The following is a 57671-nucleotide window of genomic DNA, read 5'->3' on the forward strand; positions in this document are numbered from 1 at the left end:
TTGGGGGTTTTTGCTTTTGGGGTGTGTGGGAAAAAATAAAGTAAAGCGGAATATTTTAGAGTGGAACCTAAGTTAGCATAAAGGTTAGAGATAAAAGATAAGAAAAACCGCACTTAGATTTTTTATCTAAAGTGCGGTTTTTTTCTTTCCTATTTTACTGCTTTACCATTTTCTTTAACTGATACAAATAGGCTAACGCCTGTTTTGGACTTAATTCATCCGGATCTAATTCTTGTAACATATTCAATAACATCTCCTTATTTTCATCTTCTGCCTGATCAAATGCTAATTCACCTTGGCGTTGATTTAATAAACGAAGATCCAGAATCTGTTGGTTGGCGTTTTGCTGTGACAGTTTTTCTAATTGTGCCAATCTTTGTTTAGCGATCTTGATGACTTGTTGTGGCACACCCGCCAAAGCAGCAACCGCAAGACCGTAGCTTTTACTGGCAGCACCCTTTTGTACGGCATGCATGAAAGCGATAGTGTCATTATGCTCAATGGCATCTAAGTGAATATTGCCGATGCCTTGTACCTGTTCCGGTAGCACAGTGAGCTCAAAATAGTGGGTGGCGAATAAGGTTAAAGAACGGATTTTCTTCGCTAACCATTCGGCACAAGCCCAAGCAAGGGACAAACCGTCGTAAGTGGAGGTTCCACGGCCGATTTCATCAATTAACACCAAACTTTTGTCTGTTGCTTGATGCAGAATATTCGCCATTTCCGTCATTTCCACCATAAAGGTTGAGCGCCCTGAAGCGAGATCATCAGAAGCACCGATACGGGTAAAAATACGATCAACAGGGCCAATTATCGCACTGTCTGCCGGCACAAAACTGCCCATGTACGCCATTAAGGTAATCAATGCCGTTTGGCGCATATAGGTACTTTTACCACCCATATTCGGGCCGGTGATAATGAGGAAATGTTGCTGTTCGGTAAGCTCTGTTGGGTTAGCAATAAACGGTTCCTTCAATACTTGTTCCACCACAGGGTGACGGCCGTTTTGAATATGAATACCTGTTTTTTCCAAGAAGGTCGGCGCCACATAATTCAGGCTTTCCGCCCTCTCCGCTAAATTGGTGAGCACATCCAATTCGGCTAATGCCAAACCGGCAAGCTGTAAGTCACCCAAGTGCGGTAATAATTGGTCGAAAATTTCATCGTATAGCTGCTTTTCCAGCGCCAAAGAAGCGCCTTTTGCTTTCAACACCTTATCTTCATAGGTTTTCAATTCAGGAATGATATAACGTTCGGCATTTTTTAAGGTTTGACGACGCACATAATGAATCGGTGCTTTATGGGCTTGCCCCTGGCTAATTTGAATATAATAACCGTGCACCGCATTAAAACCGATTTTTAAGGTATCAATGCCGGTGTTTTCCCGTTCCCGCTGTTCCAGATCTTCCAAATAACGGGTGGCACCGTCGGCTAATTCACGCCACTCATCCAATTCGGCATTGTAGCCTGTCGCAATGACACCACCATCACGAATTAACACCGGTGGGCTGTCAATAATCGCCCGTTGTAACAGGTCAAATTGTGCCGAAAAATCACCTAGTTGCTGGTAAAGTGCGGTCATTTTGGCGGACGTTTTTTCAGCCAACTGATTTTTTATATAAGGAATCTGCTCCAATGCGGTACGCAAACGGGTTAAATCACGCGGACGGGCGGTGCGTAATGCCACGCGTGCCAAAATGCGTTCCATGTCACCCACTTGTTGCAAATAAGGTTGTAAATCCGCCACTAAATCCTGTTCTAAAATTGCACCAATGGCTTGTTGACGTTGAGTGAGTTTTTCTACATCGCAAATCGGTTGGTGAATCCAGCGTTTGAGCAAGCGACTGCCCATCGGGGTGACGCATTTATCCAATACCGCCGCCAACGTGTTTTCCGTCCCCCCCGCCAGATTTTGAGTGAGCTCCAGATTGCGACGGGTTGCGGCGTCCAACTGAATATTTTCGCTGTGTTGAATGAGATGAATGCTTTGAATATGGGGCAAGGCGGTGCGTTGCGTTTCGCGCGCGTATTGCAATAAACAACCGGCGGCACATAAACCCAGAATCGCTTTTTCCACACCGAATCCGCACAAGTCTTTGGTGTTAAATTGATGGCAAAGCTGTTGAATGGCGGTTTTTAGCTCGAATTCCCAAATAGGGCGACGACGCAAACCTTTAGCGTGTTCGATTAGCTGAAAATCAGCAAAATCCTCACAATAAAGCAATTCTACCGGCGAGATGCGTTGTAATTCCGTTTGCAAATCCGCTTTGGATTGCGGTTCGCATAGCTGAAAACGACCGGATGTCATGTCTAAGGTCGCCAAACCAAAATGATCTTTTTCCTGATACACCGCGGCAATGAGGTTGTCTTGCCGTTCCGGTAACAGCGCTTCATCGCTCACCGTGCCCGGCGTGACAATGCGCACAATTTGGCGTTCAACGGGGCCTTTCGCCGTATTCGGATCACCGATTTGTTCACAAATGGCGACAGACTCCCCTAACTGCACCAACTTCGCTAAATAGCCTTCCACTGCATGATAAGGCACGCCTGCCATGGGAATTGGTTGCCCTGCAGATTGTCCGCGTTTGGTCAGCGAAATATCCAACAGTGCGGAGGCGCGTTTTGCATCGTCGTAAAACAGCTCGTAAAAATCGCCCATGCGATAAAATAACAAAATATCCGGATTCTCCGCTTTGAGTTGCAGATATTGTTTCATCATCGGCGTATGCTGTTCGAAATTCTCTTTTGACATCATGGCGTTATCTTATTCCGGCGATTATTGGGCGATTTCTGTTGTTGAAGCACTTGGTTTACGGCGTTTGCCAATATTTTTACGATCTTGATGACGTTCTTTAGCTTTTTTAGTTGCTTTCTTTTGCGCTTCGCGTTTTTCTAATTTTTTCGCTTTTTGTTTTTTGCTGACGGTTTTGACTTCGCCGTCTTTCGGCGCTTTGGTGCGCGGTTCCAAACCTTCAATCACACGGGCTTTCAGCATTTCTTGGGTATAACGCTTAATTTTGCCCAGCAGACGATAATCGTGCGCTTCCACGAAAGACACTGCAGTGCCTTTTTTGCCGGCACGCGCGGTACGCCCAATGCGGTGCAAATAAGTATCGGCGCTGTACGGCAAATCAAAATTCATAATGTGGCTAACGTCATCAATATCGATACCACGCGCGGAGACATCCGTGGAGACCAACACTGTTACTATGCCATTTTTCAGTTTATCAATCGCATTATTGCGTTGGGTTTGCGCCATTTCGCCTTCCAAATACGTGCTGCGAATACCGCGTTTGCGTAGATTTTCCGCCAGTTCGCGCACATCTTCCCGACGGCGTACGAATACAATGCCCTTACTGACTTGCTCTTGCTCAATGAAACGCGCCAATAATTTGAATTTATGCGCATTGCTGTCAGCGTGATAATACCATTGCTGAATTTTCTTCCGTTCACGACGGCTCGGTTCCGCATCAATTTTTACCGGCTCGTTTAATGTGCGGTTGGCAAAATCTTCCAATAAATCGCCTTCAAGGGTCGCAGAGAACAACAACGTTTGCTTACGCCAACGGGTTTCTGCCGAGATTTTTTCCGCATCTTGTCCAAAACCCATTTGCAACATTCTGTCCGCTTCGTCAAAAATCAGAATTTCTACTGCGCGACAATCAAAATTTTCTTCTTTAATGTATTGCAACAAACGCCCCGGGGTCGCCACCACGATGTCTTGATTTTTATTGAAAATCTCGCCGTGATTTTGATACGCCACCCCACCGGTGATGGTTGCAATGCTGAGCTTGGTGAAGCAGGAAAGTTCTTCCGCCTGTTCCGCCACCTGCATGGCAAGTTCACGGGTTGGTGTAAGAATCAACACACGCGGTGCGCCCGGTTTACGGCGTCGATAATCCAATAGGTGTTGAATCGCCGGTAGCAAAAACGCGGCTGTTTTTCCGGTGCCGGTTGGTGCCGACCCGAGGACATCAAAGCCCTCCATCGCGACAGGAATGGTTTCCTGTTGGATGGTAGTAGGACGTTGGTAGCCTTTTTTCTGGAGGGCGTTGAGTAATTCAGGCTCGAGATCAAAATCTGCAAATTGAGTGAGGTTTGTCATTGGTATTTGTTGTTCATTAGCATTAAAATTGCGCCGAATTATACCGCACTTTACCGTTAAAGTGCGGTCCTTTTTGACGGTGTTTTCGATGAGTAATACGGCTTTTTGTTTTAAACAATTTCAGGTGAATCACGATCGCTGTGCCATGAAAGTGGGGACGGACGGTATTTTATTGGGCGCGTGGGCGGATGTGGTGCAGGCAAAACAGATATTGGATTTAGGTAGCGGCAGCGGCTTAATCGCCTTAATGTTGGCCCAACGCAGTTGTGCCGAAAGCCGAATTTGTGCCGTGGAAATTGATCACGCGGCGGCACAACAAGCCTGTGAAAATGTATTAATTTCACCGTGGAAGAATAAAATTCAGGTATATCAGCAGGATATAGATAGTTTTTGTACTCAAACAGCAAAGCGCTTCGACTTGATTGTCGCCAACCCGCCCTATTTTCAAACAGGGGTAGATTGTCGTAACGAGGAGCGGAATACAGCCCGTTATTTTGCCTCACAGAGTCATTTACATTGGTTAGAGACCGCTGCTGCTTGCTTGGCTCCAAAGGGAAAAATCAGTTTTGTGTTACCTTTTGACGCAGGAAAAACTTTGCTAAAAAGCACCGCACTTTATTGTGTTGCGCGTTGTGATGTCATTACTAAGCAAGGTAAAGTGCCACAACGTATGTTGCTGACCTTTGCTACACAACCGCAAACATTGCGACATGACAAATTGATTATCTACGACACCCAGAATCAATATCACGCCGATTTTGTTACATTGACGCAGGATTTTTATTTGAACTTCTAAAAACATCATAAAAAAACACCGCACTTTTAAAGAAAGTGCGGTGTTTTTCTTTGTTTCTTAGGCCTGTTTCATTAATTTCGTCCAGTTGTAATAACCGTATAACGAGTTCAATAAATAGGCACTATACATTAAATACATGGCTGGGGTTTCCGCCCATAAGGCAATGGAAAGGATATTTAACAAAATCCATAAAAGCCATTGTTCACGGTAGCGTAAAATCATCAATAATTGGGCTGAAACTGTAATCACGGTGGTTAAACCGTCTAATCCGGTGGAGCTGCCGCCTGCCGCATTAAGGGCTTGCACGAACAATAACGTACCGACAATCACTGTGGTGGCAAGGATGAGCCAGCCTTGCAGCGTCAGTGATTTCGCAATAACGCTTTCTGCACCGCTCTTTTCTTGTTGCATGTGGGTTTTCCACATGAAGTAACCAATAAATTGCGCCGGCAAATACACATAAAGTACTGTATTCATTTCCCCAATAAAATTAGCGCCCCATGCTACATAAAAATAGGTGTAGGCGAAAATCAAACCAAAAAAGTAGTTACTGATTTTTCCTTTACTGACAAACACCACGCAAATTACGCCGGCAATACCGGAAATCATAGCTAGGGGCGATTGTGGATCTAATATGAAAGCAACAATTTGTGCGGCAATAAAGAGAAATAGCCAAAACACTTCAAAAGGTTTCCAATCGGAAAAAAGTTCTTGTTTTACTTGATGTAAATACGGTTGTAGATTCATAGTTACCTCACAAATGGGATAAAGTGCGGTCATATTAGAAAGTATTTTTTAGAATGTAAAGGATTTGCTACTTTTTTGTGTTGTTTATCACAAAAAAGATGTTGTTACGTTAAACATGAATGGGCCGTATCATTTCTTTTTCATCGTAACAGGGCTAAAATAACGCCTTTTTATCAGTAGAGAGAACATCATGACTTTTGTGGTTGGGCAGCGTTGGATCAGTGAAACGGAAAATAATTTAGGCTTGGGAGTCATTCGTGCCGTGGATTTTCGGCAAGTGACAATTGATTTCCCAGCAGCACAAGAACAACGTATTTATTCGGTACAAAATGCGCCGTTAAATCGTGTGCAATTTCGTATCGGTGATTTGATTCAGCATGTGGAAGGCTGGCATGGTGAAGTGCTCAATGTGGCAGAAAATAATGGCTTGCTGTTTTATTTGGTGCAACAAGAGGACAAGGAAGACCGTGTTGTCAGTGAAATGGAATTGGCTCATCGCATTTCTTTTTGTCGACCGCAAGAGCGCTTGTTTTCCGCACAGATTGATCGTAATGACCATTTCGTGTTGCGTTACCAAGCGTTGCAATACCAAAAAGCACAATTTCAGTCGCCCTTACGCGGCTTACGCGGTATCCGCGCCGGGTTAATTCCTCATCAATTACACATTGCGAAAGAAATCGGGCAGCGCATTGCGCCACGTGTGTTGTTGGCCGATGAGGTGGGTTTAGGTAAAACCATTGAAGCCGGCATGATTTTGCAGCAGCAATTATTTGCCGAGAAAGTGCGCCGAGTGTTGATTATCGTGCCGGAAACACTACAACATCAATGGTTGGTGGAAATGCTGCGTCGTTTTAATTTGCACTTTTCGTTGTTTGATGAAGAACGTTGCGCTGATTTTGCCGCAGCAGAAGAGCGGGAAGAAGTGAATCCCTTTACGACCGAATCACTGATTATTTGTGCCTTGGATTGGTTGGTACAGCATCCACAACGTGTACAACAACTCTTGGCGGCTGAATTTGATATGTTAATTGCCGATGAAGTGCATCATTTGGTGTATGACGAAGTGAATCCAAGTTTGGAATATCAACTGGTGCAACAACTCACGCAACAAATTCCTGCCGTGTTATTGCTCACTGCGACGCCGGAACAACTTGGGCAACAAAGCCATTTTGCCCGTTTAAATTTATTGGACCCACATCGTTTCCACGACTATCAGGCCTTTTTAAGGGAACAGCAAAATTATCAGCCTATTGCTGAAGCCACAAAGACATTACTGGAGAATCGCCCATTAAATGTGGATGAAAAGCGCACGATTTCCTTGTTGTTGGAGAAGTCGATTAATTTTGAAACCGGCAAGGCGAAGTTAATTCAACAGCTTATTGACCGTCACGGCACAGGGCGTGTATTTTTCCGAAATACCCGTCAAAGCGTGCAGGGCTTCCCGAAAAGGGTGTATCACCCTATTACCTTATCTCAACCGAAGCAATATGAAAATGCAGTGAAAGCGCTCCTCGCCTTTGGCGAAAATCCGTTGCAATGTGCGCTTTATCCTGAACATTTTCTGCGAGAACTTAACGCTAATATGGCATGGTGGGAATTTGATCCGCGCGTGCAATGGCTCATCGATTTTTTAAAACAACATCGACAGGAAAAAGTGTTGGTGATTTGTCGTTATGCCGAAACGGCAATTCAGCTGGAACAAATTTTGCGTGAAAAAGAAGGCATTCGTAGTGCGGTATTCCACGAAAAAATGTCTATTGTGGAACGCGATCGTGCGGCGGCATATTTTACCCAACAAGAAAATGGTGCACAGGTGCTACTCAGTTCCGGAATCGGCTCTGAGGGGCGAAACTTCCAATTTGCTTGTCATTTGGTGCTGTTTAATTTGCCGGAAAATCCTGATTTGTTAGAGCAGTGCATCGGGCGTTTGGATCGCATTGGACAAACGCGAGAAATTCAAATTTATCAGCTGTATTTTGCCGACAGTGCGCAAGCCGTGTTGGCAGACTGGTATCATTTAGGCTTGAATGCCTTCAATGAAACGTGCCCGATGGGCGCTTTATTATTCGAACAGTTTGCCGAAGTATTGCAAAAAACATTGAAAAATCCGATCGCACTTGACGCTCGTCAGGACTTAATTGAGCGTACTCAAGAGGAACGGCTACGTCTGAAACAGCTGTTGGAGCAAGGGCGTGATTTGTTGTTGGAGCTCAACTCTAACGGTGGCGAGGCGGCGAAGCAGCTGGCAAAAGACATTGCCGAGCAAGACGGCAGTCAAGAGTTGGTCAATTTCGCCTTGAATCTGTTTGATGTTATCGGTGTGGAACAGGAAGATTTAGGTGAGCAATCCATTGTCATTACGCCCACAGGTACGATGCTTATGCCGGATTTCCCGGGCTTGAAAGAGGAAGGGGGCACGGTCACTTTCGACCGTCAACTGGCGTTGGCGCGTGAGGAGTTGGAGTTCCTCACTTGGGATCATCCGATGATTTACCACGGCATTGATTTAATTACATCCGGTGATATTGGAAAAAGCGCCGTGGCGTTGTTGATGAATAAAAATCTGCCATCAGGCACGCTGTTACTGGAGTTGGTTTATGTGGTAGAAAGCCAAGCGCCACAAGGGTTACAATTAACCCGATTCTTACCGCCGACACCAATTCGCCTGTTGCTGGATAATCGCGGTAATGATTTGGCACCGCAGGTGGCATTTGACACATTACAACGCAAATTGAAGCCGATGGAACGCAATGTGGCGAATAAAATTGTGAAAATGCTGCGTCCGAGCATTGAAGGGCTGATTGCCCAAGGGGAGCGTTTGGTGGTGGCGCAAAGTGAGCAGATTATTAATGCCGCACAGCAAGAAGCCGAGCAGCAATTGGATGCAGAACTCAACCGATTAATCGCGTTACAAAAAGTGAATAAAAACATTCGCACCGATGAAATTCACACGTTAGAACGTCAACGCACCCAAATTTTACAGCTGTTACAACAGGCAACCTGGCGTTTAGATTGCTTGCGTGTGATTGTGAGCAATAAGGAATAAACATGGCCCTGATTGAATATAATCCGCCGCAAGAACCTTGGCTGGATTTAGTGTATCGCGATGATTACATCGCCGTAGTGAATAAGCCGAGCGGCTTGCTTTCAGTGCCGGGCAATCAGCCGCAATATTACGACAGCGCAATGTCGCGAGTGAAAGAAAAGTACGGTTTTTGTGAACCGGCACATCGACTCGACATGGCCACCAGCGGCATTTTGTTGTTTGCTTTGAGTAAAGCGGCAGATCGCGAGTTAAAACGCCAATTTCGTGAACGTGAACCGAAAAAATATTATCAAGCGCTGGTTTGGGGGCATGTGGAACAAGATCATGGGGTTGTGGAGTTGCCGCTGATTTGCGACTGGGAAAATCGCCCTCGCCAAAAAATTTGCTTTGAACGAGGCAAAAGAGCGGTCACTTTTTACGATGTTTTACAACGTTACCCCAATAATACGACACGCGTAAAGCTTACGCCGATTACAGGGCGTTCCCATCAATTACGCCTACACATGCTGGCACTTGGGCATCCGATTTTAGGTGATAAATTCTACGCACATCCGCAAGCCAAGGCCTTGTCTCCTCGCCTCTGCTTGCACGCGGAAAGCCTGCAGATTCAACATCCGATTACCGGAGAAACGATGGAATTCACCGCACCGGTCGGTTTTTAATAAAAAAAGTGCGGTGAAAAAATAAAGTATTTTTTCACCGCACTTTAATTGGATTCAACGATAAGCTGAGCTTATAAAATCACGTCTAATTTGTCATAAGCACGACGGGCTTTTTCTAAGGCTTTTTCAACACTGATGTCGCGCGCCAAAATTACCCCTAAACGACGATGACCATTCACTTCACCTTTACCAAAAATGCGCAAGTTGGTTTGCGGTTCGGCAAGTACTTGTTCTAAGTTAGCAAATTGTACTTGGTTGGATTTACCTTCTACCACAATGGCTTTGGAGGAGGACGGGCTGATGAAATCGATGCTTGGAATCGGCAAGCCTAAAATGGCGCGCGCGTGCAAGGCGAACTGAGATAATTCTTGTGAGATCATGGTCACCATACCGGTATCATGTGGGCGAGGGGAGACTTCGTTAAAAATCACGTCATCGCCACGCACGAACATTTCTACCCCGAAAATCCCACGACCACCCAATGCACCGGTGATTTTCTCCGCGATGTCCTGCGCTTTTTTCAATGCGGTTTCCGACATGGCTTGAGGTTGCCAAGATTCACGGTAATCGCCATCGATTTGAATATGCCCGATAGGGGCAAGGAATGAGGTGCCATTCACATGGCGCACCGTGAGCTGGGTAATTTCGTAATCAAATTGAATGAACCCTTCCACAATGACGCGCCCTGCACCGGCACGTCCGCCTTCTTGAGCGTAATCCCATGCCGATTGGATTTGAGCGAGGGTGCGAATGACGCTTTGCCCATGACCGGAGGAGGACATAATCGGTTTAACCACGCAAGGAACACCGATTTTTTCGACCGCACTTTTGAAGTCGTCAAAGTTATCTACGAATTCATAAGGTGAGGTTGGCAAGCCTAATTCTTCCGAGGCTAAACGACGAATGCCTTCACGGTTCATGGTCAGTTTCGTGGCTTTGGCGGTCGGGATAACGGTGAACCCTTCTTGTTCCAGTTCAAGTAAAGTATCGGTGGCGATAGCTTCCACTTCCGGTACGATAAAATCAGGACGTTCCTTTTCCACAACGGCGCGTAATGCCGCGCCATCCAACATGGAAAGGGTGTAAGCACGGTGTGCCACTTGCTGTGCAGGCGCGTTTTCATAGCGATCGACTGCAATCACTTCAACACCTAAACGTTGTAATTCAATGACAACTTCTTTGCCCAATTCCCCTGCACCAAGCATCATTACTTTCAGTGCTTTTGGGGTTAATGGCGTGCCGATGGTGGTCATAAGGGCTCCTTATTGTTTTAGTAAGCTTTCATCCAAGGTTAAATCTTCGTTTTTATTCACACCGATACCGCGCGCTAATACGTTTTGCGCGATTTGATGTGCTTCGTCCAAAGAATGTTCGGTGTATGTACCACATTGGTATTCATTGAGCTCAGGGATTTCTCGTTGATTTTTTACATTGAGAATATCTTGCATGGAGGCCGCCCACGCTTGTGCCACTTGGGTTTCATTCGGATTACCGATTAAGGACATATAAAAACCGGTGCGGCAGCCCATCGGCGAAATATCAATAATTTCGACATCTTGACTATTAAGATGATCACGCATGAAGCCGGCAAATAAATGTTCTAGTGTGTGAATGCCTTTCGGTGGCAAATTTTCCTTATTGGGAATGGTAAAACGCAAATCAAAAACCGTGATGTTATCTCCTTTTGGAGTTTGCATTATTTTGGCGATTCGCACTGCGGGCGCATTCATACGAGTGTGATCTACTTTAAAACTATCAAGTAATGGCATTTTATTTTCCTCAAATGGAGTGATTTTTGTTTATAAAATAGTCAATTGAGACTTTTTTTGAGATTTTTGCAAATTATTCCCGAACTTTTTCCGTTATACTGCTGTCAGAGTTAACAAGCAACTTGCAGTTGTTTTAATAAAATTGGTTCCTTAGGTTATTCGCCTCTCCTTGTGAGAGGCATTTTTTTTTGCCATTCTACAGGAAAATCCCAGCGTTACAGAATAGCGACGCCAAAAAATAGCAAAAAAACGTACCGCACTATTTTGCCCACTGTCATAAAGATTAAACAGCGTAGCCAATTTAATCGCAACCACCCTGCCACGGCGCAAAATAAATCACCGATGATCGGTAACCAGCTAAAAAATAACACCACACTGCCGTAACGTTGTGTTTTTGCTAATACCCAAGTGAGTTTTGCATTTTGTAGCGGTGTATTAAAAGTAGGAAGCCAGCGCCCAAGCGCATAGGTAGTCAGACTGCCCAGCGTGTTTCCGATAACAGCAATCCATAATAGGCTTTGAATATCCAAAGAAAAATAATGGGAACCCGTCCATAAGCGTGGTGTGACGAGGGTGAGAAAAATAATTTCAGAATTGCCTGGAAGCACAGTAGCGCTGAGAAAAGCGCTGGCGAACATCATCCATAGTCGATGCTCGTCTAGCAGTGCAAGCCATCCCTCCCAACTAAAAAGATCAAACATGACGAAATGCGTGAAAAATAAGTGCATAGGTCATTTTCATGATCTTTCTTGATTGCCTGTCTTTAATCACTAATTACCTCGTATTAATTTGTTGACCCTCACATCAAACACGTCCATTCCTGCGCTTAATCCGGCTTGGATGCCAAAATCGCCGTCTTCAAATACTAAGCAACGTTGCGGTTTAGCTTGAATCAGTTCTGCACAACGTAAAAACGTATCCGGTGCCGGTTTATGATGTTGAATGTCTTCGGCGGTTACAATAGCGGAGAAATATTTCTCAAAATCGAATTTGTCTAGCAAAATCTTTGCAATAGGGCGGTGAGAGCCCGTGCCTAATGCCAACGGTTTTTTATTATAAAAGGCGCGAACAATATTGGCGGCGGGCAACAATGTGGCATGTTGCATAATCAGCTTTTTGCCATATTCTCTTTTTAATTCAATGACATCGTCTAATTTATCTAGCGGCATGGCATAGCGTTTCATCATTTCTACAGCAATCTCTTTCACCGGCGCACCACTCATTTCATATAATAAGTTGCCATCAAAAGGATAACCGAAATGTTGTCCGACCATTTCCCATGCTTTGGCGTGGCTGGGCATGGTGTCGATGACCGTGCCATCCATATCAAAAATTAAACCGTCATACTGATTTATTACTTCATTATCTAACATGTTGCTTTCCGAATTACTTTAATAAAATGAGAGGGGGAGTTATTTTGCTACAATTTTGTGATCAATGCACCGTTTAATTCATGGCGATTCAGTTATACTTGGGCAACTTTTTTGAGAGTGAGCGAATGGATCTTCAACAACGACTTTGGGCATTTCAGGTCCGAGAATTAATTGACGAACATATTGTGCAAACGGTATTGAATGTACGTTGGCATTTGCAACAACGCTGGCAGGTGGATGTTGAAACCGAGCAGGTAAAAATGATGTTGGTGCATATTGCCAGTGCCTTGGGGCGGATTCAACGTGGCCATCGAGCTTCGCCGTTGTATGACGATTTTTTGGCAGAAATTCAAAGTGCGGTGGTTTTTCCGCAAGTTTTACAGATTCACCAAAAGATATTGAAATTAATTCCGTTGGCGATTCCTGAAGAAGAACAAACGTATTTTCTGGCAAATGTATATGGATTAGTATTGGATCAGCCACACGTGTTAGAACGGTTTCGTTAAAAATACACGAAAAAATGACTGCACTTTTGGTTGTTCTAGAAAATGAGTTGGAAATTATAAATAAGTGAAATGGCGCACCCGAAAGGATTCGAACCTTTGACCGCTCGGTTCGTAGCCGAGTACTCTATCCAGCTGAGCTACGGGTGCGTAGTTGACGTTTAATTTGCTCAGACCATTTTAAACAATAGAGTCGATTTAAAATGGCGCACCCGAGAGGATTCGAACCTCTGACCGCTCGGTTCGTAGCCGAGTACTCTATCCAGCTGAGCTACGGGTGCGAGACAAATTAAACAAATGGCGGTGAGAGAGGGATTCGAACCCTCGATGGAGTTTTTGACCCCATACTCCCTTAGCAGGGGAGCGCCTTCAGCCTACTCGGCCATCTCACCACAATCGGTTTGTGGGCGGTATAATACGGGTTTATGACAATAAGTCAAATTATTTTTTCCGAAAAGTGCTTGAAATCAAGTTAGTTGTGCGATTTCTCGACAACTCCAAGTTTCGTATTCACAGATTATTTCCCGCGTAAAATTGCCCGTAAATTGGCGATATGGTTTTGCGTTTTTGCCTGTTGCTGTTCGGCACTTAATGGCGGTTTATCCCGTTCCCATTGCAAATCATCTTCCGGTAATTCTAGCAAGAATCGACTTGGTTCCGGGCGAATCAATTCGCCGAACTGGCGTCGCTCTTTGCACAGAGAAAACCACAGATTCTGCTGCGCACGAGTAATACCCACATACGCCAAACGGCGTTCTTCTTCCACATTGTCTTCATCAATGCTGGTTTGATGCGGCAAAATACCTTCTTCCATGCCGATTAAAAACACATACGGAAATTCCAGCCCCTTAGAGGCATGGAGCGTCATTAATTGTACCTGATCGCTATCATCTTCCTCTTCGCCCCGTTCTAACATATCGCGCAACGTTAAGCGGGTGACGATTTGGTTCAGATTCATTGGCTCGTTAAATTCATCGCCTTTGAGCATATCAGCAACCCAATCAAACAGCGTTGCCACGTTTTTGCTCTGCATTTCTGCCGCTTTTGGGCTGGTGGCGTATTCATACAAATATTCTTCATAATGTAACGAAGCCAGCATGGCGCGCACGGCGCGTTCAGGTTCGGAACGTTGTATTTCGTCATTCAATTCCACAATCCAACGGGCGAATTTTTGCAAGGCATCATAGGCTTTTGGGGTAACCCGTTGAATCAGCTCAAAATCAAAAATCGCTTCAAATAAGCTGACATGTTTTTCTTGTGCCAGTGAACCCAATTTTTCCAGTGTTGCCGTACCGATTTCCCGTTTTGGCGTATTCACAATGCGCAAAAATGCCGCATCATCATCTTGATTCACCACCAAACGCAAATACGCCATCATGTCCTTAATTTCCGCGCGGGAGAAAAAGGATGTGCCACCGGAGATTTTGTATGGAATACGGTTTTGCATCAGAATTTTTTCCAGCAAGCGCGATTGGTGATTACCACGATACAAAATGGCATAATCACGATAATGGGTTTTAGCGATAAACCGGTGAGCAATCAACTCACCTACCACTCGTTCCGCCTCATGTTCTTCGTTTTTCGCTTCAATAATTTGTAACTTTTCCCCTTCGCCTAAATTGGAAAAGAGTTTTTTGTCGAAAACATGATCATTGTTATCGATGAGGATATTGGCGCAATGTAAAATGCGTTGGCTAGAACGGTAATTTTGTTCCAGTTTAATCACCCGTAACGCCGGAAAATCATCGCGTAATCGCACCATATTCTGTGGTCGTGCGCCACGCCAAGAATAAATGGATTGATCGTCGTCACCTACCACGGTGAAACGTGCACGATCGCCCACTAACAACTTAATCAACTCATATTGACTGGTATTGGTGTCTTGGTATTCATCGACCAACAGATAGCGAATTTTCTCCTGCCATTTTGACCGCACTTCTTCGTTCTGTTTGAACAGTAGGGTCGGCAACATAATCAAATCATCAAAATCCAAAGCATTGTAAGCACGTAGTTGCTTGTTATAGCGGTCATAACAATGCGCGAAGGTTTTTTCTTGATTATCACATGCCAATGTCAACGCTTGTTGTGGACTACATAAGTCATTCTTCCAATTAGAAATACGATTAATTAGCGCGCGTAGTAACTCTTTGTCTTCTTGCAATAGATCAGCGGTGAGCTCTTTTAACAATGCCATTTGATCATGTTCATCAAACAGCGTCATGTTCGCTTTTAAACCTAAGTGCTTGTATTCACGTTTAATAATGTCAAACCCGAGAGTGTGAAAGGTGGATACAATTAGCCCTTTGGAGGATTCCTTACCAATAGAATGCGCCACACGTTCTTTCATTTCGCGTGCGGCTTTATTGGTGAAAGTGACAGCGGCGATTTGCTTTGGAAGATAACCGCACTTACCAATGAGGTGAGCGATTTTGTTGATGATGACGCGCGTTTTTCCAGAGCCTGCACCCGCCAAAACGAGGCAGGGGCCGGACACATATTCCACGGCTTGTTGTTGTTGCGGATTGAGTTTCATAGTCATTGATTATTCACTTTGCGACCACGCATAAGGCAGTAGTGCTGTATCCAATAGAAAAGACAACGGCACATCCAAAATTGGCAAGCCCCAGCGCGTTGCCATCTCGACATCATATTTCGTGCCGGCATAGGCACTATAAGGTTCCGTTGGATCCACCAGCTTTACCACGGTACCACAGGCGCTTGTGGTGAAAAGTGCGGTCGAAAAAAGCAGTGTTTTTAAGAGTTGAAATTTCATAAGCGGGCGGATTTTACACCAAATAAGAAAAGATGTGGAAAGGTTTGCACAAGATTATTCGGGCAAAAAAATTGCGCCGTTGGTTTTCCTTCGGCGCAATAAAATTTAAGTTACATTACATTAGAAACGGTAAGATGCATTGGTGCTGAAGGTATTACCTTTAACATTTTCACCATCAAATTTGTGACTAGTACGTAAATATTCCAAACCTAATTCAAAATTTGGTGCTAAGTTCGCTTTTACACCTGCACCTAAACCATAACCGGCTTTTGTTTCGGTAGTTTTGATTACTAGTCCATCGTAGTGATCTGTTGCATCAAATTTTACGATTTCAGCACTTACTTTTGCATAAGGCAACACTGATGGGGTCGCACGGTAGCCAAGCAAATAGCCCACACCTAAACGGCCTTTTTGTTGTACTTTAGTGTCAGCGTTGTCGACTAATGTTGAATTGTGTGGTTTGAACTTACCTTCAATGATACCCACAACGTTTTGGCCATGGTTGAAACCATAGTCCGCAATTAAATCTACGTTTGAGATGCGTTTTGCATCTTCGTATTTGGTTGTACCTACGCCAACACCTACACCGAAACCGGTGAAATCAGATGCGACTGCTGAAGTTGAAGCAAGAACAACCGCGCTAAGTGCTAAAAGTGTTAATTTTTTCATGAGACCCTCTGTCTGATTGAGTTAAAAAACGGCTTGAGTATAGGCATTTTTTCTATAAGGATCAAGATCCTTTGGCAATTTCTCGGATCCTTCAAGACAAAGTGCGGTACGTTTTTTCGGTATTTTTTAATCCCTTTTTTCAGAGGGATTCCCCATGCGCCCTTGCGCGATTTTCGCTATAATGCGACAACATTTTATCAACATCATGAGATGATTATGGCTCAAATTGCTGCAAATCCCCTTGTCCTCGTGGACGGTTCTTCTTATTTATACCGTGCCTTTCACGCTTTCCCTCCGCTTACCAACTCCAACGGTGAACCGACAGGCGCCATGTATGGTGTGCTGAATATGTTGAAAAGCTTGATTTCACAGGTTCAGCCAAGCCACATTGCGGTAGTGTTTGATGCCAAAGGGAAAACCTTCCGCGATGAAATGTTTGAGCAATATAAATCTCATCGTCCGCCGATGCCGGACGATCTACGTAAACAAATCCAGCCCTTGCATGACATGATCCGCGCGTTGGGGATTCCGCTGTTGGTGGTGGAAGGTGTGGAAGCGGACGATGTGATCGGCACATTGGCATGCCAGGCGTCGCAAAATGGGCAGAAGGTGCTGATCAGTACCGGCGACAAAGACATGGCGCAGCTGGTGGACGACAATATTATGTTGATTAACACCATGAACAACAGCCTGCTGGATCGTGATGGCGTGATTGAAAAGTACGGCATTCCGCCGGAGTTAATTATTGATTATTTGGCGTTGATGGGCGATAGCGCTGACAACATTCCGGGCGTATCGGGCGTAGGTGAAAAAACAGCATTAGGGCTTTTACAGGGCATCGGCAGTATGGCACAAATTTATGCCAATCTGGATAAAGTCGCCGAACTGCCGATTCGTGGGGCGAAGAAACTCGGTGAAAAATTGCTTGCTGAAAAAGACATGGCGGATTTGTCCTACGCGTTGGCAACCATCAAAACCGACGTGGCATTGGCATTTTCCCCACAAGAACTCGCCCTCGGTGACAGCAATAATGATGCATTAATCGAATATTTCGGGCGGTATGAATTTAAACGCTGGCTAGGCGAGGTGATGAACGGCACCAGTTCCGTAACGCAACCGACGCAATCGGTGAAAATGAATCCTTATCAAGCGACGCCGGCGGTCAAAACCGATGAAAGCGCGGTTGAAAATTCCGTTAAATTTAAGATTGACCGTAGCCGCTATGAAAATATTCTGACTGAAGCGGATTTAGCCCGCTGGGTGGAAAAATTACGTGCCGAGAAACTGATTGCGGTGGATACGGAAACCGACGGGCTGGATTATATGTCCGCTAATTTGGTTGGCGTGTCTTTTGCGTTAGAAAATGGTGAAGCGGCGTATTTACCGTTGCATTTGGATTATCTCGGCGCGCCAAAAACGCTCGAAAAAAGCACCGCACTTGCCGCTCTCAAACCCATTTTAGAGAACCCGAATATCGGTAAAATTGGGCAGAATCTCAAGTTTGATATGACCATTTTTGCCCGTAACGGCATTGCATTGCAGGGCATTGAATTCGACACCATGTTGCTTTCTTACACCTTGGACAGCACCGGTCGGCACAACATGGACGACTTAGCGAAACGATATCTCGGGCACCAAACCATCGGCTTTGAGGACATTGCCGGGAAAGGGAAAAATCAGCTGACGTTCAATCAAATCCCGCTAGAGCAAGCAGGCGAATACGCGGCGGAAGATGCCGACGTGACCATGAAATTGCAACAAGTGTTGTGGGAAAAACTTCAGTCGCAACCCAGTTTGGTAGAACTTTATCAATCCATCGAGTTGCCGTTGCTCGGCGTATTGTCGCGCATGGAGCGTTGTGGCGTGCTGATTGATTCTGATGCGCTGTTCTTGCAGTCCAACGAAATTACCGAAAGATTGACCGCACTTGAAATGCAGGCGCATGAATTGGCAGGACAACCGTTCAATTTGGCGTCCACGAAACAGTTGCAAGAAATTCTGTTCGATAAACTCGGCTTGCCGGTGCTGCAAAAAACCCCGAAAGGCGCGCCGTCCACCAATGAAGAAGTGTTGGAGGAATTGGCGTACAGCCACGAATTGCCGAAAGTGTTGGTGGAACATCGCGGTTTGAGCAAACTGAAATCCACTTACACCGACAAATTGCCGCAAATGGTGAACCCGCAAACCGGGCGCGTGCACACCTCTTATCATCAAGCTGTGACGGCAACCGGGCGGCTTTCTTCCAGTGATCCGAATTTGCAGAATATTCCGATTCGTAACGAGGAAGGGCGCCGCATTCGTCAAGCCTTTATTGCGCGCGACGGTTATAAAATTATCGCTGCCGACTATTCCCAAATTGAGCTTCGTATTATGGCGTATTTGTCCAACGACGCAGGTTTGATTAACGCGTTTGCACAAGGCAAAGACATTCACCGCTCCACCGCGGCGGAGATTTTCGGTTTGCCGTTGGAACAGGTGACGAGCGAACAACGCCGCAACGCGAAAGCCATTAACTTCGGTCTGATTTACGGTATGTCCTCTTTCGGGCTTTCCCGTCAGCTTGGGATTTCCCGCGCGGATGCGCAACGTTACATGGATTTGTATTTCCAACGTTACCCGGGCGTGCAAACCTTTATGCACGACATCCGTGAAAAGGCGAAAGCGCAAGGCTATGTGGAAACCTTGTTCGGCCGCCGTTTGTATTTGCCGGAAATCAATTCTTCCAACGCCATGCGTCGTAAAGGCGCGGAACGGGTGGCGATTAACGCGCCGATGCAAGGCACCGCCGCCGACATCATCAAACGCGCTATGATTAAGCTAGATGAAATTACGCGCGACGATCCGGATATTCACATGATCATGCAGGTGCATGACGAATTGGTGTTTGAAGTGCGGTCAGAAAAAATCGCGTTTTTTAGCGATCTCATCAAACAACACATGGAAGCGGCTGCTGAGCTTGTGGTACCACTGATTGTGGATGTTGGCGTGGGCGAAAATTGGGACGAAGCCCACTAACGTTAAGGAGAGAGCATGGCACACAAAATTATCCGTAGTGCAGATTTCACCGCTACCTGTGCGTGGGGCGGTTTGGATATTACCGAAATGAATGGCATCAGCGTGCGTTTGCATTGGACAAATGAGCCTTACAAATGGCATATCAATGATGGCGAGGAAGTCTTTGCGGTGATGGACGGCGTGGTGGAAATGCACTACAAAGAGCGCGGCGAAGCCAAAAGCGTATTGCTAGAAACCGGCGATATTTTCTACGCTGGCATCGGCACCGAACACGTCGCCCACCCACAAGGCGAAGCACGGATTTTGGTGATTGAAAAGGCGGGGAGTATTTGAAAATAAAAAGTGCGGTTGGTGTAAAACATTTTTAAAATCAACCGCACTTTCTTGATTATCTTGCCAATAGTTTTTGATAAATCGCCATAATCTATGAAGCAAATTAAATGAACAATTAAAGCGCCTGTTTCACCGCCACATCCAATCCTGCTGTTGGACGGCCAAGCAATTTCTCAAGGGTTTTGTCTTCGTAGAATAATGCACCGTTTGACGCATCTACATCCCATTGTGCAATTAAGCCTGCAAAGCCCGCGTCTAAGCCTGCTTGAACAAGCGCAGCAGCGTAATCTTCTGCCGGAATATCCACGTAAGGGATATCTTTACCTGTTTGTTTGCTGATTTCTGCTGCAAGGTCGGCTAACGTCCAGCTGGTTGATCCGGCGAGTTCGTAAATTTGGTTTTCATGGCCTTCACCCAGTGCGACATTGACTGCAGCTTCAGCAAGTTCTGCACGAAGTGCGGATGAAATTCTGCCTGTTTTTGCCGAACCGTAGAATGCATTGTTTTCTAATGCTGCCGGAATTGAAGCCGTGTAGTTTTCGGTGTACCAACCATTGCGTAAAATCGTATAAGTGATACCGGAGGCTTTTAATGCGGCTTCGGTTTCAACGTGTTCACCGGCAAGGGATTTCACGGTATTGTCGTTGGTGGCGCCGAGTAAGCTGGTGTAAATAATGTGTTTCACGCCTGCTTTTTTCGCGGCTTCAATCACGTTGTTATGTTGTACAAAACGCTGACCGATTTCATTACTTGACACCAAAATTAACGTATCCACGCCTTGTAATGCCTCTACTTGCCCTTCTGTTTTTGAATAATCAAATTTGCGGGCTTCTACGCCGGAAATTTTTTCCGGGGAACGTACAAGCGCGATGAGGTTTGCGTGTTTTGCTTTTAATAAATTTAAAGCGATTGCGCCGAATTGACCTGTTGCACCGGTAATTGCGATAGTTTTGTTTGTCATGATGTTTTCCTTCTCGTTAAGTTGAAATGATGTTTGAACATTTGATTGTTCGCTTGATGTGACGTATTATATTTCAATACTTACTTTTGAGAAGTACTTACATAAACGTAAGCTTTGAAATTTTTTGAAAATAATTTTTAATCTATTGATTTTTAAGGAAATAAAAATGGAAAAAAGTATTGAACGTGGTAATGTATTGGCTTCTGCCTGTCCTTCCCGGCAAATTTTGCAGCATTTAACCAGTCGTTGGGGCGCATTAGTATTAGTGAGTTTGCATTCCGGCACCAAGCGTTTTAGTGAACTTCGCCGAGCCATTGATGGTGTGAGTGAACGTATGTTGACAAAAACCTTGCAGGAACTGGAAGCGGACGGCATGTTAATTCGTAAATCCTACAACACCGTGCCGCCACAAGTGGATTACACCTTGACGGAATTCGGCTCGCAGGCGTCCAATAAAATGTTTGAGTTGGTGGATTGGTTGGAAACAAATCTTGACGGAATTTTGGCAAAAAAGCAGGCGGCTAATCCGTAGGATTTACTACACGATGATTCCCAAAGCGCGGTGAAAAATCGACATGTTTTTTCCACCGCACTTTTTTCCGCCTTTCCTTTATCCTGCCTCGTGTTTTCAGTATAATGGCACACATTTTCTCCACCTAAATAGACAGAACATATGATGACAAAATTTAATGTAAAAACTTTCCAAGGCATGATTCTTGCCTTACAAGAATACTGGGCGAACCAAGGCTGCACTATTGTGCAACCCTTTGATATGGAAGTGGGCGCGGGGACTTCTCACCCGATGACCGCATTACGCGCGTTAGGCCCTGAGCCGATGGCATTTGCTTATGTACAACCTTCCCGCCGTCCGACCGATGGTCGCTATGGCGAAAACCCGAACCGTTTACAGCATTACTACCAATTCCAAGTGGTGATTAAACCTTCTCCGGACAATATTCAAGAGTTGTATTTAGGTTCCCTTGAAATGCTTGGCTTTGACCCGACCAAAAACGACATTCGTTTTGTGGAAGATAACTGGGAAAACCCAACCTTAGGTGCTTGGGGCTTGGGCTGGGAAGTGTGGTTAAACGGCATGGAAGTGACCCAATTTACCTATTTCCAACAAGTGGGCGGCTTAGAATGTAAACCGGTTACCGGTGAAGTGACCTACGGTTTAGAGCGTTTGGCGATGTACATTCAAGGCGTGAACAGCGTGTATGACTTAGTTTGGTCTGATGGTCCGCTTGGCAAAACCACCTACGGCGATGTATTCCATCAAAACGAAGTGGAACAATCCACCTATAACTTTGAATATGCGGATACCGATTTCTTATTCCAGTGCTTCGATCAATATGAAAAAGAAGCCAAAAGTTTATTGGCATTAGAACGTCCGTTGCCGTTGCCGGCTTACGAGCGCATTTTAAAAGCGGCACACAGCTTTAACTTGTTAGACGCACGCAAAGCCATTTCCGTTACTGAACGCCAACGCTACATTTTACGCATTCGTGCGTTAACCAAAGGCGTGGCGGAAGCTTATTATGCCAGCCGTGAAGCCTTAGGTTTCCCGGGCTGTAAAAAATAAAGCGAAAAGTCACCGCACTTTATGTTTCAACACAACGATATAAGGAGAGCATCATGACCGATTTTCAATATCCGGACGATATTTACACCGAAGCGGAACCGGATGTAAACACGCTGGTAAATTTAGGGCCTTTAGCGCCGATGGCTGGCATTTGGGAGGGCAAGCGCGGTTTGGATATCAATCCAAAGGCGGAAGGGCCGGAGAAAGATCCTTATATCGAACATTATGAGTTGCAACCGATTGATGCACAAACTAATGGCCCACAACTGTATTACGGCTTGCGTTATCACACGCGGATTGTGCAGCCTGATGAGGTGGAAACCTTTCACGATCAAGTGGGCTATTGGTTATGGGAACCGGCAACCGGCACGATTTCTTTGTCGTTAAGTATTCCACGTGGACAAAGCCTCATTGCCACCGGCCATGCCGCACCGGATGCGAAAGAATTTACGCTAAAAGCCGTGCGTGGCTCGCTGACAAACGGCATTATCTCAAATCCGTTTATTGAACAATCTTTCACCACAGAAAGCTATGAGATTACGGTGAAAATTCATGAGGATGGCACGTGGTCTTACGATCAAATTACCACAATGATTATCCCAAATTACGACGAACCTTTTGAGCATCGCGATCGTAACCGCCTAACCAAAATCGGCGAACCGACACCAAATCCGACCGCACTTGCTGTGGAAAATAAAGGATAAGGAGCTGTGATGAAACCTATTCTTTATTATGCTGAGCAATGCCCTGATACTGCACCGTTTGTGGCAGAGTTAAAACGTTTGGATGTGGAATATGAGGAAGTAGAAGTATTGTCTTCTATCCCTAATTTGAAACAATGGTTGCGTTTACGTGATCGTCATCCTGCATTTGATGAGGCGAAAGCACAAGGTTATGCCGGCTTCCCTGCGTTATTGTTGGACGATGATCGTGTTATCTTGGATCAAACCCAATTAAAAACCGTTTTTGCTTGATATGAGCACCATGCTTAAACTCGCTTTATTTTGATAAACCTCGTTCAATTTTATTAAATCCATTTTATGAAAAAGAGATATTCTCAACCTACATTCATTGCGCTGTTTGTGGCGTTAAACGTAACCCCGGCGGCTTTTGCCGGACATGTCTATTCCGGTGTGGATTATCAGTATTTTCGTGATTTTGCTGAGAATAAAGGTAAGTTTACGCCTGGCGCGCAAAATATTGCGGTGGTGAATAAAAAAGGCGAATCTATCGGCACCATGGTGCAAAATGCACCGATGATAGATTTCTCGGTGGTTAGCCGTAATGGTGTGGCGGCGCTAGTGGGCGATCAATATATCGTCAGCGTGGCACATAACGTGGGCTATCGAAATGTTGATTTCGGCATGGAAGGCAATAACCCCGATCAGCATCGATTCAGTTATAACATCGTAAAACGAAATAATTATAAAAACGATCCCACTCACCCTTACATGACGGACTACCATACCCCTCGATTAACCAAATTTGTCACAGAAGCAGCCCCTATAGAAATGGTGTCAAATATGCAGGGCAGCACCTATAGCGATTTAGACAAGTATCCAATGCGGGTGCGAATTGGTAGCGGTTGGCAATTTTTGCGTGATGATAATGACAATGGCAATCATATTGCCATGGCGTATAACTATCTCACCGCAGGCAATACCTTTATGCAAGGTTGGGCGAACAATGGTGAGGTTAGTTTAAGTGGTGATGTACGTCATCCGAATCAATATGGTCCGTTACCGATTTCCGGTTCTAGCGGTGACAGTGGTTCCCCGATGTTTATTTACGATAAAACTGCGAGGAAATGGCTGTTAAATGGCGTATTGCGTAGCGGGCATCCTTATCAAGGCAAAGAGAATACCTACCAAATTGCACGTAAGAATTATTTGGATGAAATCATTGCAAGAGATTTGGTCACAGTATTTGAACCTACAGCAGCGTCTTATGACTGGGTTGCAGGCGGCAATGGCAGTGGCACTCTAACCAAAGGAAATCGTGTTGTTGCGACTACGCCACTTGCTAACTACAACCTGCCGTCTTCCGATAGAGATGAATTTTTTGGATATGGTGGTCCAAACCCTTATATGCCTGCACAGCATCACGGTAAGAACATTTACTTTGGAAATATGCAAAGTGGCACGATAACCCTGAAAAATAATATTGATCAGGGGGCTGGCGGGCTGACCTTTGAAGGGGATTTTGTAGTGCAGCCTACCACCGATGAAACCTGGAAAGGTGCTGGTGTTTCAGTAAGTGAAGGTAGTACGGTGACGTGGAAAGTCAAAAATCCGGCAGGCGATCGTTTGTCTAAAATTGGGCAAGGCACGTTATTGGTCAACGGTAAAGGCGAAAACCTTGGTGATATCAGTGTAGGGGATGGTGTTGTCGTATTAAATCAACAAGCGGATGAACAAGGTAAAAAACAAGCCTTCAAGCAATTAGGTATTGTGAGCGGTCGCCCAACGGTGAAATTAGAAAGTGCCGATCAAGTCAATCCAAATAATATTTATTTCGGCTTCCGCGGTGGTCGTTTAGATCTCAACGGTTATTCGCTTACCTTTAATCGCATTCAAAATACCGATGAAGGCGCACAAATTGTCAACCACAACAAAGATAAAGACGCCACAGTCACGATTTTGGGTAATACGCAAATTGATAATGAAAAAGACATTAATCAATCCAAAGCGACAGCATTTAACGGTTGGTTTGGTGAAACCAATACCGGACTTCATAACGGTCGATTAAATATCGATTATCAACCTACGCACGCAGACAGTGTCTTTTTATTGTCGGGTGGCTCTAATTTAAACGGCAATATTACGCAAGAAAACGGTACTTTGGTCTTTAGTGGTCGCCCAACACCTCACGCCTATAACCATCAAAACCGACCGGCATTAATTGGTCGCCCGCAAGGGGAAGTGGTGATTGACGATGACTGGCTAAGCCGTACCTTTAAAGCGGAAAAATACATTATTAACGGTGGAAGTGCGGTCGTTTCTCGAAATGTTTCTGCGATAAACGGCGATTGGCAATTAAGCAACAACGCCAATGCCACATTAGGTGTGACCGACAAACAAGCGAATTTCATTTGTGCGCGTTCTGACTGGACGGGGCTGACGAAATGCGCCAACCAAACCTTATCCGATAAAGTCTTTGCCGGCATTGAACGCAGCAAAATCAATGGTAATTTTGTCCTTAACGACAGTGCGAAATTATCGGTTGTAGGACTTGCAGATGTTATGGGTAATGTGGTGTTAAACGGACAAAGTCAATATCACTTGGCACATAAAGCTACCCAAACCGGTGCCCTTTCACTTAATAACCAAGCCTCAGCAACGGTTGAAAATGCGACTTTGACGGGCAACGCAACGCTTTCTGACCTAGCAAAATTAAACTTCGTTAATGCTCGTTTCGATCATCAAATTCAGGGAAGCAAAGAGACGTTGGTTTCTTTGTCAGACAATGCAAACTGGATTTTACCGAACAGTACAACAATAGGGAATTTAAGCCTCAATAACGGGCAAGTGACCCTTGGTACGGATATGGCATCTCAAGCGAATGATCAAATATTTAAGACACTTACGGTGCTAGGTGATTTAAGCGGAAAGGGAACGTTTAGTTACCCTACTCATTTGCAAGAAAATAAAGGCGCACATGTGACAGTGAATGGCTTGGCAACGGGTGATTTTGTGTTAAACGTACGCAATACCGGCGTAGAGCCTCAAACCTTGCAGCAGCTCAGTTTATTGACGCTGACAAATGCTGCTCAAACCGATAACGTTAAGGTTTCTTTGGCAAATGGCAAAGTCGATGTAGGGACATACCGCTATGAGCTAAAAAATGATAATCACGATTACCGTTTATACAATCCGAAAAAAGAACTGGAATTGGCAGAACAGGCTCGTTTAGAGGAAGAGAAGCGCAAAGCGGAAGAAGCACGAATCGCCGAAGAGAAACGTAAAGCAGAAGAAAAACGACTTGCTGAGGAGAGACGCAAGGCAGAAGAAGCGGCAAAAACTGCTGAAGAGAAACGTAAGCTAGAGGAAGCACTTCGAATCGCGGAAGAAAAGCGTAAAGCAGAAGAAGCTCGAATTGCTGAAAATAAACGTAAGGCAGAGGAAGCTGCACGAATTGAGGCAGACAAACGTAAAGCCGAACAAAAACGCAAAGCAGATGCGCAAAAGCAAAAAGAGATGATCAGCCGTTATTCAAATAGCGCCTTATCCGAGTTATCTGCAAGTGTGAATGGCGCTTTGCTCATTATTGATGAATTAAGTAAACATCTTGTTGGAGAGAGCCAATCTCATGTATGGGCAAATATGGTTCGTGCTTCTCGTCGTTATGAGGCAGATGAATTCCGTGGTTACAAGCAAGAAAGCTATTTAACCCAGTTAGGGACACAACATATTGGTGACAACTACCGCGTCGGTTTATTGTTTTCTCATGCCCGAGCGAAGAATACTTTTGATGACAATATCCGAAACAAAAATCGCCTGATGATGCTATCGGCTTTCGGCAAATATGATTTTGCTAACGGCTTGAACATCACAGCAGACATGAGTTATGGCTCAAGTGCGGGTGAAATTCGAGGTGAATTGCAAGATGCGCATATTCAACGCCATATTGTCGCTTTAGGCGCAGGGGTGGGGTATCAAATCAATTTAGGCAAGCTTGCCGTTAAACCAAATATGAGTCTTCATCGCTACCACATTTCCGGTGAAAATTACCAATACGAGCGATCAGAAATTCATGTGCCGGCGGCGAATTTTAATGTTTACCAAGCGGGCGTGACGGTGGATTATTCATTTATGCCATGGCAAGGCGTAACCCTTCGTCCATCACTTAGCGTAAATTATGTGGATGCTTCCGATTCCAAACTCACTGTGCAGTTAAATCAGGCACCATTGATGCAACGTTTTGACCGTTATTGGCAGCAAGAAATTGGCTTAAGTGCTGATTTAGACGGTTGGCAGGTTAGCACCTATGCTGCCCAATCTCTCGGCAAACAGTTGGATAAACAACATCAGTTTGGTTTGAAAGTCGGGTATCGTTGGTAAAGCCGTTGAACCCGACAAATACAAACATGAAAGAGGATAGCATTGTGCGGTTATCGAATTATTCTTATTTAGAAAGGTAAAAAAGATGAAAAAAACACCTCAAATTCTGACTGCACTTTTGCTGGGGTCTGCCTTTGCGAGCGGTGTATTTGCCGAGGAACATCGCCCAAATACATCGAGTGCAGAGTATGAGCTTGAGAAAGTCTTGATTTTTAGTCGTCATGGGTTGCGCTCGCCGGTGGAAAAAGATCCACAGGAAATGGCGAAATATTCCCCCTATGCGTGGGCGAAATGGGATGTACCATCAGGTTATCTCACGGCAAAAGGCACGGTGCTAGAAACCTATTTCGGGCAATATTTAGGGCAATGGCTTGCGGATAAAGGATTATTAACGACAGAACGTTGTGCATCGGGCGAAGGTATTTTCGCTTATGCCAATGGGGTACAACGCACCATTGCAACGGGGCAAGCCATTGTGTCTGGTGCATTTGCGGGCTGTAATGTTCAACTGCAACATCATGGTAAAATTGGTTCAGAAAAAGATCCGATTTTTAACACGCAGGCGCACAATCCAAGTCAAGCCTTGATTAAATCGGCAAAAAATAACGTTGATTTAACCGCTTTACAGCAAAAATTGGCGCCAAATTATGCACTATTAAGTGAGATCATCGATTATAAAAATTCACCAAACTGCCTGCAAAAAGGCGAATGTGATTTAGGTGGAAAAGTCGGTGAATACAGTATTAAAGACGGCAAATCGGTTAAAATTACCGGTGCTATCAGCACAGGGAAGAAAATTGTCAGTGCATTATTGCTCGCCCATTATGTGGGTAAACCTGATGCAGAAATCGCAAACGGCAGCGTGGATAGTCAAGAAAAATGGCGTGCAATTAACGAAATTAAAAACGAATATTACCGCACGTTATTTAAAAACAACGAAGCGTTGGCACAAAATGCCTCATATCCGTTGTTAGCATTTATTCAGCAACAGCTAAATAGTGAAAACAAAATTAGCTTGTTGGTTGGACACGATTCTAATATTGTCGCTCTGCTTGCGGCACTAGGCGTTGAGCCTTATGAATTGGATGATTCATTGGAAAATATCCCAATTGGCGGAAAACTGATTTTTGAAGTGTGGAAACACAAACCAAGTGGCAAGCTCAAATTTAAGTTGGATTATGTGTATCAAACCACCGAACAGCTGATTAACATCACGCCATTAAGTTTAGCGACACCACCAAACCAAACAGCATTAACCCTCAAAGGCTGTGAGAAAGATGAACATGGTTTTTGTGATTATGAGCGGTTTCAACAGGTGTTGAGTGAAGGGATTGAGAACGGCAAGAAGTAGCTTTCATGCAACCCTATGAAAAATACTTAAAAGAGAATTCGCAGAAATTGCGAGTGGATCAAACGGATGCGGAAAGAAAGCTATGGCAACGCATCAATCGAGATCAATTATTAGGATTTCGATTTAATCGACAAAAGCCACTTTTAAGTTATATCGTTGATTTTTATTGTGCGAAAGCAAAGCTGATTATCGAATTGGACGGTAGTCAGCACTATGAACCTGATTATCAGGAAAAAGATGCATTGCGAGATGCAGAATTAAATTCACTTGGTTTTACGGTGATGAGATTTAGCAATGATGAAGTCATACGTGAAATTGAAGCGGTAGTCGAGCAGATTTATTTGTTTTTGGAGAATGTAAGGGCTGATTGAGTATGAGGTCGGATTAATTTCTGCCAAATCTCCCCTACCCCTCTTTGCTAAAGAGGGGGATTTTTTGAGTAAATTGATTGTAACTGGCTCATTTACATTTTAATTTCAATAGAGATTAAATTATCTGCTTTCAAAAAACGTTAAAGTAAAACATAGATATTTAACTCCGCAAAGATCCAATCCCCTCTTTAGCAAAGAGGGGTAGGGGAGATTTGGCAGAAGTGAAAACGAAGAAAATAATCAAATAGGACATGAATTTCTTAATTTACATACGCTATAAGAGATAACGGAAAATATAATGAAGCAACATATTTATCAAACTACCGTAGAGTGGGTTGGAAATTTAGGGCGGGGCACTTCTTCTTATACTGCGTATGAGCGGGATTTTATTGCTTCGGCATTGAATAAACCTAATATTTTAGGTTCTTCTGATCCAGCTTTTCGTGGTGATAAAACACGTTGGAATCCAGAAGATATGTTATTAGCCTCTATTTCTGCTTGCCATAAATTATGGTATTTACATTTTTGTGCTGTTAATAACATTATTGTGCAAGAATACCGTGATGAAGCAATAGCGATTATGGATGAAGGCAGTTCTGAGCATGCAGGACGCTTCATTTCGGCAACATTAAATCCTCATGTGAGAATTTCAAGTGAGTCGGATGCCGTTAAGGCATTGGCATTACATGAAAATGCGCATCAGGCATGTTTTATCGCAAATTCACTTAATTTTCCGGTGAAATGTGAAGCCCTGATTGAAAAAGATTAAATTAAAATAAAATGGTGCGCAAGTTGCACCTTACCAGAGAAAACAAAATGACAACCCAAAACTTCCTAGTAGAAATCGGCACAGAAGAGCTGCCACCAAAAGCTCTCAAAACATTAGCAACCTCTTTTGCGGATAACGTTGAAGCGGAATTGAACCAAGCGGGCTTAACCTTCGACAAGATCGAATGGTTTGCGGCGCCGCGTCGTTTGGCGGTGAAAGTGTTGAACTTAGCCACACAGCAACCAAGCAAAGAAATCGAAAAACGCGGACCGGCAGTGTCTGCTGCCTTTGATGCGGAAGGTAAACCAACTAAAGCGGCTGAAGGCTGGGCGCGTGGTTGTGGGATTACTGTTGAGCAAGCAGAGCGCATTGTGACTGATAAAGGCGAATGGTTAGTTCACCGTGCGAAAATTGAAGGTCAACCGACTAAAAACTTGCTGAACGACATTGTGGCTAATGCGTTGGCGAAATTGCCAATTCCAAAACCAATGCGTTGGGCAGATAAAACCGTGCAATTTATTCGTCCGGTTCACACCGTGACTATGTTGTTAGGTGATGAGTTAATCGAAGGCGAAATTTTAGGTGTGGCAAGCGCGCGCACCATTCGCGGTCACCGTTTCTTAGGTGAAAAAGAATTTGAGATTCAACATGCAGACCAATATCCACAATTATTGCGTGAAAAAGGGTCTGTGGTAGCAGATTTCAACGAGCGTAAAGCAGAAATTTTGGCAAAATCTCAAGCAAAAGCGACCGCACTTGGCGGCGTGGCTGACATTGAGGAAAGTTTGCTTGAAGAAGTGACTTCATTGGTGGAATATCCAAACGTGTTAGCGGCGAAATTCGAAGAACGCTTCTTAGCGGTGCCTGCGGAAGCTTTGGTTTACACCATGAAAGGCGACCAAAAATATTTCCCGATTTATGACAAAGACGGCAAATTATTACCGCACTTTATTTTTGTATCGAACATCAACCCAGAAGATCCAACCGCGATTATCGAAGGGAACGAAAAAGTGGTTCGCCCACGTTTAACCGATGCGGAATTCTTCTTCAAAACCGACTTAAAACAAAAACTGGTCGATCGTTTACCGCGTTTAGAAACCGTGTTGTTCCAACAACAACTCGGTACATTGAAAGACAAAACTGACCGTATTGAGCAACTGGCAGGCGAAATTGCAAAACAAATCGGTGCAGACGAAGCGAAAGCAAAACGTGCCGGCTTATTGTCAAAATGTGACTTGATGACCAACATGGTATTTGAATTCACTGACACCCAAGGCGTAATGGGGATGCACTATGCGCGTCATGACGGTGAAGATGAAGAAGTCGCAGTAGCATTAAATGAGCAATATATGCCACGCTTTGCGGGTGATGAATTACCTAAATCACTCGTTGCAAGTGCGGTTGCTTTAGCCGATAAATTTGACACATTAACGGGTATCTTTGGCATTGGACAAGCACCAAAAGGCAGTGCAGACCCATTTGCATTGCGTCGTGCAGCATTAGGTGCATTGCGTATTATCGTTGAGAAAAACTTACCTCTAGATTTAGAAGATTTAGTGAAAAAATCAGCCGCACTTTTCGGTGATAAACTCACTAATTCAAACGTGGTTTCTGATGTGGTGGACTTCATGCTTGGTCGTTTCCGTGCGTGGTATCAAGATGAAGGCATTGCGGTGGATGTGATTCAAGCGGTATTGGCGCGTCGTCCAACCCGTCCGGCGGATTTTGATGCACGCGTGCGTGCGGTTTCACATTTCCGTACACTGGATTCTGCGGAAGCCTTGGCTGCCGCCAATAAACGCGTGGCGAATATTTTGGCAAAAGCGGAAGGCGACATTGGCGCAATTGATGTGGCGTTATGTGTTGAGCCGGCAGAACAAGTACTCGCTCAAAGCGTGTTAAGTTTGGCAAAAGAGGTTCAGCCGTTAATCGCACAAGGCGAATACACGGCAGTGTTGGATAAACTCGCCGGCTTGCGTCAACCGGTGGATAACTTCTTTGATAATGTGATGGTGAATGCGGAAGATGCAAAATTGCGTCAAAACCGCCTAGCCATTTTGAACACGTTGCAAGGGTTATTCTTACAGGTGGCGGATATTTCGTTGTTGCAATAAAAGATAAAAGTGCGGTTACAAAATCATGTGTTTTTTCCACCGCACTTTCCGTATAAAAAAAGCCGAATAGGATTATTCGGCTTTTTCTTTAGATCTTCTATCAAGAAATTATTTATTCTTTCCTTCCAAATACAACCACTCTGCCACTTGTTTGGCGAAGTAAGTCAAAATGCCGTCAGCACCGGCACGTTTGAAGCAAAGTAAAGATTCCATGATACATTCTTTTTCTTTTAACCAGCCGTTTTGAATGGCCGCCATGTGCATGGCGTATTCACCGGAAACTTGGTAGGCAAAGGTTGGTACGCCGAATTGTTGTTTTACGCGATAGACTAAGTCTAAATATGGCATACCCGGTTTCACCATCACCATATCGGCGCCTTCTTCCAAGTCTAATGCCACTTCTTGTAAGCCTTCGTCGCTGTTGGCCGGATCTAATTGATAGGTCTTTTTATCACCGCCTTTTAAGTTGCCGGAAGAGCCCACAGCGTCACGGAACGGACCGTAATAGTTTGAGGCATATTTAGCTGAGTAAGCCATGATGAGGGTGTTAATAAAGCCTTTTTCTTCCAAGGCACTACGGATTCTGCCGATGCGACCGTCCATCATATCGCTTGGCGCGACCACATCTGCGCCGGCTTCTGCGTGGGACAGGGCTTGTTTGATTAATACGTCGGTGGTGATGTCGTTCAGCACATAGCCTTCTTCATCGATAATGCCATCTTGTCCGTGTAGGGTGTAAGGGTCAAGTGCCACATCGGTTAACACGCCAAGGTCAGGATAGGCGGATTTCAGTGCTTTCACTGCGCGTTGCACCAAGCCATTCGGGTTATAGGCTTCTTCCGCCATTAAGGATTTTTTCGCCTGTTCCACCACAGGAAATAACGCAATCACCGGTACGCCGTATTTCACCAATAAACCGGCTTCAATTAACAGTTGGTCGATGGTTAAACGTTCTACGTTTGGCATGGAAGGCACCGCTTCACGATGATTTTCGCCTTCAATGATAAATACGGGATAAATCAGATCATCAACAGTCAGTTTATGTTCCGCCATTAAGCGGCGACTAAAATCCTGTTTACGCATACGGCGTAAACGGCGGGTTGGAAAACCGGTAAAAATTTGTTGTGTCATATTATCTCCCGAATTGAATTAGTGATTAGCTGTATTGTTTTCATCTTGATTGGCCTTGTCTTCTTCACGCGGATGATAAAATCGTGCAAAGAATACGCCCACTTCAAATAACAAACACATTGGAATAGCAAGCAAGGTTTGTGAGAACACATCCGGCGGAGTTAAAAGCATGCCGATAAAGAACGCACCGACAATAATATAAGGACGTTTAGCTTTTAAATCTTCCGGCGTAGTGACACCTGTCCAGCACAGCAATATGATGGCCACCGGCACTTCAAAGCAAACACCGAAAGCTAAGAATAAGGTCAGCACAAAATCTAAGTAGCTACTGATGTCGGTTGCAATTGCCACCCCTTCCGGTGCCGTTTTAGTTAAAAAGCTGAACACTAACGGGAATACTACATAGTAAGCAAAAGCCACACCCAAATAGAACAACAGTGTACTGGAAAATAGCAGTGGATAAATCAGGCGTTTTTCATGTTGATATAATGCCGGTGCCACAAACGCCCAAATTTGGTAAAGCAAAAACGGCACAGAAATAAAAATGGCGACAACGCCGGTCAGTTTAATTGGGGTGAAAAATGGCGTGGCGATGTTGGTGGCAATCATGCTAGAACCGTTTGGCAAGTTTGCGGTTAACGGTGCGGCCACAAAGTTATAAATTTCGTTAGAAAAATAAACTAACGCCACAAATACCACAGCAACGAAAATAATGCTGCGTAATAAACGGTTGCGCAGTTCTACTAGGTGAGTGATAAGGGGCTGAGTATCGTCAACGCTGGTCATAAGTTATCCTGATGTGAGACGGTCCCGCAAAGCACGGTTAACTTTTGTCTGAGGCTTTGTCTGACGTGTCCGATTCCGTGTGAGCTGGTAGCGGGTTGTCCGGATCATATTGATTGATGTAGTAGGCGAGTTTCTCGTCTAATTCAATTTCTTCTTGCTCCGCCTGTTCTGCCGGAGAAAGTGCGGTTATATTTTCCGTTGTTTCTTCTTTTGGTGTTTCTAAAGCGACAGTTTCCAATGCGGGCGTTTCTGTTTGTAGCGATTCGGTGAGATTTTCTACCGCACTTTTATCCGCCTGCACCTGCTTCAATTCATTGATTTGATCTTGAAGTGTTGTGTTGGTCTCATTGGCTTTTTGTTCTAGCTCAGAGCGTAGCTTGTCAGCGGAAGCTTTAAGTTCTTCCACGGTTTTGCCTAATTCCGGCGACAACGCCTTGAGGTTTAAACTTTCCGCTTTTTTGATGCTGTCTTGTAACTCCTGCAATTTCAGCTCTTGTTTTAGTTCGTTTTGGACGTTCGTTGCTAGGCCGCGAATTGTGCGCACCCAACCCATTACGGTACGAATCGCCACCGGTAAACGTTGTGGGCCTAGTACTACTAAGCCCACAATGCAAACTAATACAATCTCGGAAAAACCAATATCAAACACGGATTATGCCTGTTCTTTTTCTTTGTTTTTTTCTTGTTCCGGTTGTGCGCTTTGTTTTTGTTCCACTTTGTCGAAACTTGCATCAGCCGGTTTGGCTTCTTCGTTCATAGCTTTTTTGAAGCCTTTTACTGATTCACCTAAATCAGTACCTAAAGTACGTAATTTTTTTGTACCGAACAGTAACACGATAATTAAGACTAAAATCGCTAATTGCCAAATGCTAATACCGCCCATAAAAACCTCGTCATTCTATAAAAGTAATAAATAAAAAACGTGCGAAACTATACCCGTTTTACGCAGTTTGAACAATAGCTAGGCAGGATTATTTTTGTATTTCTTGATTTAGTTCATATTGGGTTAATGCCTTGGTGGATAAGGCTTTACGCAATAGTCATCAGCATGAATTTATTGTAAAAACAAATGAAAAAAGCACCGCACTTAACTGAGCAGACTTTTTGCCTGTGATAATTGGGGTAAAAGAAAAAGGCGTGCACTAAAAATGCACGCCTTAGATGAGATAGGTTTGCGGTTAAGCTTGCGAACCTGCTTTTAATTTCTCAATCGTTTCTTTATTGAAGAAATAATGCGTGCCACAGCATTCGCATTGCATATCGATAGTGCCTTGGTGTTCGGCGAGGATATGGTCAATTTCTTCTTCCGAAATTAACAACAAGGCAGCGCCTGAACGTTCTTGCGAACAGCCACAGTGGAAGGTCACCGATTGCGGTGCGAAGAGTTCAACGGTTTCTTCGTGGTATAAGCGGTACAACAATTCTTCTGCGCTTAAACCAAAAATCTCGTCGTCTTTAATGGTGGCGGTTAACGTGGCCAGATGCTCGAAATCCTCCGGTGAACCTGAACCATCCGGGACGATTTGCAATAACACACCGGCGGCGACCGGTTTGCCGTCATATTCACCGCTACGGATAATCAGTTGCGTTTGGAGTTGTTCGGAACGGACGAAATAGTCTTCCAAACATTCGCTGATGGTGGGTTTGTCCAGTGGCACGATACCTTGATAACGTTCGCCTTCTTTTGGCGCAATGGTGATCACCAACACGCCTTTACCGATCATTTGGTGCAGGGTCATGTTGTTATCAATATCGCCTTGCAAACGGGCAAGCGCACGGATTTGTTGCTGATCGTTGCCGTTGACTAACGCCAGTTTTAATGGGCCATCGCCTTGAATTTGCACGGTGATATCACCGTTAAATTTTAAGGTGGCGGTCAGCAAACTGGTGGCGACCATCATTTCGCCTAATAAATTGCGCACGGCTTGCGGGTAATGATGGGTGTTTAAGGTGTCGTTGAACGTTTGATTTAAGCGTACCCATTCGCCACGCACTGCGCGGTCTTTGAACAGGTAACGATAAAGTTGGTCGTTGTCTTTAGTATAAGTGGTCATCTTTTATTCCTAATTGAATGTTGTTCGCCAAATATAAGGGCGTTTCCCTTGATTACAAGGTGGCGCTTATGCTTGGTTTTGATGTTTGAATTTAAGTAAATCGCGACGTTCTTTTTTGTCCGGGCGGCGATCAGGGTGAGGCATGGACAGTGCGTTCATTTTGCGTGCCATGGCAAGTTTTTCTCGATTGGCAATGCTTTGTTCCGTTTCTCGGTAAAGCAGTTGCGCTTCCGGCGCGCCTCGTCGTTGAGTGGAAAGTGCCAACACAACGATTTCCTTTTCGTCACTGCCTTGGCGTACTTTTAGGGTGGCGCCCACTTCCACGATTTTATTCGGTTTGCTGCGTTGCCCGTTGTAATGGACTTTGCCTCCGTCAATCATTTCTTTGGCGAGTGTGCGGGTTTTGTAAAAACGCGCTGCCCACAGCCATTTGTCCAAACGCACTGCTTCTTTTTCTTCTTCTACTTGAGAATGTTTTGCCATGTTGCAGCGTCCTTACAGTAAAGTGCGGTAGTTTTTGACGGAGAAATGACGCTCGAAGGATTTGTCCGCCAATGTACTGTCCGGATTTTCCACACCGATGGTGTAGGCGATGCCAAATTTTTTAGCGCTATCTAACACCGGTTCTGTGTCGTCAATAAAAAGGGTTCGGCTCGGATCGAATGGCGTGAATTGTTGCAAACGTTGCCACAGGGATTGCTCTACTTTTGGCGCATTAAACTGGTGGCTGGAAAGCAACAGGTCAAAGTGCGGTGCTAAATCGCAGTGTTTTAGTTTTTCGGCCAAACTGAACGGATGGCTGTCGGTGAGCAAAATTAATTTTTTGCGGCGCTCGCGGGCGGCTTGTAAAAACGGATAAACATCTGACCGCACTTTGATGTAATCGCGCTGTTGTTGTAACAATTCGCGCAACGGTAAATCTAAATTCTTCGCCCAAAAATCAATGCAATACCATTGCATACTGAATTCCACCTGTTGATAACGGCGATGGATCAGTTCGCGGCTTTGTTCCACAGAAAGCTTGAATTTGTCGGCATATGCCTGCGGCACCACCTTTTTCCAGAAACGATGATCGAAATACAGATCGATTAGCGTGCCGTCTAAATCCAGAATCACGGTGTCGATTGCTTGCCAGTCAAATTTTTGTTGCGCCATCCCTGTTGTGGTCCCTTTTCTTTGTAAAAATAGTGGGGTATGGTATCGCTATTTCAGTGGTTTGTAAAACAAGGGAAGAAGAGAGCAATGTTACAAAAACCAACCATCCTCAATATAAAAACAGTAGCAAAATCAACGATATTTGAAATTCAATCGGTGGATTTGAAATTCGCCAACGGAACGTACCGCACTTATGAACGTTTTCGCCCCAGCAAATATGCCTCGGTGATGGTGGTGGCGATTGATGGCGAGGATATGTTGTTAGTGCGTGAATATGCCATGGGAACAGAGCGCTATGAGTTAGGATTTGTTAAGGGCAGAATGGATGCAGGTGAAACGCCGGAACAAAGTGCCAATCGGGAGTTGCAAGAAGAAATCGGTTTAGGCGCAACATCTTGGGTACATTTGCGCACGATTAATTCATCCGTTGGTTTCATGAATAATCCTATGCACATTTTATTGGCGCAGAATGTTTATCCGAGCAAACTGGAAGGTGATGAACCGGAGCCGTTGCAAGTGGTACGCGTGCCGTTAGCAAACATCAATGAATTGTTGTATGACCCTGAATTCAATGAAACGAAAAATCTGACCGCACTTTATTTACTTCGGGATTATTTAAATAATCATAAATAATTGGTATTGTGATTTGAATAAATTCTAATGAAAATGAAAAGATATTAAATGAAACTTGATTATTAGCCGTTTTTTTGTCAAGGTGTCAATGTTTTTATTAAAAAAATAGGTAATATTATGCAATCTACAAACTTAAAAGAATTGACCTTCCGAGGCATGTTACTCGGTGCGTTGATTACGGTGTTATTCACCGCGTCCAACGTGTATTTAGGTCTGAAAGTGGGGATGACATTTGCATCGTCGATTCCGGCGGCAGTCATTTCCATGGCGGTACTGAAATTCTTTAAAGATTCCAGTATTTTGGAAAACAACATGGTACAAACTCAAGCATCTTCTGCGGGGACGCTTTCTTCGGTGATTTTCGTGTTGCCGGGCTTGTTGATGATGGGCTACTGGCAAGACTTTCCGTTCTGGCAAACCATGTTGATTTGTGCGGCGGGTGGTACATTGGGCGTGTTGTTCACGATTCCATTACGTCGCGCGATGGTGGTAAACAGCGATTTGCCTTATCCGGAAGGCGTTGCCGCGGCAGAAATTTTAAAAGCCGGTAACAATTCTGATGCAGACAGCGGCGTGAAAGATATTGCTTATGGCGGTATTTTTGCCAGCGTCGTGGCATTCTTAACTAACGGTTTACGCTTGATGGCAGATGGTGCCAGCGCGTGGTTTACCGGCCCGGGCGGCAAAGCAATTTTCCAAATTCCGATGGGCTTTTCTTTAGCCTTATTAGGTGCCGGTTATTTAATCGGTATCGTCGGCGGTATTGCGATATTGTTGGGTACCTTCTTTGCTTGGGGCTTAGCGGTACCGTTCTTTACCATGTCTGGTGATATGCCAACTGATGGAACTATCGTAAGTTACGCCATGAGCATGTGGAAAACGAAAGTACGTTTTATCGGTGTGGGAACCATCGGGATTGCGGCGATTTGGACGTTATTGATTCTGGTGAAACCAATGGTGCAAGGCATGGTGCATTCTTTCCGTATGTTGAAAGGCACACAAGGTGCGTCTGAACATCGTATTGATATCGACCTTTCACCAAAAACCATGATTTACATTTTAATTGCCACTGTGGCGTTAATCGTGATTTCCTTACATCACTTTATCGCTGCCGCACCGGTTTCTCCGGAATTAGCGTTATTGTTGGTGGTTGTTTGTACTTTCTTGGCGGTATTTATCGGTTTCTTCGTGGCGGCAGCCTCTGGTTACATGGCGGGGCTTGTGGGTTCTTCCTCCAGTCCAATTTCCGGTATCGGGATTATCTCCGTGATCGTGATTTCTTTGGTATTGGTTTCTATCGGTAATGCGTCCGGTTTATTTGAAACCGCCGATGGACAGAAATTCTTGACCGCACTTACCTTGTTTACTGCCTCTATCGTGTTAACCACGGCGACCATTTCTAACGATAACCTGCAAGATTTAAAAACCGGTTTATTGGTCGAAGCGACGCCTTGGCGTCAACAGGTGGCGTTAATTATCGGCTGTTTCGTGGGTGCCTTAGTGATTGCTCCGGTATTGGAAATCCTTTATCACGCTTACGGCTTCACTGGCGCATTACCGCGTCCAGATATGGATCCATCGCAAGCGTTATCTGCACCGCAAGCAACGATAATGACCACCATTTCACAAGGGATTTTCTCTAATAAATTAGAGTGGACTTATATTCTCACCGGTGTAGGTTTAGGTGCGGTATTAATCATTATTGATAGCTTCTTGAAAAAAGTGAGCAATAAAGCCTTTGCGTTACCGGTATTGGCGGTGGGGATTGGTATCTATTTACCGCCTTCTATCAATATGCCGGTTGTCACCGGTGCATTTTTGGCGTGGTTAATTAATCGCCACATTACTAAATATGCAGCACGTAGTGGTGATAAAGACGTAAATAAACGAGCAGAGCGCTTCGGCACTTTGTTCGCAGCAGGCTTGATTGTGGGCGAAAGCTTAATGGGTGTTGTGCTGGCATTTATCATTGCGGCTTCCGTGACTTCCGGTGGGTCTGAAGCGCCATTGGCCTTGAATTTGGAAAATTGGGATCTGATTGGTGAGGCGCTTGGTTTAGCCGTATTTATCGCCGGTGTGACCATTTTCACCTTGCGTGTGTTACGTGCAAAAAAATCTGCGTAATCGCTAAAATTCCTCTACAATAGGCTATCTTCTGATAGCCTATTTTTTTTACTTAGGAATTCTTATGCCGTCTAAATTTCCTTACTTAAAAGCATTCATTGTATTTCCATCTATTCTGCAAATTTTAGGATCGATCATCGGGTTTTGTCTTAGCGATAATATCAATGAAACATTTACCGTTGCTGATTTAATCGTATTCTATTTCTCCAGCACATTTTTTATTGCCACCATTCCGGCGTTTCTGATTGCCTTATGGGCGAAGGCCTACCGTTATACCCGTTATAATGTGTTTGCGATTGTGTTGATTTCAGCGATTATTGCATTTTGTTATAGCAATGTTGCCGGGTATATTTACATGACCTTATTCGAAACATCGATGACCTTTGGGACTTGGTTATATAGTGGTGCGTTGGATGTTGCCTTATTATTTAGTTGCGGTATGGCGCTTTATTCCGTGTTGACACTCCCGTTGCTGTTGCCAAAAGAGAGATAAGCCGGCAAAGATAAGAGAGGACGCAATGCCAATTCTCACCACACATTTATTACAGGATGTGATTCATATCGCCCGGCAAGCGGGCGAGCATTTACGTCGTTTTTATCAACATTCGGTGTCTGTTCAAATCAAAGCGGACAACACACCGGTGACGGAAGCGGATTTGTTTGTCAGTCAATTTTTAACGGAAAAACTGACCGCACTTACACCGCAAATTCCCATTTTGTCAGAAGAAAATTGCAATATTCCCCTTGCGGAGCGACAGACATGGGAGTCCTATTGGTTAATTGACCCTCTTGATGGCACACAACAATTTATTAATCGAACTGATCAATTTTCCGTGCTCATTAGCTTAGTGAAAAATCATCAACCGGTGTTGGGTGTGATTCATGCGCCGATATTAGGCCACACCTATTACGCCATGAAAGGATTTGGTGCCTATAAGCTGCAAGAGGGAAAACCCTGTAAATTGCCATTCCGCGACATTGCGTTAGACCGACCTTTGCGCATTGCCGTCGGTTCTGCAGCAACGGCGGAAAAAGTGCGGTCGATTTTAATCCCGAATTTTGATTATGTATTTCACATCTGCGGTTCCAGCAGCTTAAAAAGTACCTTGGTTGCTGAGGGGATCTGTGATTGCTATATTCGCTTAGGCCGCACCGGTGAGTGGGATACGGCTGCCGCAGAGATTTTGCTGGCGGAAATGGGCGGAGTGGTTTTTGACTTAAATTATCAACCGCTGACTTACAATCAACGGGAATCTTTCGTGAATCCGAACTTTTTGATGGGCGTGACGCGAGATTTTCCATGGGATAATATCTTTCGCTCCGATTTATCAGAGTGATTAGAAATGCCGGATGATTTTCCTTATCATACGATGCATTTATTAAATCGTAACATTAATGTGGTAACCAAATGAAAACAGAAAACTGTTGTATCGTTATCTTCGGCGCGTCCGGAGATTTAACCTATCGTAAACTTATTCCGGCGTTGTATGACCTTTATAAAATTGATCGGTTAGGCGATGATTTCTCCGTTTTGGGTGTGGCGCGCACCGAATTAAACGACGATTCTTTCCGTGAAAAAATGCGTCAAACGCTAATTGAACACGAAGGCGCGGAAGGCGAATGTTTAGAACAATTTTGTCGCCACTTATATTACCAAGCCGTCAACACCTCAGACAAAGCGGATTATGCCAAACTGATTCCGCGCCTTGATGCCTTGCATGAAAACTATAAAACTAACGGCAACACCTTATATTATTTATCCACCCCACCAAGTTTATACGGCGTGATTCCGGAATGTTTAGCCGAGCATGGGTTAAACAAAGAAACACAAGGTTGGAAGCGTCTGATTGTGGAAAAACCGTTTGGTTATGATCGTAAAACGGCAGAAGCGTTGGACGTTCAAATTCACCGCTTCTTTGAGGAACACCAAATCTATCGTATCGACCATTACCTAGGTAAAGAAACCGTACAAAACCTACTTGTTCTACGTTTTTCTAATGGTTGGTTTGAGCCGCTTTGGAACCGCAATTTTATTGAGTATGTGGAAATCACCGGTGCCGAATCCATTGGCGTAGAAGACCGCGGTGGCTATTACGACGGTTCCGGCGCAATGCGCGATATGTTCCAAAACCATTTACTGCAAGTGTTGGCGATGGTGGCAATGGAGCCACCGGCGATTATCAATGCGGATTCCATGCGTGATGAAGTGGCGAAAGTATTGCACTGCTTACGCCCATTAACCCATGAAGACATGGAACATCATTTGGTGCTCGGACAATACACTGCCGCAGAAATTAACGGCAAAATGGCGAAAGGCTATTTGGAAGAAAAAGGTGTGCCGGCAGATTCCCGCACGGAAACCTACATGGCATTGCGTTGTGAAATTGAAAACTGGCGTTGGGCGGGCGTACCGTTTTATGTGCGTACCGGCAAGCGTTTACCGGCGCGTGTTACCGAAATTGTAATTCACTTTAAAACCACACCGCACCCGGTGTTCAGCCAAAATGCGCCGGAAAATAAATTGATCATCCGTATTCAGCCGGATGAAGCGATTTCCATGCGTTTCGGTTTGAAAAAACCGGGCGCCGGCTTTGAAGCAAAAGAAGTGTCCATGGATTTCCGTTATGCGGATTTAGAGGGCGCGACTGTAATGACCGCATACGAGCGTTTATTGCTTGATGCCATGAAAGGCGATGCGACCTTATTTGCCCGTACCGATGCCGTACACGCCGCTTGGAAATTTGTGCAACCGATTTTGGATTACAAAGCTCAAGGCGGCCGAGTGTATGACTATGAAGCCGGCAGTTGGGGCCCGGTAGCCGCAGACAAACTGATTGCCAAAGAAGGAAAAGTATGGCGCAAACCAAGCGGTTTGATGAAGAAAAAAGTTTAATTGAGTTAATCTCATGTAGGGTGGGCTTCAGCCCACCGTTCCTTTAACAGAATAAAAGGGTGGGCGAAAGCCCGCCCTACGGAAAAATAATGAACTATATTACCTTTCCAACTGCTCAACATGCGGTTGATAAAATCGCTCAAGAATTCGTGATTTATAGTCAAGCAAATCACCCTGTGCACATTTCCTTGTCCGGCGGTTCTACACCGAAATTACTGTTTAAAACCTTGGCTCAAGCCCCTTACGCGGATGCCATTAACTGGAAAAACCTTCATTTTTGGTGGGGCGATGATCGCATGGTGCCGCCATCTGATCCTGAAAGCAACTATGGCGAAGTGCAAAAACTCTTGTTTGATCACATCAACATTCCTGCTGAAAACATTCACCGAATTCGTGGCGAAAATGAACCGCACTTAGAGCTTAAACGCTTTCAAGAAGAATTAAGTGCGGTCATTTCTGACGGCGTTTTTGATTGGATTATCCTCGGCATGGGCGCAGACGGGCACACGGCTTCTTTGTTCCCGAATCAAACCGATTTTGCGGATGAAAACCTTGCGGTGATCGCTAAACATCCGGAAAGCGGACAGCTCCGCATTTCAAAAACCGCCAAATTAATCGAACAAGCCAAACGCATTACCTATTTGGTGACCGGCGAAGGCAAAGCGGAAATCCTCAAAGAAATTCAAACCACACCGGCGGAAAATCTGCCTTACCCGGCAGCTAAAATTCAGGCAAAAAACGGCGTGACGGAGTGGTATTTGGATAAAGCAGCGGCGAAGTTGCTATAACGGATTGCGATTAGGCATAGTGGGTTTCACAATATGATCGAATACAAAACCAATTTTCCTATTTCAGTAGAACAATTTATTGAATTGCTCAATAAAACTACTTTAGGCGCACGTCGTCCATTAGACGATGAAAAACGTGTGGCGGCGATGTTACATCATGCCGATTTATTGGTGACAGCTTGGGATGGTGAGTTATTGGTGGGTGTCGCCCGTTCGGTGACGGATTTTGCCTACTGCTGTTATTTGTCTGATTTGGCGGTGGACGAACAATATCAAAAACAAGGTATCGGTTTTCAGTTAATTGAACACACCAAACAGGCGTTACATCCACAAGCCAAAATCGTGCTTTTATCTGCTCCGCAAGCGGTGGATTATTATCCGCATATTGGATTTACACAGCACATGAGTGCATGGACGAAGAGTTAAAAAACGTTTTGAAAAGTGACCGCACTTTTGTGTAGCAAGAAGATGGATTACTGATAGCGCACGCTTCATAGTGTGTGCTTGTAGATAAAGGTCCATGTTGGGAAACGTACCCTGTCGTGGGGGGCGAAAAGTAAAAAGGGTGTAAGATCTGGCTATAGCAGATGTTAGCGTTAGTTTTTAATTTAATAACATTTATTTCTTAGGGTGAAAATATGAAAAAAATATTAGTGACATTATTTGCATCTCTCATATTGACCGCATGTGTGGCAGATAATAACAAGACTACTTCTTCACAGCCTGAAATTAATCAGATTAGTGATATTCCTGAAAGCATGAGAACCATCCCTAAAAAACAACTTCCTGATAATATAAAAGATGGTGAATTTACAGGAACTGCAAGTAATGGTCGAACTTTTAAAACAGTTGTAAAAAATGGATATGTAGATAAATATTTTGATGTTTATCACCCTAATGGGAAATTGCACTCTCATACACCATTGGTAAAAGGACTAGCTCAAGGATGGTCTGAAGGTTATACGCAAGAAGGTAAGTTAAGAACAAAAATTCTTTATAAAAATGGACATATAATTCGATTTCAAGTCTATGATGAAAAAGGTTCTTTGATTAAAGATATTAAAGAATAGAATTTATTTTGTAGAGTGCAAGTTGTTGCACCAAAGTATTCAAATCGGTACAACAACTTGTACCCTACCAACAGGAGAAAACAATGTCAGTAAAAGGCGACATCGGTGTTATCGGCTTAGCCGTAATGGGGCAAAACCTCATTTTAAATATGAATGATCATGGCTTTAAAGTCGTGGCATATAACCGTACCACTTCAAAAGTGGATGAATTTTTACAAGGTGCGGCAAAAGGCACCAATATTATCGGTGCTTATTCTTTGGAAGATTTGGCCGCTAAATTAGAAAAACCGCGCAAAGTGATGTTAATGGTGCGCGCGGGTGAGGTGGTTGATCAATTCATTGATGCATTACTACCGCACTTAGAAGAAGGCGACATCATTATTGATGGCGGTAACTCAAACTATCCGGACACTAACCGTCGTGTGGCGGCATTACGCGAAAAAGGCATTCGCTTTATCGGCACCGGCGTTTCCGGTGGTGAAGAGGGCGCGCGCCACGGGCCATCTATTATGCCGGGCGGTAACGAAGAAGCATGGCCATTTGTGAAACCGGTATTGCAAGCGATTTCCGCCAAAACTGACAAAGGCGAAGCGTGCTGTGACTGGGTGGGCAAAGATGGCGCAGGTCATTTCGTAAAAATGGTGCATAACGGCATCGAATACGGCGACATGCAATTAATTTGCGAAGCCTACCAATTCTTAAAAGAGGGCGTGGGCTTGTCTGATGATGAGTTGGAAGCCACCTTTAAAGCATGGCGCAACACCGAATTAGACAGCTACTTAATCGACATCACCGCCGATATTCTTGGCTATAAAGATGAAGACGGTAACCGCTTAGTAGATAAAATTTTAGACACCGCTGGGCAAAAAGGCACCGGTAAATGGACAGGGATCAATGCTCTTGATTTCGGTATTCCGTTGACCTTAATCACCGAGTCCGTATTCGCACGTTGCGTATCTGCTTTTAAAGATCAACGCGTTGCCGCAAGCCAATTATTCGGCAAAACCGTAGGCAAAGTGGAAGGCGATAAAAAAGAATGGATTGAAGCGGTGCGTAAAGCGCTATTGGCATCAAAAATCATTTCTTACGCACAAGGCTTTATGTTGATTCGTGAAGCCTCTGAAAACTTCAACTGGAACATCAACTACGGCAACACTGCCTTGTTATGGCGCGAAGGCTGTATTATTCGCAGCCGTTTCTTAGGTAACATTCGCGATGCGTACGAAGCGAACCCGGATTTAATCTTCTTAGGTTCCGACAGCTACTTCAAAGGCATTTTGGAAAACGCCATGGGCGAATGGCGCAAAGTGGTAGCGAGATCCATTCAAGTGGGTATTCCGATGCCATGTATGGCGTCTGCGATTACCTTCTTAGACGGCTACACCTCAGCCCGCTTGCCGGCAAATCTGTTGCAAGCGCAGCGTGACTACTTCGGCGCGCACACGTACGAACGCACCGACAAACCACGCGGCGAATTCTTCCACACGAACTGGACGGGACGCGGCGGAAATACCGCATCCACCACGTATGATGTGTAATTTGTAAAACACGCTGTAAATGGACCGCACTTTAAATGAAAGTGCGGTCATTTTTTTGAATGTTTTGGGGGTCGTATGTTATCGAAAGCCCGTTTAGAGCAAATCACGAAAATGGAAGACATTTTGAATGAAACCAATGATTTTTTAGCGGAAGCCGAAGCATTTTTGGAAAAATGGCAGGCGTTTCTGCCGAAAATGGAAACGTTGGAACGCTATTATTTTGACGGTGACTGGCGTGAGGATTATGCTGCTTATGAACAAGGCGAAATTCCACCTGACTTGCCTTGCGGTGTATTGGGCGAAGATCCGGTGTTTAACGCGAGCGTTATGCAGCGCGAATTGGCGGTACAATGGCTGAAATTAATTAGTCGAATTTTAGACAATAATAAATAAGTCGTACCAGATCATAAAAATGCAAATTATTCTCAAGTAGATCTATTTTTCTCCTCATTTCTTCTTTATAATCCCCCGCAATTTTTTACTCACTGGGAAAGTTAAGTATGAAAAAAAATAAAATGCGGGTCACAGTCTACGGTTTATTACCGGTCACGCTAGGTTTGTCAGCAGCAAATGTGGCGCTGGCGGATGAAAAATTAAATGAAATTCAAGTGCAAGGCGAGGTTGATTCGACTCGCCAAACGCAATCAGCGGTTGTTCATAAAAATGCCGAAACCATTCAAAAAGAACTCATTCGAGATACTCGCGATTTAGTTCGCTATACCACTGATGTTGGGATTAGTGATAACGGACGATTCCTAAAAGGGTTTTCTATTCGTGGCGTGGAAGGAAACCGAGTTGGTATTAGTGTAGATGGGGTGAATTTGCCTGATAGTGAGGAAAATACATTGTATTCACGTTATGGCAATTTTAACCCTTCTCGATTGAGTATTGATTCTGAGTTAGTCAGAGATATTGATATTGTTCGAGGATCAGATGCCTTTAATTCTGGTAGCGGTGCTTTAGGTGGTGGAGTTAATTACCATACTTTAGATGCACAAGATATTGTTAAACCCAATAATAAATTTGGTGCCTTATTACGTGGTGGATATGCCAGCAAAAATAGTGAGTGGGTCAGAACACTAGGTGCCGGGTATGTTGGTGATAAAGTGGATGCTATTTTTATGTATTCGCAACGTACAGGCCATCAAATGAAAAGTAAGGGAGAGGGGCCTGAATTTAATTATTCGAAAAGCCAACATCCTGATCCGGCGACTCACCGTTTTCATAGTTATTTAGCTAAGGTTGGCTATCAAATCACTCCTCATCATAAGGTAGGTGTTGGCGTTAATGGGCAGAAAGGAAACCGATATGTGGATGAGCGTAGCTACACTTCTTTCGGAAGTGCCTGGCGTGAAGCGGATGATCAAAATAAACGTATCAATATCAATGCGTATTACCTTTATACACCGGAATCTAATTACTTAGCGTTTGGTAAATTGGATTTTGATTATCAAAAAACAGATTTGGCAGCGGTCAACTATAAAGGACTACGCCATTGGCAAACAAACGAGAAGAAATTGGATGAAGTTTTTGATCGTCGGATGAAAACCGAATTTAAACGAATTTCTGCCGAATTAGAAAGTATGCCGTTTAATTGGGGTGGGGAACATGTCTTCTCTTTTAAAACGTATGCAAGTGAACGGGAATTTAAAAATATTAACCATGATACCAACGAATATGGATTAGACGAATGGTACACTATTCAAAGACCGGTAAAAACGAGGATGTACGGTGCTTCACTAAAAGATCAAATTACATGGAATCCTCATTTTGAAAGCGGCTGGCAACCAACATTTTCTGCAAATATTGGTACGCGTTATGATTACGCTAAACTTTCTCCTCAAGGTTTAAATGCTGCTTGTAGTAAGGCTTGCTTGGCAGAAGGGGAACCGGCACAAAGTAGTTTCTCAAATTGGAGCGGTTTTCTCGGTTTAGATGTTCAAACAACAGATACTTGGAAATTTGGCTATCAGTTAAGCACAGGTTATCGTATTCCTACTGCCACCGAATTATATTTCAGTTTTACCAATGCTTATGGTACATGGAAATCTAATCCTGGATTGAAGTCAGAGCGTAGCATCAACCATACGCTTTTTGCTAAAGCGCAGAATGAAAAAGGTATGTTTGACGTTCATTTATATCAGACTCGTTATCGTAATTTCTTGTTTGAGCAAGAAAGTATTATTGAACAAACCCAATATGGCCGGACTTACCAAACACCAATGCAACAAATGGTCAATGTTGATAATGCACGAGTAAATGGTGTAGAGGTGAAAGGAAGTCTGAATTTGGATACGGTTCTTTCTGTTCCGAAAGGTTTCAAACTATATGGAGCACTAGGTTATAGTAAAGGTAAGCTATCAAATTCAACCAGCCTGCTTTCTATTCAGCCAATAAAAGCTGTTTTAGGATTTGATTATGAAGATCCAAACGGTAAATGGGGTATTTTTAGCCGATTAACCTATTTAGGGGGCAAAAAAGCAAAAGATGCCAAGACCCTTGAAATTAAGAAGCGTTGTCTAGTATGGACTTATGATCCTTGGTTCGATAGAGATATTTGTTCAAAAGAAGAGTTATATCAATCTGTTGAAAACTATAAATATCTTAATAAATCTGCTTACTTAGTTGATTTATTTGGATTCTATAAAGTGACAGACGATATTACATTAAGAGCAGGGGTATATAACTTGTTTGATAAAAAATACCATACCTGGGATGCATTGCGCGGCATTAATGCAAACAGTACGACAAATAATATTGATAGAAATGGTGTAGGTCTTGAACGTTTTTATGCACCGGGACGTAACTATTCGGCCTCCGTCGAAATTCGCTTCTAATCCAAGCTGAAATTCATTGAAAAAACAGACCGCACTTTGAGCATTTCAAAGTGCGGTCAATTTTTTATGTGTTTTTTAAAAATTAATAGCTTGAGTTAATTAACACTTCTTCACCATATCCGCCAAGGGTTGGCATTGGTTGGTAAGTGGAGTTAGCGGCGCGCATGAGGCGGATGCCGCGAACGCCGGCTTCTTTGGCGGCAAGAATATCGTCGTCACTGTCGCCGTAGTGAATAGTAACTTTGTGTTCAATAATGCCAGGGGTTTTGTTGTATTTGGTGCTAAGCTCACGCCCGCCCATGAATTCTACCGGGTGCATGTCTTTAATATTAAAGGCTTTTTGTAATACTGGGGTAACGCCATCTTTATCGCCGGCAGTGCGTCCGGTGATGAAATAAATTTGGTCGCCACGGGCTTGGTGCATATTAATTAAATCTATGGCAATTTGTTTTGGAATGGAATATTGGTCACAACCGGCATTCACTTCATTCCAGAAATCTTGGTTTTTTAAGTAATCATGTTTGCCCGGGGAATATTTTTGTTGTCCGTGATAAAAACAAGGACTACTGAATAGCACGGTATCGTCAATATCAAAACTTACATTGATCGGTGCTTTACCTTCCAATTCTTTTTTCAGTTGCTCAACGGAAATCCAGTGGATTGGTTGTTCCACGAGCATTTCACGGGCATTGGTACCTTGATTGGTGTAAGGTTCGGTTTTGGTCGCCATGGCGGGAATTGCTGCCGCGGTTAAAAGGGCGACAAGAGAAAGTTTAACAAGATTTTTCATTGTGACTCCTGATGAGATTGTGAATATATCGGCGGCAATCCTACCTTTTTTGTTCTATTACGCAATTTCAAGCAATCGTTTGCTATACAAAATTCTGACCGTGATCACATTTTTATTATGTGATTGGTGAATAAATGACCAATATTATTTTTCCCCTTGAATTCCCCCTAAATTACCTCAATATAACCTCCACATTTTCCATTTTTAAAGGATAGCATTATGACTACGATTGTAAGTGTACGTCGCAACGGTAAGGTGGTTGTCGGCGGTGACGGACAGGTTTCCCTTGGCAATACAGTGATGAAAGGTAACGCGCGCAAAGTGCGTCGTTTGTATAACGGCAAAGTGTTAGCAGGTTTTGCGGGCGGCACGGCAGATGCCTTTACGTTGTTTGAGCTTTTTGAGCGTAAATTAGAAATGCACCAAGGGCATTTGCTGAAAAGTGCGGTGGAATTGGCGAAAGATTGGCGCACCGACCGTGCGTTGCGTAAATTGGAAGCGATGCTAATTGTGGCGGATGAAAAAGAAAGCCTGATCATTACCGGTATCGGCGATGTAGTACAACCGGAAGAAGATCAGATTCTTGCTATCGGTTCCGGCGGCAACTACGCTTTATCTGCTGCCCGTGCGTTAGTGGAAAACACCGAGTTGTCGGCGCGTGAAATTGTGGAAAAATCTCTCAAAATTGCCGGTGAAATTTGTGTGTTTACCAATACCAATTTCACTATTGAAGAATTGCCGAATTAAAAATTTATAAGGAATAAACCATGTCTGAAATGACGCCTCGTGAAATAGTTTCTGAATTAGATCAACATATTATCGGTCAAAGCGACGCTAAGCGCGCAGTGGCGATTGCCCTAAGAAACCGTTGGCGCAGAATGCAGCTGCAAGAGCCAATGCGCCATGAAGTGACCCCGAAAAATATTCTTATGATTGGGCCGACCGGCGTGGGGAAAACCGAAATTGCCCGCCGTTTGGCAAAATTAGCCAATGCGCCGTTCATTAAAGTAGAAGCCACCAAATTTACCGAAGTGGGTTATGTGGGCAAAGAAGTGGATTCCATTATTCGCGATTTAACCGACAGCGCCATGAAGTTGGTACGCCAACAGGAAATCGTCAAAAATCGTGCTAAAGCGGAAGAAGCGGCAGAAGAGCGAATTTTAGATGCCTTATTGCCTGCGGCGAAGAACCAATGGGGTGAAGTGGAAAACCGCGATAGTCAAAGCAACACCCGTCAGATTTTCCGTAAGAAATTACGCGAAGGTCAGTTAGATGATAAAGAAGTGGAAATCGATGTGGCCGGTGTGCCGATGGGCGTGGAAATCATGGCACCTCCGGGCATGGAAGACATGACCAGTCAATTACAATCCATGTTTGAGAACCTTTCCGGTAGCCAAACCAAAAAACGCAAAATGAAAATTAAGGATGCGCTAAAAACCTTAATTGACGATGAAGCGGCGAAATTGGTGAATCTGGAAGAGTTGAAACAAAAAGCCATTGATGCGGTGGAGCAAAACGGCATCGTGTTTATCGATGAAATCGACAAAATTTGTAAGAAAGGCGAATACAGTGGCGCAGATGTCTCCCGTGAGGGCGTACAACGCGATTTATTGCCGTTGGTGGAAGGCTCAACCGTTAACACCAAACACGGTATGGTCAAAACCGATCACATTTTGTTTATCGCTTCCGGTGCGTTCCAAGTGGCACGTCCGTCGGATTTAATCCCGGAATTACAAGGTCGTTTGCCGATTCGCGTGGAGCTTTCCGCACTCACTGCTGAGGATTTTGAGCGTATTCTGACTGAGCCGAACGCCTCTTTAACCGAGCAATACAAAGCGTTAATGGCAACGGAAGGGGTGAATATCGAATTCACTCAAGATGCCATTAAGAAAATCGCTGAAGCGGCATTTCGTGTTAATGAAAAAACCGAAAATATCGGTGCTCGCCGTTTGCATACGGTGATGGAGCGCTTAATGGATAAAATCTCCTTCAATGCCAGCGATATGGACGGTCAAACCGTGAACATTGATGCCGCATATGTCACCGAAGCCTTGGGTGAGGTGATTGAGAATGAAGATTTAAGCCGTTTCATTCTGTAATTTTTTCTTTGTTATGAAGGCACGATAAACATCGTGCCTTTTGTTTTCTTAAGTGCGGTGGGTTTTTAGAAAGTTTTTGTAGTTGCAGGGTAAGTTGTTTACAATGAGCCCATCTTTTCATCAGCTTGAGTGTCATTATGCAAATAAAAAAATGCCTTGTCGCATTATTATTAGGCTCCGTGTTATTAACCGGATGTTCCTCTTCCATCGATCCACAAACCGGTGAACGTAAAGATGCCTTGGAAGGGTTTAACCGTAAAATGTGGGATTTCAACTATCACGTTGCTGACCCTTATGTGTTAAAACCGTTAGCTAAGGGTTGGAAAAACTATGTGCCAAGCCCGGTGCGTACCGGTGTCATCAATGTGGCAGATAACCTTGATGAACCGGCAAGTTTTGCCAACCGTTTGATTCAAGGGGATTTTAAGCAGGCACTCATTCATTTTAACCGTTTCTGGATTAACACGATTTTCGGTTTGGGCGGTTTAATTGATGTGGCAAGTTATAGCGACCCGTTGAAAAAACAAGGCGATAACCGTTTTGGTGATACATTAGGACGCTATGGTGTTGGAACCGGTCCTTATGTGATGTTGCCGTTATATGGTGCCGCAACACCGCGTCAAGATATTGGTAATCTGGTGGATACAACCTATCCAATGCTTTCCTTGCTTGGTCCTTGGGGTTTCTTGAAAGCCGGTTTGCAAGGCATTGATACACGCGCGAAATTGATGGATAAGGAAGCATTGTTAGATCAGGCGCAAGACCCGTATGTTACTTTCCGCGAAGCTTATTTCCAACATTTGGAACAACGCATTAACGGCGATAAAGAGAAAAAAGCGGATCCGGTTTTATCAAACGATATACTCAACCAAATTGATTAATAGGAGAGCGGTTATGGAAATGTCATCTACCCAACGTTTAATTTTAGTTAACCAATATAAATTAATGGCGTTATTGGATCCGACCAATGCGGCAAAATACCAACGTTTAGAAGCCATTGTAAAAGGTGGGTTCAGCTTGGAATTGCGTGAATTGGATAATGAGTTTTCAGTGATTTCGGAAGAAGAATGCCGCACGGTATTGGATACGTTGGAAATGTACAAAGCGTTGCAAATTTCCTATAACAATTTGACTGATAAATCCGAATTAAGTGAACACCGCTTACAGTTTGTCGGTTACTGTGCTGTGCGTGAGAAAAAATACCTTAACTATCTCCGTTTCATCACGAGCGTGGAAGGGAAATATCAGGAATTTATGCGTTGTGAACACGGTTGTGATTCTCAAACACCAATGAGAGACAAATATTCCCGCATGATCGATGCATGGAAAGCATGCCCGCATGAATATCATTTAAGCATGGCGGAAATTCAGAATATCTTGAACGCTTAATTTTTAAAAACACCGCAAAAATAAACCGCACTTTAGTGACTAAAGTGCGGTTTATTTTTTATGGTGAATTTTATTGGGGATTACAAATAAGATTTTTCAACCACTTTCAAGTTGTCATCTAATTTATACACCAACGGCTGACCGGTTGGGATTTCTAAATCCATGATATCCGCATCGGAAATGCCTTCGATATGTTTTGCAAGTGCGCGCAAAGAGTTACCGTGTGCAACCACTAAAACGCGTTTACCGCTTAATAATGCCGGTGCGATTTGGTCTTCCCAGAATGGAAGTACACGCTCTAAGGTGACTTTTAAGTTTTCGCCATCCGGAATGACATCAGCCGGTAAGTGTGCGTAGCGACGGTCATTGTGGGCAGAATTCGGGTCTTTCGGATCTAATAATGGTGGTAATGTGTCGTAAGAACGGCGCCAAATGTGAACTTGCTCATCACCGTATTTTTCGGCGGTGGCTTTTTTGTCTAAACCTTGTAGTTCACCGTAGTGACGTTCGTTTAAACGCCAGTTTTTCACTTGTGGAATCCATAATTGGTGAGATTCTTCTAACACGATATTACAGGTTTTGATCGCACGAGTGAGGACGGAGGTGAAAGCAATGTCGAATTCAAAACCGGCATTCAATAATTTTTGACCTGCGGTTTTGGCTTCTTCCACGCCGCGCTCAGTCAAATTGACATCACGCCAACCGGTAAATAAGTTTTTTGCATTCCATTCACTGAAACCGTGACGAATAAAAACTAATTCCATAATGAGTCTCCTAGATTAATTAAAAAAACTGCCTCAGTTATAGCAAAAAAACGCTTTTTTATAAAGGAAAAAGTCTTTTATTTTCCACCGCACTTTTTGCGTCAAGAGGTCGTCTTTCGGGCGTTTTTCTGCTCGTTTCTTTCATAAAAAAAGAGGCTGCTGATTGCTTTTGAAGAATCTGTGAAATAGATCAAAATACAGGGAATTAATCGGAAATAAACGTTTTACTTTCAGTATTTTTTAGATAGTCTAACAGACATTCTTAATATTTTATTTTCTAGAAGGAAGACATGATGACAACACTTTTCGAGATTGCACAAAATTGGTTAAACCAAGATCCGGACGCTGAAACGCACGCAGAATTAGCCGCACTTTTAAGCGCGGCAAAACGTGGCGATGCAAAAGCGGAAGCTGAACTGGCTGCCCGTTTTGACGGACGTTTACAATTCGGTACCGCCGGTTTACGCGGTCGTCTGCAAGCCGGTTCCATGGGGATGAATCGTGTGTTGGTGGCACAAGCCGCCGGCGGGTTGGCTGAGTATTTAAAAGGGTATGATCATCAGCCTTCCATCGTGATTGGCTATGACGGTCGTAAAAACTCCGATGTATTTGCACGCGACACGGCTGAAATCATGGCTGGCGCCGGTATTAAAGCGTATTTATTACCCCGCAAATTACCAACGCCGGTGTTGGCTTATGCTATTCAATATTTTGATACTACCGCAGGCGTGATGGTGACGGCGAGCCACAATCCACCGGAAGATAACGGCTATAAAGTTTATTTAGGCAAAGCCAACGGTGGCGGACAAATTGTATCTCCGGCAGACAAAGACATTGCTGCATTAATTGATAAAGTTGCGGCAGGCAGTGTGAAAGATTTACCGCGCAGCCAAGATTACGTTGTGTTAGATGACACCGTGGTGGACGCTTATATTGAGAAAACAGCCACACTTGCGAAAGAACCACAAACCGACATTAACTATGTTTACACCGCCATGCACGGCGTGGGCTATGAAGTGTTGAGCAAAACGTTGACAAAAGCGGGCTTGCCACAACCGCACATCGTTGCCGAACAAGTCTGGCCGGACGGCACTTTCCCAACCGTGAATTTCCCGAACCCGGAAGAAAAAGGGGCATTAGATTTAGCGATTCAAGTGGCAAAAGCACACAATGCCGAATTTATTATTGCGAATGACCCGGATGCTGACCGTTTAGCGGTGGCAGTGCCGGATGCTGAAGGCAACTGGAAACCATTGCACGGCAACGTGGTGGGTTGCTTCTTAGGTTGGTATTTGGCGAAACAATATCAAGCGCAAGGTAAAAAAGGCGTATTGGCTTGTTCTCTTGTGTCCTCACCTGCTTTGGCTGAGATTGCGAAACGTTATGGTTTTGAATCCCAAGAAACTCTTACCGGCTTTAAATACATCGGTAAAGTTCAAGGCTTGTTATTTGGTTTTGAAGAAGCATTGGGCTATTTGGTGGATCCGGATAAAGTACGCGATAAAGACGGCATTTCGGCTGCCATCGTGTTCTTGGATTTAGTCCGTAGTTTGAAAAAACAAGGCAAAACCTTGGCAGATTATGCAGAGGAGTTCACCAAAGAATTTGGCGCCTATGTGAGCGGACAAATTTCTATTCGTGTGAGTGATTTGTCTGAAATCGGCAAATTAATGATCGCACTTCGCAACAACCCGCCAAGCCAAATCGGTGGTTTCAATGTGGCACAATTTATCGACCACACCAAAACCGACCGTCAAAGCGACATTTTGGTCTTCGTCTTGGAAAACGGCAGCCGCCTTATTGCGCGTCCGTCCGGTACTGAACCGAAAATCAAGTTCTATCTTGATGCGCGTGGTACCGATCCGAAAAATGCCGATCACGTGTTGGCGGAATTCGATGCGGCAGTTCACGCGATTTTACGTCAAGAAGCGTATGGTAAGCAGGATTGCTAATCAGCCCGACTAACGAGAAATAAAAAACGGTATTCTTATCTAAGAATACCGTTTTATTTTGGAAAGTGCGGTGGATTTATGCCGCTTTTTTCTCAAAGAATTTCATTAATGGCAATATCACCAAACAACAAATTGCGCCTACAGCTAAACCGGTAACCAGTGTGGCGATTTGTCCTAAAGCGCCTTCAGCAAGCTGAATATTTGCCCAAAAGTGGTGAATTGCCTCAACGTTATGCACGAAAATTCCGCCACCGACCAAGAACATCGCCAGGGTGCCAATGAAGCTTAATGAGCGCATGAATTTTGGCATTAAAAATAAAACGCCTTTGCCGACATGGCTTGCGATACCACCTTTTTGCATTAAAAATAAACCGAAATCATCGGCTTTGACGATAAGCGCCACAATGCCGTAAACGAAAAAAGTGATGCCAATTCCAATGAGTGAAAGGGCGATGATTTGCACGGAAATCGGTGATTCGGCAAGTTCGCCTAAGGCGATAATAATAATTTCGGCAGAAAGAATAAAATCTGTGCGTACCGCACCACGAATTTTGGCTTTTTCATCGAAAGCATTTTTTTCGTGATGGTGTTCATGAGAAAAAAATTTATGCAGGATTTTTTCCACGCCCTCAAAGCACAAATAGGCACCACCGAGCATTAATAAGGGCACAATGAGCGCCGGCAAAAAGGCAGCTAACAACAGTGCGATAGGAATTAAAATCACCTTATTCACCAAGGAACCTTTTGCCACCGCCCATACAATCGGCAATTCCCGTTCCGCAGTGGCGCCGGTTACTTGATTGGCATTCAACGCCAAATCATCCCCTACCACACCGACCGTTTTCTTGGCAGCCACTTTGGTCATCACAGACACATCATCCAATAACGATGCAATATCATCCAATAAAGTAAACAATGAGCTAAACGCCATTTTCTTTCCTTGTGTTAAAGCGAAACAAATAGGCGCATATTGTGGGGAGGAGGACGAGGGGAAGTCAATGAGAATTTACGAAAGTGCGGTTAAAAACGAGGGAGATTTTGACCGCACTCTATTTAAATAATAAATTCAATGCGTTATAAGTTACACTTTCCCTTATCCCACTTAGGATCTTGATAGCCACATTCAGCGGGAGAAAGATATATATACCCCTTAGTATTCATACATTCATCAAGATTTTTATATCTTTTGTCATTTATTTGATAGTTTTGCGGATAGTAGTGTAGATTTATATCACCATACTTTCCTCCACAAGAAACAAGATCTTTCCATCGTTGTTTTGAGTTTGTGTGTCCTAGTAGTTCTTTTTTTTGATACCCTGCAATTAATGGATATTCTTTCCCCTTATCAACACAATTAACCATTTGTGGAGTATAAAAACATCCGTTTGAATACCAACATCCGTTTAATATAAAACAAAGAAGAAATAAGGAGTATCTTATTTTATTTACCTACTATTTTCATCAAAAGTTCAAACATATCTGATGACATTACATCGGATAAAGCCCCAGATAGTGCGCGTTTCCTAACGCGTGCCAAAAACATCCGTTTTGTTTGATTCAGGTTTTCACTATTTTTATTAACAACTTCATTCAGTTTGTCTATTTTAGTTAGATTCAAGCACGCGTCAGGAGACGCGCGCTATCTAAGGGTGTTGCTCGCTCGTGATAT

Annotated in this window: 52 protein-coding genes, 3 tRNA genes and 1 pseudogene (1 of these 56 running past the window's edge); 32 read left to right on the forward strand and 24 right to left on the reverse strand. The window is 44.1% G+C overall.

The window, feature by feature from the left end:
* Positions 1–154: 154 nt before the first annotated feature.
* Together mutS and srmB are read right to left on the reverse strand one after the other, a co-directional pair.
* Positions 155–2755, reverse strand: a complete 2601-nt coding sequence (gene mutS, locus ACO5E4_RS00005; RefSeq protein WP_485861634.1) for a DNA mismatch repair protein MutS — start codon at positions 2753–2755, stop codon at positions 155–157.
* 21 nt (positions 2756–2776) lie between these two features.
* The gene (srmB, locus tag ACO5E4_RS00010) at positions 2777–4105 is read right to left on the reverse strand and encodes an ATP-dependent RNA helicase SrmB (RefSeq protein ID WP_485861635.1); all 1329 of its coding nucleotides are present in this window, start codon (positions 4103–4105) and stop codon (positions 2777–2779) included.
* 88 nt (positions 4106–4193) lie between these two features.
* On the opposite strand from srmB, the gene ACO5E4_RS00015 reads away from it, so the two are divergent.
* Complete coding sequence (locus ACO5E4_RS00015; RefSeq protein ID WP_485861636.1) at positions 4194–4901, forward strand: tRNA1(Val) (adenine(37)-N6)-methyltransferase; 708 nt, start codon at positions 4194–4196, stop codon at positions 4899–4901.
* Positions 4902–4958: 57 nt separating this feature from the next.
* Here the strand turns inward: ACO5E4_RS00015 and pnuC are convergent, their stop codons facing one another.
* On the reverse strand, positions 4959–5648 hold the full coding sequence (gene pnuC, locus ACO5E4_RS00020) for a nicotinamide riboside transporter PnuC (protein WP_314956554.1): 690 nt from the start codon (positions 5646–5648) through the stop codon (positions 4959–4961).
* Between the two features lie 190 nt (positions 5649–5838).
* Between pnuC and rapA the strand changes: the two genes are divergently transcribed.
* Positions 5839–8694 carry an RNA polymerase-associated protein RapA gene (gene rapA, locus ACO5E4_RS00025; RefSeq protein ID WP_485861637.1) on the forward strand — a complete coding sequence of 952 codons (2856 nt, stop codon included), beginning with the start codon at positions 5839–5841 and terminating at the stop codon, positions 8692–8694.
* Between the two features lie 2 nt (positions 8695–8696).
* Positions 8697–9356, forward strand: coding sequence for a bifunctional tRNA pseudouridine(32) synthase/23S rRNA pseudouridine(746) synthase RluA (rluA, locus tag ACO5E4_RS00030; RefSeq protein WP_295975404.1), 660 nt, complete (start codon positions 8697–8699; stop codon positions 9354–9356).
* Positions 9357–9427: 71 nt separating this feature from the next.
* Here the strand turns inward: rluA and purT are convergent, their stop codons facing one another.
* The 4 genes from purT to ACO5E4_RS00050 form a co-directional block, all read right to left on the reverse strand.
* Entirely contained in the window at positions 9428–10609 is a 1182-nt protein-coding gene (purT, locus tag ACO5E4_RS00035; RefSeq protein ID WP_485861638.1) for a formate-dependent phosphoribosylglycinamide formyltransferase, read from the reverse strand.
* Between the two features lie 9 nt (positions 10610–10618).
* Positions 10619–11125 (reverse strand): S-ribosylhomocysteine lyase, encoded by a 507-nt coding sequence (gene luxS / locus ACO5E4_RS00040; RefSeq protein ID WP_314956566.1) that lies wholly within the window; start codon positions 11123–11125, stop codon positions 10619–10621.
* 215 nt (positions 11126–11340) lie between these two features.
* A complete protein-coding gene (locus tag ACO5E4_RS00045) occupies positions 11341–11826 on the reverse strand; it encodes a YqaA family protein (RefSeq protein ID WP_485861639.1) in 486 nt (161 codons plus the stop codon).
* A gap of 69 nt (positions 11827–11895) precedes the next feature.
* Entirely contained in the window at positions 11896–12498 is a 603-nt protein-coding gene (locus ACO5E4_RS00050; RefSeq protein WP_485861640.1) for a beta-phosphoglucomutase family hydrolase, read from the reverse strand.
* 125 nt (positions 12499–12623) lie between these two features.
* On the opposite strand from ACO5E4_RS00050, the gene ACO5E4_RS00055 reads away from it, so the two are divergent.
* Positions 12624–13004 carry a PRD domain-containing protein gene (locus tag ACO5E4_RS00055; protein ID WP_485861641.1) on the forward strand — a complete coding sequence of 127 codons (381 nt, stop codon included), beginning with the start codon at positions 12624–12626 and terminating at the stop codon, positions 13002–13004.
* Between the two features lie 70 nt (positions 13005–13074).
* Here ACO5E4_RS00055 and ACO5E4_RS00060 read toward each other — a convergent pair.
* From ACO5E4_RS00060 to ACO5E4_RS00085, 6 genes are all read right to left on the reverse strand, one after another.
* Positions 13075–13151 (reverse strand) — tRNA-Arg (locus ACO5E4_RS00060).
* Positions 13152–13205: 54 nt separating this feature from the next.
* A tRNA-Arg gene (locus tag ACO5E4_RS00065) sits at positions 13206–13282 on the reverse strand.
* 17 nt (positions 13283–13299) lie between these two features.
* Positions 13300–13393, reverse strand: a tRNA-Ser gene (locus ACO5E4_RS00070).
* Positions 13394–13518: 125 nt separating this feature from the next.
* The gene (gene rep, locus ACO5E4_RS00075) at positions 13519–15534 is read right to left on the reverse strand and encodes a DNA helicase Rep (RefSeq protein ID WP_485861682.1); all 2016 of its coding nucleotides are present in this window, start codon (positions 15532–15534) and stop codon (positions 13519–13521) included.
* Positions 15535–15543: 9 nt separating this feature from the next.
* Entirely contained in the window at positions 15544–15774 is a 231-nt protein-coding gene (locus ACO5E4_RS00080; RefSeq protein ID WP_485861642.1) for a YceK/YidQ family lipoprotein, read from the reverse strand.
* 120 nt (positions 15775–15894) lie between these two features.
* Complete coding sequence (locus ACO5E4_RS00085; RefSeq protein WP_485861643.1) at positions 15895–16443, reverse strand: outer membrane protein; 549 nt, start codon at positions 16441–16443, stop codon at positions 15895–15897.
* 216 nt (positions 16444–16659) lie between these two features.
* Here ACO5E4_RS00085 and polA point away from each other — a divergent pair, with 216 nt between their 5' ends.
* Both polA and ACO5E4_RS00095 read left to right on the forward strand, forming a co-directional pair.
* Entirely contained in the window at positions 16660–19458 is a 2799-nt protein-coding gene (gene polA, locus ACO5E4_RS00090) for a DNA polymerase I (RefSeq protein WP_485861644.1), read from the forward strand.
* A 15-nt stretch (positions 19459–19473) separates the two neighbouring features.
* Positions 19474–19791 (forward strand): cupin domain-containing protein, encoded by a 318-nt coding sequence (locus ACO5E4_RS00095; RefSeq protein WP_485861645.1) that lies wholly within the window; start codon positions 19474–19476, stop codon positions 19789–19791.
* A gap of 115 nt (positions 19792–19906) precedes the next feature.
* On the opposite strand, the gene ACO5E4_RS00100 is transcribed toward ACO5E4_RS00095, so the two are convergent.
* Positions 19907–20752 carry an SDR family oxidoreductase gene (locus tag ACO5E4_RS00100; protein WP_485861646.1) on the reverse strand — a complete coding sequence of 282 codons (846 nt, stop codon included), beginning with the start codon at positions 20750–20752 and terminating at the stop codon, positions 19907–19909.
* A 166-nt stretch (positions 20753–20918) separates the two neighbouring features.
* Between ACO5E4_RS00100 and ACO5E4_RS00105 the strand changes: the two genes are divergently transcribed.
* From ACO5E4_RS00105 to glyS, 9 genes are all read left to right on the forward strand, one after another.
* Positions 20919–21284 carry a winged helix-turn-helix transcriptional regulator gene (locus tag ACO5E4_RS00105; RefSeq protein ID WP_212510197.1) on the forward strand — a complete coding sequence of 122 codons (366 nt, stop codon included), beginning with the start codon at positions 20919–20921 and terminating at the stop codon, positions 21282–21284.
* A gap of 141 nt (positions 21285–21425) precedes the next feature.
* The gene (gene glyQ, locus ACO5E4_RS00110) at positions 21426–22334 is read left to right on the forward strand and encodes a glycine--tRNA ligase subunit alpha (RefSeq protein WP_485861647.1); all 909 of its coding nucleotides are present in this window, start codon (positions 21426–21428) and stop codon (positions 22332–22334) included.
* 53 nt (positions 22335–22387) lie between these two features.
* Entirely contained in the window at positions 22388–23038 is a 651-nt protein-coding gene (locus tag ACO5E4_RS00115; protein ID WP_485861648.1) for an FABP family protein, read from the forward strand.
* A 9-nt stretch (positions 23039–23047) separates the two neighbouring features.
* Entirely contained in the window at positions 23048–23308 is a 261-nt protein-coding gene (locus ACO5E4_RS00120) for a hypothetical protein (RefSeq protein ID WP_314954310.1), read from the forward strand.
* Between the two features lie 66 nt (positions 23309–23374).
* Positions 23375–27394, forward strand: coding sequence for a S6 family peptidase (locus ACO5E4_RS00125; protein ID WP_485861649.1), 4020 nt, complete (start codon positions 23375–23377; stop codon positions 27392–27394).
* An 85-nt stretch (positions 27395–27479) separates the two neighbouring features.
* Positions 27480–28745: a histidine-type phosphatase gene (locus ACO5E4_RS00130; RefSeq protein ID WP_485861650.1), complete on the forward strand. Its 1266-nt coding sequence runs from the start codon at positions 27480–27482 to the stop codon at positions 28743–28745.
* Between the two features lie 5 nt (positions 28746–28750).
* Complete coding sequence (locus tag ACO5E4_RS00135) at positions 28751–29116, forward strand: endonuclease domain-containing protein (protein ID WP_005709776.1); 366 nt, start codon at positions 28751–28753, stop codon at positions 29114–29116.
* A gap of 298 nt (positions 29117–29414) precedes the next feature.
* Positions 29415–29885, forward strand: coding sequence for an OsmC family protein (locus tag ACO5E4_RS00140; RefSeq protein ID WP_485861651.1), 471 nt, complete (start codon positions 29415–29417; stop codon positions 29883–29885).
* Between the two features lie 47 nt (positions 29886–29932).
* On the forward strand, positions 29933–31999 hold the full coding sequence (gene glyS, locus ACO5E4_RS00145; RefSeq protein ID WP_485861652.1) for a glycine--tRNA ligase subunit beta: 2067 nt from the start codon (positions 29933–29935) through the stop codon (positions 31997–31999).
* A 108-nt stretch (positions 32000–32107) separates the two neighbouring features.
* On the opposite strand, the gene hemB is transcribed toward glyS, so the two are convergent.
* The 7 genes from hemB to yrfG all read right to left on the reverse strand — a co-directional run bounded on the left by hemB (position 32108) and on the right by yrfG (position 37125).
* Complete coding sequence (gene hemB, locus ACO5E4_RS00150; RefSeq protein ID WP_485861653.1) at positions 32108–33130, reverse strand: porphobilinogen synthase; 1023 nt, start codon at positions 33128–33130, stop codon at positions 32108–32110.
* 18 nt (positions 33131–33148) lie between these two features.
* Complete coding sequence (gene tatC, locus ACO5E4_RS00155) at positions 33149–33916, reverse strand: Sec-independent protein translocase subunit TatC (protein ID WP_485861654.1); 768 nt, start codon at positions 33914–33916, stop codon at positions 33149–33151.
* Between the two features lie 37 nt (positions 33917–33953).
* Positions 33954–34565: a Sec-independent protein translocase protein TatB gene (gene tatB / locus ACO5E4_RS00160; protein ID WP_314954323.1), complete on the reverse strand. Its 612-nt coding sequence runs from the start codon at positions 34563–34565 to the stop codon at positions 33954–33956.
* Between the two features lie 3 nt (positions 34566–34568).
* Complete coding sequence (tatA, locus tag ACO5E4_RS00165) at positions 34569–34799, reverse strand: Sec-independent protein translocase subunit TatA (protein ID WP_005715595.1); 231 nt, start codon at positions 34797–34799, stop codon at positions 34569–34571.
* Positions 34800–35094: 295 nt separating this feature from the next.
* A complete protein-coding gene (gene hslO, locus ACO5E4_RS00170; protein WP_485861655.1) occupies positions 35095–35970 on the reverse strand; it encodes an Hsp33 family molecular chaperone HslO in 876 nt (291 codons plus the stop codon).
* 66 nt (positions 35971–36036) lie between these two features.
* Positions 36037–36453 carry a ribosome-associated heat shock protein Hsp15 gene (gene hslR, locus ACO5E4_RS00175; RefSeq protein ID WP_485861656.1) on the reverse strand — a complete coding sequence of 139 codons (417 nt, stop codon included), beginning with the start codon at positions 36451–36453 and terminating at the stop codon, positions 36037–36039.
* Positions 36454–36465: 12 nt separating this feature from the next.
* Positions 36466–37125, reverse strand: a complete 660-nt coding sequence (gene yrfG / locus ACO5E4_RS00180; protein ID WP_109859940.1) for a GMP/IMP nucleotidase — start codon at positions 37123–37125, stop codon at positions 36466–36468.
* A gap of 39 nt (positions 37126–37164) precedes the next feature.
* On the opposite strand from yrfG, the gene nudE reads away from it, so the two are divergent.
* The 11 genes from nudE to ACO5E4_RS00235 all read left to right on the forward strand — a co-directional run bounded on the left by nudE (position 37165) and on the right by ACO5E4_RS00235 (position 49008).
* Positions 37165–37758 carry an ADP compounds hydrolase NudE gene (nudE, locus tag ACO5E4_RS00185; protein ID WP_485861657.1) on the forward strand — a complete coding sequence of 198 codons (594 nt, stop codon included), beginning with the start codon at positions 37165–37167 and terminating at the stop codon, positions 37756–37758.
* 117 nt (positions 37759–37875) lie between these two features.
* Positions 37876–39882 (forward strand): OPT family oligopeptide transporter, encoded by a 2007-nt coding sequence (locus tag ACO5E4_RS00190; RefSeq protein ID WP_485861658.1) that lies wholly within the window; start codon positions 37876–37878, stop codon positions 39880–39882.
* Positions 39883–39946: 64 nt separating this feature from the next.
* Positions 39947–40375 carry a hypothetical protein gene (locus ACO5E4_RS00195; protein ID WP_314954336.1) on the forward strand — a complete coding sequence of 143 codons (429 nt, stop codon included), beginning with the start codon at positions 39947–39949 and terminating at the stop codon, positions 40373–40375.
* Positions 40376–40400: 25 nt separating this feature from the next.
* Positions 40401–41219: a 3'(2'),5'-bisphosphate nucleotidase CysQ gene (gene cysQ, locus ACO5E4_RS00200; protein ID WP_485861659.1), complete on the forward strand. Its 819-nt coding sequence runs from the start codon at positions 40401–40403 to the stop codon at positions 41217–41219.
* A 71-nt stretch (positions 41220–41290) separates the two neighbouring features.
* Positions 41291–42775 (forward strand): glucose-6-phosphate dehydrogenase, encoded by a 1485-nt coding sequence (zwf, locus tag ACO5E4_RS00205; protein ID WP_308666492.1) that lies wholly within the window; start codon positions 41291–41293, stop codon positions 42773–42775.
* A gap of 89 nt (positions 42776–42864) precedes the next feature.
* Positions 42865–43563: a 6-phosphogluconolactonase gene (pgl, locus tag ACO5E4_RS00210; protein WP_485861660.1), complete on the forward strand. Its 699-nt coding sequence runs from the start codon at positions 42865–42867 to the stop codon at positions 43561–43563.
* A 33-nt stretch (positions 43564–43596) separates the two neighbouring features.
* Positions 43597–43989: a GNAT family N-acetyltransferase gene (locus tag ACO5E4_RS00215; protein ID WP_485861661.1), complete on the forward strand. Its 393-nt coding sequence runs from the start codon at positions 43597–43599 to the stop codon at positions 43987–43989.
* A 212-nt stretch (positions 43990–44201) separates the two neighbouring features.
* Positions 44202–44633: a hypothetical protein gene (locus tag ACO5E4_RS00220; protein ID WP_314954348.1), complete on the forward strand. Its 432-nt coding sequence runs from the start codon at positions 44202–44204 to the stop codon at positions 44631–44633.
* Between the two features lie 83 nt (positions 44634–44716).
* On the forward strand, positions 44717–46171 hold the full coding sequence (gene gnd / locus ACO5E4_RS00225) for a decarboxylating NADP(+)-dependent phosphogluconate dehydrogenase (RefSeq protein ID WP_485861662.1): 1455 nt from the start codon (positions 44717–44719) through the stop codon (positions 46169–46171).
* Between the two features lie 75 nt (positions 46172–46246).
* Positions 46247–46564, forward strand: a complete 318-nt coding sequence (locus ACO5E4_RS00230; RefSeq protein WP_005715616.1) for a DUF4298 domain-containing protein — start codon at positions 46247–46249, stop codon at positions 46562–46564.
* 107 nt (positions 46565–46671) lie between these two features.
* The gene (locus ACO5E4_RS00235) at positions 46672–49008 is read left to right on the forward strand and encodes a TonB-dependent hemoglobin/transferrin/lactoferrin family receptor (protein WP_485861663.1); all 2337 of its coding nucleotides are present in this window, start codon (positions 46672–46674) and stop codon (positions 49006–49008) included.
* A gap of 82 nt (positions 49009–49090) precedes the next feature.
* On the opposite strand, the gene aphA is transcribed toward ACO5E4_RS00235, so the two are convergent.
* Positions 49091–49798: an acid phosphatase AphA gene (gene aphA, locus ACO5E4_RS00240; RefSeq protein WP_485861664.1), complete on the reverse strand. Its 708-nt coding sequence runs from the start codon at positions 49796–49798 to the stop codon at positions 49091–49093.
* Between the two features lie 219 nt (positions 49799–50017).
* Here aphA and hslV point away from each other — a divergent pair, with 219 nt between their 5' ends.
* The 4 genes from hslV (at position 50018) to ACO5E4_RS00260 (ending at position 53286) form a co-directional block, all read left to right on the forward strand.
* The gene (hslV, locus tag ACO5E4_RS00245; protein WP_005704683.1) at positions 50018–50545 is read left to right on the forward strand and encodes an ATP-dependent protease subunit HslV; all 528 of its coding nucleotides are present in this window, start codon (positions 50018–50020) and stop codon (positions 50543–50545) included.
* A gap of 20 nt (positions 50546–50565) precedes the next feature.
* The gene (gene hslU / locus ACO5E4_RS00250) at positions 50566–51897 is read left to right on the forward strand and encodes an ATP-dependent protease ATPase subunit HslU (RefSeq protein WP_485861665.1); all 1332 of its coding nucleotides are present in this window, start codon (positions 50566–50568) and stop codon (positions 51895–51897) included.
* Positions 51898–52034: 137 nt separating this feature from the next.
* On the forward strand, positions 52035–52778 hold the full coding sequence (locus tag ACO5E4_RS00255; protein ID WP_485861666.1) for an MlaA family lipoprotein: 744 nt from the start codon (positions 52035–52037) through the stop codon (positions 52776–52778).
* Between the two features lie 13 nt (positions 52779–52791).
* Entirely contained in the window at positions 52792–53286 is a 495-nt protein-coding gene (locus ACO5E4_RS00260) for a YfbU family protein (protein WP_485861667.1), read from the forward strand.
* An 80-nt stretch (positions 53287–53366) separates the two neighbouring features.
* On the opposite strand, the gene ACO5E4_RS00265 is transcribed toward ACO5E4_RS00260, so the two are convergent.
* Positions 53367–54050 carry a 2,3-diphosphoglycerate-dependent phosphoglycerate mutase gene (locus ACO5E4_RS00265; RefSeq protein ID WP_048749730.1) on the reverse strand — a complete coding sequence of 228 codons (684 nt, stop codon included), beginning with the start codon at positions 54048–54050 and terminating at the stop codon, positions 53367–53369.
* A 293-nt stretch (positions 54051–54343) separates the two neighbouring features.
* On the opposite strand from ACO5E4_RS00265, the gene ACO5E4_RS00270 reads away from it, so the two are divergent.
* Positions 54344–56002 carry a phospho-sugar mutase gene (locus ACO5E4_RS00270; RefSeq protein ID WP_485861683.1) on the forward strand — a complete coding sequence of 553 codons (1659 nt, stop codon included), beginning with the start codon at positions 54344–54346 and terminating at the stop codon, positions 56000–56002.
* A 76-nt stretch (positions 56003–56078) separates the two neighbouring features.
* Here the strand turns inward: ACO5E4_RS00270 and ACO5E4_RS00275 are convergent, their stop codons facing one another.
* Positions 56079–56933 carry a DUF808 domain-containing protein gene (locus ACO5E4_RS00275; protein WP_485861668.1) on the reverse strand — a complete coding sequence of 285 codons (855 nt, stop codon included), beginning with the start codon at positions 56931–56933 and terminating at the stop codon, positions 56079–56081.
* Between the two features lie 706 nt (positions 56934–57639).
* On the opposite strand from ACO5E4_RS00275, the pseudogene ACO5E4_RS00280 reads away from it, so the two are divergent.
* Positions 57640–57671: pseudogene (locus ACO5E4_RS00280) on the forward strand (phosphoribosylglycinamide formyltransferase) (its annotated part continues 64 nt past the right edge of the window); the annotation flags it as partial.

The sequence above is a fragment of the Aggregatibacter sp. genome, assembly GCF_057314075.1.

Coding starts and splice junctions, on each gene's coding strand:
- ACO5E4_RS00230 (WP_005715616.1), top strand. CDS start 46,247: ATGTTATCGAAAGCCCGTTTAGAGCAAATCACGAAAATGGAAGACATT.
- ACO5E4_RS00220 (WP_314954348.1), top strand. CDS start 44,202: ATGAAAAAAATATTAGTGACATTATTTGCATCTCTCATATTGACCGCA.
- luxS (WP_314956566.1), bottom strand. CDS start 11,125: ATGCCATTACTTGATAGTTTTAAAGTAGATCACACTCGTATGAATGCG.
- ACO5E4_RS00050 (WP_485861640.1), bottom strand. CDS start 12,498: ATGTTAGATAATGAAGTAATAAATCAGTATGACGGTTTAATTTTTGAT.
- ACO5E4_RS00015 (WP_485861636.1), top strand. CDS start 4,194: ATGAGTAATACGGCTTTTTGTTTTAAACAATTTCAGGTGAATCACGAT.
- hslV (WP_005704683.1), top strand. CDS start 50,018: ATGACTACGATTGTAAGTGTACGTCGCAACGGTAAGGTGGTTGTCGGC.
- ACO5E4_RS00235 (WP_485861663.1), top strand. CDS start 46,672: ATGAAAAAAAATAAAATGCGGGTCACAGTCTACGGTTTATTACCGGTC.
- pnuC (WP_314956554.1), bottom strand. CDS start 5,648: ATGAATCTACAACCGTATTTACATCAAGTAAAACAAGAACTTTTTTCC.
- polA (WP_485861644.1), top strand. CDS start 16,660: ATGGCTCAAATTGCTGCAAATCCCCTTGTCCTCGTGGACGGTTCTTCT.
- cysQ (WP_485861659.1), top strand. CDS start 40,401: ATGCCAATTCTCACCACACATTTATTACAGGATGTGATTCATATCGCC.
- ACO5E4_RS00255 (WP_485861666.1), top strand. CDS start 52,035: ATGCAAATAAAAAAATGCCTTGTCGCATTATTATTAGGCTCCGTGTTA.
- ACO5E4_RS00095 (WP_485861645.1), top strand. CDS start 19,474: ATGGCACACAAAATTATCCGTAGTGCAGATTTCACCGCTACCTGTGCG.
- nudE (WP_485861657.1), top strand. CDS start 37,165: ATGGTATCGCTATTTCAGTGGTTTGTAAAACAAGGGAAGAAGAGAGCA.
- ACO5E4_RS00115 (WP_485861648.1), top strand. CDS start 22,388: ATGACCGATTTTCAATATCCGGACGATATTTACACCGAAGCGGAACCG.
- hslU (WP_485861665.1), top strand. CDS start 50,566: ATGTCTGAAATGACGCCTCGTGAAATAGTTTCTGAATTAGATCAACAT.
- aphA (WP_485861664.1), bottom strand. CDS start 49,798: ATGAAAAATCTTGTTAAACTTTCTCTTGTCGCCCTTTTAACCGCGGCA.
- purT (WP_485861638.1), bottom strand. CDS start 10,609: ATGACCACCATCGGCACGCCATTAACCCCAAAAGCACTGAAAGTAATG.
- ACO5E4_RS00135 (WP_005709776.1), top strand. CDS start 28,751: ATGCAACCCTATGAAAAATACTTAAAAGAGAATTCGCAGAAATTGCGA.
- ACO5E4_RS00085 (WP_485861643.1), bottom strand. CDS start 16,443: ATGAAAAAATTAACACTTTTAGCACTTAGCGCGGTTGTTCTTGCTTCA.
- ACO5E4_RS00275 (WP_485861668.1), bottom strand. CDS start 56,933: ATGGCGTTTAGCTCATTGTTTACTTTATTGGATGATATTGCATCGTTA.
- ACO5E4_RS00190 (WP_485861658.1), top strand. CDS start 37,876: ATGCAATCTACAAACTTAAAAGAATTGACCTTCCGAGGCATGTTACTC.
- ACO5E4_RS00045 (WP_485861639.1), bottom strand. CDS start 11,826: ATGTTTGATCTTTTTAGTTGGGAGGGATGGCTTGCACTGCTAGACGAG.
- zwf (WP_308666492.1), top strand. CDS start 41,291: ATGAAAACAGAAAACTGTTGTATCGTTATCTTCGGCGCGTCCGGAGAT.
- gnd (WP_485861662.1), top strand. CDS start 44,717: ATGTCAGTAAAAGGCGACATCGGTGTTATCGGCTTAGCCGTAATGGGG.
- tatA (WP_005715595.1), bottom strand. CDS start 34,799: ATGGGCGGTATTAGCATTTGGCAATTAGCGATTTTAGTCTTAATTATC.
- hslR (WP_485861656.1), bottom strand. CDS start 36,453: ATGGCAAAACATTCTCAAGTAGAAGAAGAAAAAGAAGCAGTGCGTTTG.
- ACO5E4_RS00215 (WP_485861661.1), top strand. CDS start 43,597: ATGATCGAATACAAAACCAATTTTCCTATTTCAGTAGAACAATTTATT.
- ACO5E4_RS00105 (WP_212510197.1), top strand. CDS start 20,919: ATGGAAAAAAGTATTGAACGTGGTAATGTATTGGCTTCTGCCTGTCCT.
- ACO5E4_RS00130 (WP_485861650.1), top strand. CDS start 27,480: ATGAAAAAAACACCTCAAATTCTGACTGCACTTTTGCTGGGGTCTGCC.
- glyS (WP_485861652.1), top strand. CDS start 29,933: ATGACAACCCAAAACTTCCTAGTAGAAATCGGCACAGAAGAGCTGCCA.
- ACO5E4_RS00055 (WP_485861641.1), top strand. CDS start 12,624: ATGGATCTTCAACAACGACTTTGGGCATTTCAGGTCCGAGAATTAATT.
- pgl (WP_485861660.1), top strand. CDS start 42,865: ATGAACTATATTACCTTTCCAACTGCTCAACATGCGGTTGATAAAATC.
- ACO5E4_RS00140 (WP_485861651.1), top strand. CDS start 29,415: ATGAAGCAACATATTTATCAAACTACCGTAGAGTGGGTTGGAAATTTA.
- hemB (WP_485861653.1), bottom strand. CDS start 33,130: ATGACACAACAAATTTTTACCGGTTTTCCAACCCGCCGTTTACGCCGT.
- mutS (WP_485861634.1), bottom strand. CDS start 2,755: ATGATGTCAAAAGAGAATTTCGAACAGCATACGCCGATGATGAAACAA.
- rep (WP_485861682.1), bottom strand. CDS start 15,534: ATGAAACTCAATCCGCAACAACAACAAGCCGTGGAATATGTGTCCGGC.
- yrfG (WP_109859940.1), bottom strand. CDS start 37,125: ATGGCGCAACAAAAATTTGACTGGCAAGCAATCGACACCGTGATTCTG.
- ACO5E4_RS00270 (WP_485861683.1), top strand. CDS start 54,344: ATGACAACACTTTTCGAGATTGCACAAAATTGGTTAAACCAAGATCCG.
- glyQ (WP_485861647.1), top strand. CDS start 21,426: ATGATGACAAAATTTAATGTAAAAACTTTCCAAGGCATGATTCTTGCC.
- tatC (WP_485861654.1), bottom strand. CDS start 33,916: ATGACCAGCGTTGACGATACTCAGCCCCTTATCACTCACCTAGTAGAA.
- srmB (WP_485861635.1), bottom strand. CDS start 4,105: ATGACAAACCTCACTCAATTTGCAGATTTTGATCTCGAGCCTGAATTA.
- ACO5E4_RS00080 (WP_485861642.1), bottom strand. CDS start 15,774: ATGAAATTTCAACTCTTAAAAACACTGCTTTTTTCGACCGCACTTTTC.
- hslO (WP_485861655.1), bottom strand. CDS start 35,970: ATGACCACTTATACTAAAGACAACGACCAACTTTATCGTTACCTGTTC.
- rapA (WP_485861637.1), top strand. CDS start 5,839: ATGACTTTTGTGGTTGGGCAGCGTTGGATCAGTGAAACGGAAAATAAT.
- ACO5E4_RS00265 (WP_048749730.1), bottom strand. CDS start 54,050: ATGGAATTAGTTTTTATTCGTCACGGTTTCAGTGAATGGAATGCAAAA.
- ACO5E4_RS00125 (WP_485861649.1), top strand. CDS start 23,375: ATGAAAAAGAGATATTCTCAACCTACATTCATTGCGCTGTTTGTGGCG.
- ACO5E4_RS00195 (WP_314954336.1), top strand. CDS start 39,947: ATGCCGTCTAAATTTCCTTACTTAAAAGCATTCATTGTATTTCCATCT.
- ACO5E4_RS00120 (WP_314954310.1), top strand. CDS start 23,048: ATGAAACCTATTCTTTATTATGCTGAGCAATGCCCTGATACTGCACCG.
- ACO5E4_RS00260 (WP_485861667.1), top strand. CDS start 52,792: ATGGAAATGTCATCTACCCAACGTTTAATTTTAGTTAACCAATATAAA.
- rluA (WP_295975404.1), top strand. CDS start 8,697: ATGGCCCTGATTGAATATAATCCGCCGCAAGAACCTTGGCTGGATTTA.
- ACO5E4_RS00100 (WP_485861646.1), bottom strand. CDS start 20,752: ATGACAAACAAAACTATCGCAATTACCGGTGCAACAGGTCAATTCGGC.